Consider the following 49,745-nt stretch of genomic DNA (forward strand, 5'->3'; position numbering starts at 1 on the left):
TACTGTTGAATTTGCAGAACCTGTTTCCTTTGATGAAATCCAGATTGTAAACGGTTTTGTAAGCAAGGATTATTATCTTAAGAACAACCGTGTAAAGACTCTTCGCCTTACTCAGGTTGCAAAGGAACATTTCCAGCAGAAGGACTATACACTTAAGGACAATGTTCAGGACTGGCAGTCGATTAAGTTTGACCTTCTTCAGACAGCCCAGACACTCACTCTCGAAATCCGCGATATTTACAGGGGATCAAAATATGACGACACCTGTCTTGATGATATCCGCCTTTTATACAATGGAAAAGTAATTCCTTTTGAAAATGTCGGTGAGATTAAACTTGTTCAAAGAGAAAACTCAAAGGCGAAGATCAAGTTAAGTGAACTGGATTTCAAGATCCAGCTTTTACACCTTGGCAGAAGCATCATGCACAGATTTGGGGATGGAAAATTATCGGGTCTAAGAGATATTATCCTTAAGTCTGATTATGATGGCGAAGTTGATAAGATCATGAGATTCGGTAAAGATGGGGAACTTGAATACATTGCAGGCTGCACAATAATCGACATGAAAGAATTTCTTAATCAGAAGAATTCAAATAAAAATGAATATTATTGGATGCAATACATAGATAATCTGAATGGCAAAGATGATGACTATGACTATTCAAAATACTCATATGCCATCGGTTACTACTATCCATCTTACTGGGGGAATAACATGGCATCCTTCAGCATGTCAAATTCAAGGATCATAACCATACGCCAGATAGATTATGTAGAAGTAACGACTGCAAACCTTATTAAACTCGATGGTAATTCAGTGTACATAGATGGAGTAAAATATACGGCAATTGATCCTGCACTGTGCCTTGATGTCCGTTTAGATGACGGATATTAATTTCCCTCGTCATTTTATTGCAGATAAGGTACCTAGACGACTTCTTACCATGATTACTCCATATTAATGAGGTCGTCTTCTGGAAGGAACTCTATCATCCTTTTTCTGAGAACCTGGACAATCGCTTCATCCTTCCAGCTCAGGTTTACATTATATTGACACAATCCCTGGTCTGAATATCCAAAAAGATTTTCAAAAATCCATCTGTATGCAAGATTAGCAAAAAAAAAGAAGTCTCCCTTCTTATTCCACAGAAAGAAAATTAAAAATCCTTCTACAATTTTTCATGCCTAAATCATATAGGAATCAGTAAAGTACATTCAATAAAAAAATACAGCACCTGGGATAAGTTCTTCTGAAGCTTTTGCGATTACCAAAGTCCTAAACCAGAATAAGGATTTATAAAATCAATGGAGTTTTATATTTCAATGAAATTCTGTATACTGTCGAAAATACTAAAACATTTTACGAGGTAGATTTATGTATATTACATGTCTTGATCTTGAAGGCGTTCTCGTTCCAGAAATCTGGATTGAATTTTCAAAGGTTTCAGGAATTCCTGAACTTACACGCACAACACGCGATGAACCGGACTACGACAAACTTATGAAGTGGAGAATCGGAATCCTTAAGGAACATGGTCTTGGTCTTAAGGAAATCCAGGATGTAATTTCAAAGATTGATCCTCTTCCTGGCGCAAAGGAATTCCTTGATACACTCCGTTCAAAGTGTCAGACAATCATCATCAGCGATACATTCAGCCAGTTTGCAGGTCCATTGATGAAAAAGCTCGGCATGCCAACAATTTTCTGCAACGAACTTGTAGTAGCTCCAAACGGCGAAATCACAGACTTCAAGATGAGATGTCCACAGTCAAAGCTTACAACTGTAAAGGCACTCCAGTCCTGCGGTTTTGAAACAGTGGCAAGCGGTGACAGCCACAACGACCTTGCCATGATCAAGGCAAGCAAGGCAGGATTCCTCTTCCGCTCTACAGAACAGATCAAGAAGGACAACCCTGAACTTGAAGCCTTTGAAGAATACGATGATCTTCTTAAGGCAATCCTCAAGGTTGTTGAGGCTTAAAGCTTACATTCTGAAACAGATGAAACATAAAGGGCTGCCAGCACCACGGAACATGGTTGTAGGCAGCCCTAGTTTTTTCAGGTTTGAGAATTACTGAATGTTTTCGGTAATATTTGTTTGCTTTGTATAAGTATTACCGTTATATGAAACATTTGACATACCAAAATAAGCATTACTTGCCAAGCCATTTCTGGTATTGTTTATAATCTTGACACTGTCTCTTAAAGAAACAGTAGTATTGACACTTGTACATATTCCACCGCCATTGGAAGAAGAACCACAGGAATTTCCAGATATTTCAACATTCATAAGATTAATGGCACAAGTGTTTGTTACATAAACCCCACCACCATTACTTCCTGAAGTATTTCCAGTTATGGAAGTATTGTATCCTTCCTTACCGATATTGACCGTTAGCTGGGTTCCCTTACTGTAATCCTCAACATGGATGAAGCCACCGCTGCTTGTAGCAGAATTACCGCTTAACTGGCCTCCATAAACATTAACCGTAGTAGCCATGGTAGTTCCTATGTTTTTAATACATACACCACCACCTGTTGAAGAAACATTATCCTGTATAATGCAGTTTTCAACATTCACAACAGCCGTATTGGTCTTGCCTGCGGCAATGGTAATACCAGCAGAGCCAGATGTATAGGTTCCATTAGTAATTGTTGAATTCTTTATGGTGAAGTCACCAATTTCCGTAGCATAAACAGCACCGCAGTTATTTCCATTTTCCTCACTGCCACCAAAGGTACAGGAATCGATGGTGCCAGCACAACCAGACGCATAAAAAGTTGCCTTAGTTGCTGAACCGTTGTTTATGAAAGAGCATCCAGAAAGACTAAAATTTCCTGCACTAACTTTAAGCAAAGAATCTGAAGTAGGCACATTAGACTTGTTTCCGTCAAAGACAATGCTATTTATAGTAATGTCGGAAGATGCAGTAAGCAGAATTCCAGTCACACCTTCCTTTCTCTTCAATGTAGCATTGGAACCAACACCTTCGATTTCAACTGCCCTTGTTACAGACAAAGCTTCTTCGACTTCAATGATTCCACTTATCTGTATTTTATCATCAGTACCTGCCAAAGCGTTTTTTAACCCAGCAAAGGTTGTGATTGCACCATCAGGCAGTCCACCATCATTCGGAACATTCTCTTTCATTACGATAATAACGGAAACAGGGACAGTTTCACCAGGTAAAACATCGGCAGAACTACTGCCGCTTCCAATTTCATGATCATTTATATCAAAAGCTCTTGCTGTGACCGTACAATTTCCTACAGGAACATTCTCAAAGGTAACGATACCGTCAAGCTTACCAGACAATGAAGGATTGAAATCACCAGAAAGTACTTCAATTTTAATATCGGAAACTTCATCAACGGAATAAGTTACACCTCGAGTCTGAGGATTTTCGCCAGAAGGCAATCTAACAGAAATGGTTCCTGAATCTTTAGTTAGATTCAAAAAAGAACAGCCTGAAAGCACTAAAAAAAATGAAAAAAGAAAGAATAAACGCTTCATATTCTAATTATATAACCATATAAAGAATTTTCCACAAAAAAACTGCAGTCCCTTTCGAAACTGCAGTTCATGTATCAATTCAAATAGATAAAGACCTTCTGGTCATGACCGAAGGCAGCACACAGAAAGAATTAGAACAATCCGCTGATTACACCGTTGTCATCAACATCGATGTTTTCTGCGGCTGGAACCTTTGGAAGACCTGGCATATCAACCATATCTCCTGCATAGGCAACAACAAAGCCTGCTCCACTGTACAGCTGGACATCACGCACCGGGAAACCATATCCAGAAGGGGCACCCAGCTTTGACTTGTCATGGCTGATGGAATTCTGGGTCTTTGCCATGCAGACTGGAAGATTTCCATAACCAGCGGCTTCGTATTCCTTAAGCTTCTTCAAGGCTTTTGCATCGAATTCAACAGATGCAGCACCATATATTTCCTTTGCAAGAATTTCAATCTTTTCCTTGAACGACTTGTCCAATTCATAGATATTCTTGAATGTATTAGGTGCATCACAAAGGGCAGCTACCTTTTCCGCAAGCTCCTTTGCTCCTTCTCCACCTTTACCCCAGCCTTCACAAAGAATTGCTTCACTTCCACATTCCTTTGCAAGCTGCTGAACGAGTGAAACTTCCGCATCTGTATCAGTGATGAACTTATTGACAGCAACAACGCAAGGAAGACCAAATTTCTTCATGTTGTTGATGTGTGCCTTGACATTTTCAAAACCAGCCTTGATTGCCTCAAGGTTTTCCTTACCAAGGTCAGCCTTAAGAACACCACCATGCATCTTTATGGCACGGCATGTCGCAACTATCACTGTTGCATTAGGTTTGAGGCCATGCATACGGCACTTGATGTCAAAGAATTTTTCAGCTCCCAAATCTGCGGCAAAGCCAGCTTCCGTTACAACATAGTCACCTGTTGCAAGGGCACAAAGAGTAGCATTGATTGAGTTGCAACCATGTGCGATGTTTGCAAATGGACCACCATGGATGAAAGCAGGATTCTTTTCCAAAGTCTGTACAAGGTTTGGTCTGATGGCATCCTTGAGAAGAGCGGCTACCGCACCAGTGCACTTAAGCTGTCCAAATGTCACGTTCTCTTTTGCGTATGTCTGACCGATGATGATGCGGCTGATCCTTTCCTTGAGCTCTGAAATGTTCTTTGAAAGACAGACGATAGCCATGATTTCAGAAGCAACTGAAATCTGGAAATGGCTTTCGCGAGGAACACCGTCGATGCGGCTTCCAAGTCCAATGATTACATTGCGGAGTGCACGGTCGTTAAGATCTACACAACGCTTCCATGAAATTGTCCTTGGATCGATGTTAAGCACATTGCCCTGCTGAAGGTGATTGTCAATAAGGGCAGCCATAAGGTTGTTTGCTGCTGTGATTGCGTGGATGTCGCCTGTAAAATGAAGGTTGATGTCTTCCATTGGAACAACCTGTGCATATCCACCGCCACAAGCTCCACCCTTGATTCCAAAGCAAGGTCCAAGCGATGGTTCGCGGAGTGCGATTACAGTTTTCTTGCCGATTCTATTGAGACCATCACCAAGAGCGATTGTAACAGTAGACTTTCCTTCACCTGCAGCAGTAGGTGTCATTGCAGTCACAAGAATAAGCTTGCCTTTTTTTGCGGAGGACTGGAGTGAATTCAATTTGTCAAAAGTAACCTTAGCCTTGTAGGATCCATAGAAATCAAGATCCTTTTCATCAAGACCAATTTTTGCTGCAACTTCTGCAACAGGAATCATTACATTTTTCTGTGCAATTTCGATATCAGTCATCATAAACTCCGAACATAAAAAAAGAATAGGGAACCCCCAGAACAATTGCTGTCCAAGGGTTCCCCATTATAAATGAAATTATAATTTATTTCAATTTTAGATTATTCACAGGCTGAATCTGCTGCGATCTTACCAAAGATACAGATATCAGCAACGGCGTTTCCACCAAGACGGTTTCCACCATGGATTCCACCTGTAACTTCACCAGCGGCATAGAGACCAGGTACAGGCTTTCCTTCGACATCGAGAACCTCCGCCTTTGTATTGATCACGATGCCACCCATTGTGTGATGGATTGCAGGTCCAATTTCACAGGCATACCAAGGACCTTCTGTAAGAGGACGAGGCATTTCATTCTGCTTGCGTCCAAGTGGATCATTTCCAGAACTTACAGCATGAGCATATTCCTTCATTGTTACTTCAAAAGCATCAGCAGGAATATCGAGCTTTTCTGCAAGTTCCTTTTTTGTCTCAGCAATAGTAAGAAGACCATTCTTTACATAACCTTCAATAGCCTTGAGGGATTTGCGCACAGCTTCATCAAACACGATGAATGCAGTCTGTCCCTTCTGTTCAAGGATAGCCTTTGACATTACGTCGCGAGTTGCCATTTCTGTGCAGAATCTTTTTCCATCACGATTGACGATGATTGCACCGTTTCCACGCACAGCCTCAGTGATCATTGTTCCGTTTCTAGGAACTACTGTAGGATGTGTCTGGATTTCATCCATCTGAGTAAGGGCAGCATTGAATTTCTTGACCATTTCAAATGCATCACCTGTTGCACCCCTATGGTTTGTAGTACCAAAGCCTTTAAGATTTGCCTTGTATGAAACAACCATGTCTGGATTTGCACCAAACCCACCAGCAGCAACAATTACAGATTTTGCCTTGATTGTATAGTCACCGTTCTTTGCGCTTACCTTTACGCCAGCAGCACGACCCTTTTCTTCAATAATGTCTGTAACCTTTGAATTCAATCTGATTTCAGCACCTGCATTTTCTGCAGCCTTAACAAGAACTGGAACAAGGTGGGCACCTACAGCAGCTCCTCCCTGAGGTCTGTGAGTTCTCTTGTTTGAGCTGCCTGCCATCTTGCCGACATCAGTAAGGTCTGCACCGATGGAAATAAGCCAGTCAACTGTTGCAGCTGATTCCTCAACCATCTTGCGTACAAGTTCAGGATTGTTCTTGTTATAACCGCCCTTCATTGTATCGTTGAAATAAGAATCATTGCTGTCATCGATTCCAAGTTTTTTCTGCACAGAAGTTTCACTGGCATTGAGACCGCCAGTAGAGCTGATGGTGTTGCCACCACATGCAGCCATCTTCTCAAGGACAATGACCTTTTTCCCTTTTGAAGCAGCTTCTGTCGCAGCAGAAAGACCTGCACCACCTGCACCGATGATTACGATGTCACATGATGTATCCTTTGCCTTTTCTACCTTTTCTGTCTGTCCCTGTGCAAGTGCAAGAGCCTTCTTCAAAGCCTTGCTTGTTGCCTCAGATGTAATTGTAGCACCTGTTACGGCATCAAGCTTTCCCTTTCCACCGTTCTTGACAAACTGCTTTGCAATCTCTGTAGCAGCAGGAACAGCAAAATCAGTTTCCTGAATCTTGACAATGGCTGCATCCACAACCTTTCCACCAGAAACAACCACCTGAACTTCGATAGGTCCGTTGCGTCCTTCTTCTACGGCAGTGTATGTTCCGTCAGCAAGTGAAGCAGACTTATTGCATGCCACAAAACCAATTGCCAATGCAGACATGACTGCAAAAGCAAACAGACTTAATAAATTTCTTTTAAGGTATCTATTCATAGTTCCTCCGAAATATTTCCATGAGTAAATATACATTTTTTTGAAAAAAAATCCTACTTTACAAGTTCCTTAAGGGAGAAAAGTTCTTCATCGGTAAGAGTGCGATATTCTCCGCGACCAAGGCTTTCATCCAGATGCAGTGTCCCCATCATGAGCCTTTTTAGATAGACGACTTCATTTCCAAGGGCAATGAAAATTCGCTTGACCTCATGAAATCTTCCTTCAGTGACAGTAATGGTACACTTGGCATCTTCAATAAATTCAATGTCACATGGTTTTGCATCACATTCTGGATCATTGGCTGCGGCAGGAATACGAAGTCCAGATTTTGCCCTTTCAATGTAGGTAGCTTTTTCCGCATCAGAAACAGAATCCCTCAAGTGGACCAGATATGTTTTCTTGACTTCGTATTTTGGAAAAGTAAGTCTGTGGTTCAATTCTCCGTCAGTAGTGAATATCAGAAGACCTTCCGTGTCGGCATCAAGTCTGCCAACGGTACTAAGGGATCCTCCAAGACGTTTCTGGTTATCCTTTTCATCAAGGAATTCATAGACGGTCTGATGACGGTCACTTTTGGTTGAGCACACAGCTCCACCAGCCTTGTTCATCATGAAATATGAATGCTTTTCAATCTCCAGCGGCTCTCCATTGATCACAACCTTGTCGTTGTCCACATCAATGTGGAATTCAGGATCGCGGATCCTTTCTCCGTTAATCAAAACTTCACCGTAACGAACAAGGCGCTTTACATCACGTCTTGTCCCAAATCCGCTGTTGGCAAGTATTTTATCAAGTCGTTCTTTTGCTTTCATCATGGTAAGTGAGGTTCTTCAAGAACAATGCGGTCCCCGGTGCGTACCATACCAGATCCACTGAGGGCAATGTTTACAAGAACAAAAGTTCCATCCTTAGTGCGTTCTACATAAGCTCCTGCAATCTTCTTTGCATCCCTATAAACCGTACACGGGAAAACAAATCCCTTGTGGGCATCAGATGTAAATGTTGAAATTTTGCTTTTGCTTACATAGATATTATAGCCTAAACCGGAGCCTGTAGTCACCACTGCAGAAACTGATCTGCCGTCAATCATTTCAGAGCAAAGAACTTCTATGAGATTGTCATATTCTTCCTGAAGCTTGCTCTTCTGGGTAAGGGCGGTATTCTTTTCATACTCAAGGCGTTTCTTTTCATCAAGCAGCCTGTTGACTTCATTTACACTTGAAGCATAGATTTCATTACCAGCCTTGTTTGCAAGGGATTTCAATGCTTTTGCATATGTAACGACAGCCCTGTTTTCCTTATGGGGGAACTGCTCGTAGGACGAGGCCAGATATGAAAGGTCATCATAATAAGCTTTTTGGGATTCAAGAGATTTCTTAAAAATTTCAGAAGAACCTTCTTTTGGAAGATAACTTATTCTGTCCTCTGAACCCACGTTGTATTCAACAGCACCTGCAGCTTTTACGATTTTCTTTGTTCTGTTATCCTTCAGCAAGGCCGGATCATAGCTGTTGATTGTATCCTCAACCCTTTTATTTTCACGGGCAAGATCAGCGGCTATAGTTTCCTCAAGGGTTTTCTGCGCAGCGGCAAGACGATTTTCATAGTCAGTTTTCTGGTCATCCATCTCCCTTTTGTGCTGAATGTCCTTATCCTTAAGTTTTCCATCATATTCAGCCTCAAGCTGAACCTTATTATTATCGAACCTGTACCTGTCTTCCCTGAACTTACTGATATTGCCAAGACAGGTATCAATCTCTGTCTTATAAAGATTCTTTGCCTGCGCAAGATCGTTTCTGTATTTGTTCTTGCTTATGGCAAGGGCATCAGCACGCTTTTTCTTGGCAGCGGCAAGAGCCTGTTCGTATTTCTTTTCATTCTGCTCAATATCCTTGTTCTTCGTGCGGCCTTCCATCCAGCCTTTAGTTTCCTTGGATTCAAGCTTCTTCTTATCTGCGGAATAATTTCTTTCAGCCTTCTTTTTTTCCTGTTCAAAGACTTTTTCTATCTTTTCCTTTTCAGCGATATATGCATCTTCAACTTTCTGAATTTCTTCAGAACGCTTTTTCTCGTATTCACTCTTCTTTTCTTCTTCCGCCTTGATCTGGCTTTCAATTTTGTCGACATCATCAAGAAGCTCTGTAAGATTGGCGTTGTCAAAACCCTTTACATTGACAGGAATTCTTTTATTGCTGATATTGACGATGATTGAAAGCACAACTGTTATCGCAAGGACTACAAGCACGCAGAGAAACAGTCTGCTCCACATGTTGGTCCATGCAAAACGGAGACTGTTCTTTTTTGCCTTTGCATATTCCTCATCCATATCAAAGGACTTTCTCATATCCTCGTTGGAAATACGAGTAAGCTCTGACTCAAGAAGAACAGCAACCTGGTTATGAACCAGCTCCTGACTATGGCCATAGGAAACTACCGCGGTACTGTTCGAGTCGGATCTGGAGCCATTCACGATGACTTCTTCTGCTGCGGCAAGAATCGATTCCTTTGCCTTCTGCTCGGCAGATTTGCGAGGTCTACGAGGCTTTGTAGCTGCTTCTGCACCTACGATTATATTTTCAGATGTATTTTCTATTTTGTTGTCATTGTCCATATTCCACTCCAACCATCAGGTGCTGATTTTAGTCCCATCCTTTCAAGGAAGACATCTGCACAAGGAAGCTCACTCTTCTTGAATTCCGCACGAGCCGTTTTCCAGTCGCCCACATAGTATGCACTGAGTCCCTTTTCAAAAATCTCGAACTTTGGCTTGAACACATCATAATTCCAGTCAGAGGCAGGACAATCCTTGTCTATCGGAATGTATATCTTTACACCTTCTGTCTTTCCCTTTACCTGAACGGTATCAAGCTCAAAGAATTCATAGCGTATCTTTGCTTCAGGATCCTGCATTGCATCATCCCGAATATATTCACTTACAATAACAGGAACCTTATAGATTCTTGTAAGGCCTTCAAGACGTGAAGCTGAATTGACGTTGTCACCGATAACTGTGTTTGCCATACGTTCCGAAGAACCGATGTTTCCATAGAATACATTTCCGCCGTCGATACCTACACCGACATCAAGCATTACCGCCTGATAGACTTTTTCTTCCATTTCAGTAAGAGGCTTTTTCTGTTCCATCACCTGGCGTCTGAGCGACATCTTGCGCCTTAGTTCAGCAGTAACCGCTGTGATTTCCCAAGCCGACTTGATGGCCCCAAAGGACTTATTATCCAATGTACCTTCCTCAATACCGTAGCTTGCAAGGATGGCATCACCGATGATAGATCCGATGATACCGTTGTGTTCGCTGACCTTCTTGATGACTGAGTCATAATGCACGTTAAGAAGTCCGATGATGTCGTTTCCAAGAACTTCAGTACGGAAAGTAAAGCTCTTGATGTCGCTGAAAAGGATCGTAAGCTCCCTCTGGCGCCCTTCAAGCTTGATTTCCTGCTGCTGATGAGCCTTTCGTACGACATTTTCTGGAACAAATTTCTGGAAGATATGGAGAAGATTATTGATGGTAGAAGAAAGGCGGTTGAAGTTTGCGGCAAGATATGTAATGTCATCGTTAGGAGCGCCTTCGATATCAAGAGGGACAAGAACCTGATTCTGCTGCATGTCGTACATCTGATTTGAAAACCTTCCGATATTTTTAAGAAGGCCGTCAAAAATCTTTGTACCCATGTAGACAAAGAATGCAGTGATACAGATTGTAAGTGCCGCAATGATTATGATGACGCGATACATTTCTCTTTTAGCATCGTCTGTCTTGTTAGCACGGATGACGTACATCCTCCATTCATTATGGTACTTGTAGACGCCGTTGTATTTTCCTTCAGGAGAATCAAAATTGAAAGCGCCCTGAATCGAAGTCTGCTCCATGGCCTTTCGTTCTGCAGAGATCTTATCTTCAATTTCCCTGATCTCGGCACCGTTTTCCTCTAGGGATTTTCTCATCGTATCAAGGAAAGAATTTCGTTCATCCAAAGGCTTATTGATTTCCGAAAGAGTTTGCTTGTCGCTGAATTCAGTCCAGTTTAGGTTTTTGTTTGGAGACGAGAAAAACATTATGGCACCGTTCATGTCCATACCGAATGCCACACTGTTCCGTTCACCTTCCTCAAAACCTGCCATGGCACCTTCCGCAATGGCAGCAAGGCAGGCATCGGTCTGCTTTGAATACTTCTCTACCTCTTTCTGGGTATTGCAAACGTTGTATAGCTCAACAAGCTTATCAACAAGAACTATATTTGATTTCTTGATGGTCTCTCTCTGGGAAAGCATTACTGTGATAAGGTTCGTAGAGAAAGTTGAAAGAAGAATCATTATGATGAAAACAGTAAGAATCTTCCATTTAATTGGAAGAATCGGTGTATCGCCTACATACTGAACGAATTTAAAATGATATTTTTTTTCTGATTTGAATTTAACTGGTATTACATTCGATTTAATCTTGTTTAAATCCAACTTTTTCAAAATATCCTCCCATTAACCCCGTTTCATCTTAAACCCAATACTCCCATTTTTCAAGATTTTTTTATGAATCGAATTTTTTTACTACGAAAAGAAACCGGTTGCCATAAAAAGATTTATGCAAAAGGTTACATTGGAGCAGGCTTGCCGTAGTTCCTCGTGAGAGCAGACTTTTTTATATGTATTCTTTCTCAGTTTGATTTTTTCCTTTCAAGTATATATGATGAAAAAATGAAACAAAAATCACTGCTTGCGAAGGGACTTTCTCTGTCCGTACTTACTTTGTTGTCCAGAATATTAGGATTGGTGAGAGAAATGACCAAGGCCCGTTTTCTTGGAACTAGTGCTTTCTCAGATGCATTCGGCATCGCTTTTATGATTCCCAACCTGTTCCGCAGACTTTTTGCAGAAAATTCAATTTCAGTTGCATTCATCCCTACCTTCAAGAACTACCTTGAAGATTCTGAAACACCAGAAGGAAAGAAGGACGCGGAAAATTTTGTAAAGGCTACCTTCACCCTGATCTCGTTCCTTACGGTTTGCTTTGTTTCCATCGGCATGCTCTTTACTCCTTTGATCCTGAGGATCTTCTATTCTACGGATGATTCATTGGCAATGAACGAAGCCATAATCCTTACCCGTATCATGTTTCCTTACCTGGTGGTCATTTCAATCGCCGCCTTTTTTCAGGGAATTCTCAACGGACTTAAGATTTTTTCACCTTCAGGATTTACTCCAATTCTTTTCAATACGATGGTGATCGCCCTCACATACATTCTATCAAGATGGACAGCAAATCCAGCACGGGCCATGGCAATAGGTGTAATTTCAGGTGGAACGGTACAGGCTCTTTTTCAGCTTCCATTTGTCGTCAAAAACAACTGGCATGTCACCTTTACAACTTTACGAAAAGCATTCTCAAACCCAGGAACAAAAAAAGTCATAGCACTGGTGGGACCAACAATCATAGGAATGGCAGGATATCAGATCAATGACATCGTTTCTTCGGCATTGGCGACAAGAGCTGGCGAGGGTGTGGTTTCAAGCCTGCAGTATTCTCTGAGACTTCAGGAGCTTATCCTAGGCATCTGCGCAGTTACCATAGGCACAGTGATTCTTCCAGACCTTACAGGCTATGCTAAAAAACAGGATTGGGACAGCTTCAACGGTCTTCTTGCACAGTCGGTCAAGATCATGGCACTCATTGCAATACCGATTACTTTCTATTCATTGCTGATGAGCGAGAACATAATCAGCCTTGTTTTTTCAGGCGGAAAATTCAACGCTGATTCAGTCAAAATGACCATGGATGTCTTTGATTTCCACATCATCGGACTGTTTTTCATAGCGGTGAACAGAATAGTTTCTCCAGCCTTCTACGCGCAGCAGAACACAAAAAGTCCGACCATCGCAGGCTTGATAAATTTTGCAGTCAACATAACCCTTGCATCTCTTCTTGTTGGAAATTTCGGCGGAAGGGGAATCGCCCTGGCCTTGACAGTTGCAAGCGCCGTCAACACTGCAGTTCTTTTTGCATTCCTTAAAAAGACCAAAGGAATCCAGGTTGGAAAACTGATAAAGTCTACCCTTGCATATGGAATGAAGATCGTCCTGTTTTCTGCAATCGCATCGGTTCCTGTATATTTCATGAGAGAAACTGCAGTCAATTCATTTGCAGGACACGCAAGGCTCATCAGCCATGGTATTCCTGTGGCATCGACCGCTGCTGTATTCGGCATCGTAGGAATCGTTCTCCTGGTCGCTACAAAGGACGGCATAGTCAAGGCTGCAGCAGGAAAATTAAGAAGAAGATAGAATTCGCAAAGAGGTCAATCCATGGATTTTGAAAAACTATATAAAGCAAGAAGAGAGAAAGTCAGCGCATACATGAAGAAGCAGGGAATCAGGGCCGCAGTTTTTGAGGACAGCGAAGACCGCCGTGAACCTGCACTCAGATATCTTACAGGACACCCAACCGATGCCCTCCTCCTCATTACCGATGACGGAAACAGCATCCTCATACCTTGGGATGAAAACCTTGCAAAGGAAAGGGCACATGCAGATCAGGTAATTCCTTCCACAAAATACGAACGAGATTACGCAAAGGCGTTGGTGGAACTTCTCAAGTCTTCCTACAACGGCAAGGGAAACATAATTGCCTTCTGTGAGGAAACACAGTACTGCCAGTATGCAAAATACAGAGATCAGCTTAAGGATTGGGAAATCCAGCTTAAATCCGACAGCGTCCATGATTTTGTCCGAAACATGCGTGCCATTAAGGACGCATACGAAATCGAATGTACAAAAAAGGCCTGTGCCATCACCGATGAAATGACCATCATGATCATCGACAGCGTGAAGAACGGAAAATTCAAGACAGAGATGGACGTAGCCCTTTTTGTCGAACGCTATCTTAGAGAAAAGGGAGCGGAAAGAACAAGCTTTGACACTCTTGCAGCAGGACCTGCAAGAAGCTTTGCAATTCACGCCTTTCCTGGATATACAGGAGGACTTTGGGCAAGCAATGGACTTTCCATCCTTGACTACGGTGTCTGCTATGAAGGCTATGCCAGCGACTGTACAATCACCGTGGCAAATAATCCCTCATCACAGCAGCAAAAGCTCCTCGATCTGGTCCAGACTGCAGCTGATGAATGCCGCAAGCTCTACATGCCTGGGGAAAAAATTTCTGATGCCGTCGCAAAGGCTGATGAGATATTTGCTGAGGCAGGGCGAAACATGCCTCACGGTCTTGGACATGGAACAGGACTTGAGATACACGAAGCCCCATTCGTAAGCAAAAGAGCACCAAAGGACAAGGTGTTCCAGCCAGGCAACATCATCACACTTGAGCCTGGACTCTATGACCCTGTACTTGGTGGTGTCAGGCTTGAAAACGATGTTCTCATCACCGAGACTGGAAATGAGCTGCTTCTCAACAGCAAGATTTTTGTAATTTAGCATATAGTCTCATTTTAATTTCGCCCTATATTTTCAAAAAGCCATAAAACCACTACTATATAGGACGAAACAAAAATGAAAGACTGTTACAAAATTCTTGGCGTATCCCACAATGCCACGGCAGCAGAGATAAAACACGCCTTCAGACAAAAAGCAAAGCTTCTTCATCCAGACATCACAGGTCAGGATTCAGCTGAATTCCGCGAACTCAAGTCTGCATATGAAACTCTGTCGGATCTTAAGGCACGCCAGCTTTTTGACGATTCATATTCCTACAGACAGTCTCAATCAACAAACGAGCAGAATCCTTTCGGCAAAAAAAACACATATAAAAAATTCGACTACAGGAAATGGCTTTTAGAACGTACTGACGATGAAAGCCGTGCTAGGCTCATACTCTTTGACCTGCTGCACAGCAATGAAGATGCGGCGGTTGCTGAATTCAAAAGGATGAACATGGAGCGACCTAACTTTAGACTTTCCTACTGGCTGATCAGGGAAGACTTCATGGATTTTGGATTCATCCTAGCAGAGGAACTCGTCCTAAGACAGGAATACTACGATGCAATAATTCTTCTTGAGCAGATCATAAAGATGGAATATTCTTACAATTATTTCAGGCTTTTCTTTCCAGAAGTCATAAGTCTTGCCCTGCATGTATTCAGGAACAACATCGAAGATGCCTGTAGCCCAGAGCTTGCCATAGATGCCTGGGAAAGAGCTTTAGACCTTAATCTAGGAAAGGAAAACGATGCATACTTCCTGCTTAAGATGGCTGATGCCTACGAAAAAATCGGAGACAGGCACACGGCAAACATCTGCAAGGAGGAAGCCGCAAAATTAAAACGCGATTGACAAGTCAATTAAATTATGGAGCATACAGATGATTATATTGAAGAATGAAGATCAAATAAGCGGTATCAGAAAAAGCTGCCACCTTTTGGCAGATCTTTTCAACGAAATCATTCCAAGGGTAAAGCCTGGAATCAGTACAAAAGAAATAGACGACTGGTGCTGCGAATTCGTCCGCAAGTTCGGTGGAGTTCCAGCCTGGTATGAGGAAAACTTTCCTGGATGTGCCTGTATCAGCATCAACAACCAGGTAATCCATGGAGTTCCTTCGCGAAAAAAAATCGTTAAGGACGGAGACCTTGTTTCTCTTGATATCGGAATCAACCTCAACGGTTTCATTTCCGACAGTACACACACTGTCCTCGTAGGTAACGTAAAACCTGCACACCAAAAGCTTTGCCGCGTCACAAGGGAATCACTTATGGCTGGCATCGCAGCCTGTCAGAAGGGAAACAGAGTCAGTGACATAGCAAATGCCGTCTACAAAATATGTGCAGAAGAAAATCACTACGGCGTTGTATATGATTACTGTGGCCACGGTGTAGGAATCGGAGTCCATGAAGATCCAAGTGTTCCTAACTGTCCTTCTTCTGGTCCAAATCCACGCATCCAGGCAGGAATGGTTCTTGCCATCGAGCCGATGATCAATGAAGGAACTGCCGACGTTGAAATCGAAGACGGAAGCGAATGGACTGTCGTTACGGCAGACGGATCATGGAGCTGCCATGAAGAGCACACCGTTGCAGTTTTTGAAGACCACAACGAGATCCTGACGGATCTGGATTACAACGGCAATTCATGCCTTAAATAAGGATCGGGATTATTCCCTGAAGCACGTAAGTAAAAAGTTTGTATGAAAATCTACCAGTCAGTACGAGTCTGACAAAACCGCTAGATATCGTCGCTACATGCAAAGCCCTGCAAGGAAACTATCTTTCAGGGCTTTGAATGTTTTTGTCAGACTCTTCCTTCCTTTTTGATTTCATACAGTTTTAAAAATGTGCTTCAGAAAATAATATCAAAAAAAAGACTTGCAGTGGAAAAACTCATTGCAAGCCTTTTACTTTTTAGGGAATAAAAATCATCTCATTCCCTTGTCATAAGGAATGCCTTCAGCCTTTGGTGCGTGTGATTTCTTTGAAGTGAACACGAGAACAACAAGAGAAATGATGTAAGGCAGCATGTTGTAGAAAGTTCCTGGGAGATGAAGTTCCTGAAGAAATCCGTAACCTGAATAAACATTTGAAAGGGCCCTGAAAAATCCAAAAAGGAGAGCCGCAAGAGCAATCTTTGTAGGCTTCCACTGACCGAAAATCAAAACTGCAAGGGAAAGGAATCCAAAGCCAGCAACTCCGTTTTCAAATTTCCACTGGCTTACACCCGATGTGATGTAGGCAATTCCGCCAAGACCTCCAAGACCTCCAGAAATAAGGACGCCAGCATAGCGCATTTTGTAAACATTGATTCCGACTGAATCCGCAGCCTGTGGATGTTCTCCACACGCCATGAGTCTTAGACCGAACCTTGTCTTATACAAAAGAACATAAGACAATACAAGAAGCAAAGCGGCGATTAACACAAACCAGCTGAGCTCAAAGCCAAGAATGGAAATAGACATCAATTCCTTCTGCTGAATGAATTTGATTGTTGTAGTAACGTTGTCAGGATCAGCCGACATGTTGACCGTTCTTACGATGATGCATGCCAAGGCTGTCGCAAGAAGATTCATGGCAGTTCCGACAAGAGTCTGGTCCGCGTTGTAGTTTACTGCAGCCACAGCAAGCATGAGGGAATATACGGTTCCAAAAAGAATGCTTGCAATCGCAACATATAAAACAGCCAGCAGTGTCGGGAATTCAGGAGAGACGGAACTCAAGGCAAAGGCTCCTCCCAATGCCCCTGCTACCATGATTCCTTCAAGACCGATATTGATGACACCTGAATGTTCGGAAAAACATCCGCCAAGGGCAACAAGCATGAGCACGGAAGCAAATGTAAGTGTATACAATAAAAGAAGCATCAGTTACCTCCTTCTGCTTTTCTTGAAGTAATCTTTGCAAGAATGTATTTGATGAACATCGCAAATCCGCAAAGATATATTATGATTGAAGAAATGAAATCTGCAATCTGAGGTGAATAGACTGACTTGTCCACAAGTGCTCCACCATCCGTTATGTGCTGAATGAAAAGGGAAGAAAAAATTGAACCGATTGGATTGAGTCCTCCAAGGAAAGCTGCCGCAAGTCCGTTGAATCCCATGGCAGGAAGGTTTGCCATTGAAGTGCTCCACTGCTCTATTCCGCTCTGGAAAAAGAAGGATGCACCCATGCCTGAAAGACCGCCTGCTATTGCCATTGTAAGCACCACATTTTTAGTCTCATTCATTCCAGCATATCTTGCAGCGTTTTTGTTGAGACCTGTAGCCTTAAGTTCATATCCAAACTTCGTCTTGTCGAGAATTATGAAAACAAGAACTGCCATTATGATGCTGAAGAAAACCGCAATCGTAAGGTACTTGTTGTTGCCAAAAAGTTTTCCCATTCCCAATGAAGGAATCAATGCAGACTTTGCCTTTGAAGCAAATGCAAATGTATATGGCGATGTAGGTTCCTTGACAGAAAGAAGGATGGAATTGGTTGAATACAATGCGATCCAGTTGAGCATGATGCATGAGATTACTTCGTTGACATTGAATTTAGCCTTCAGAAAACCACAGATTGAACCAAGGATGGAACCTGCAGCAACAGCCATGAACATGCAGACATACCATGGGCATCCAAGCTTCAACGCAAAGAAAATGGAAGCACAGGCTCCTGCCGTATACTGTCCGCAGGCACCGATGTTGAACAATCCTGTTTTATAGGCAAAAAGAACTGAAAGAGAACACATTAAAAGAGGTGCAGTCTTTACAAATGTAGAAGCCATGGCTCTTTTTACCATCACTGGATTAGGAAACCAGAAGCAGCCCTTTATTATTGAAGACAATGCCTTTGGTGCTCCCTGCAGATTTATGGCTGCAAGAACAATGAATCCAATGAGCAGTCCAAACACTATGCATACCAGAGAAGAAACTACAGCCTGAATTCCTGGTTTCTTCAACATGTTTTTCATCTTGTCATTCATATAAATCACCTGTTTCCTGATTTGGCACCAGCCATGTAAAGCCCAAGTTCTTCCACCTGAATTTCCGAAGACTTGAAATCACCGACTATCTTGCCTTCGTGGATTACAAGAATCCTGTCACTGAGATTCATGACTTCACTCAGCTCAAGACTGACCAAAAGAACAGCCTTTCCATTGTCACGCTGCTCGACAAGCTTTTTATGTATGTATTCTATGGCACCAACATCAAGTCCACGGGTTGGTTGAACGGCAATGAGCAGCTCTGGATTTTTATCTACTTCCCTTGCAATGATCGCCTTCTGCTGATTTCCACCTGACATGGAACGGGCTATGGTTGAAGATCCCTGACCTGAGCGAACATCATATTCTTCAATGAGCCTGTCACAGTATTTTCTGATGTTGTTTTTCTTGAGAAAGCCAGCCTTGTCTGTAAAACCGTCTTCAAAGTAACGCTGCAGAACCATGTTGTAATCCAACAGGTAATCAAGAACAAGCCCATGTTTATGGCGGTCTTCTGGAATGTGACTCATACCTGAGAGAGAACGCTCTCTTACGGTCGCTCTTGTAATGTCTTTTCCGCACAAGGTGATGGTTCCACTTTTGGATGGAATGAGACCAGAAATCGATTGAACCAGTTCACTCTGCCCGTTTCCGTCGATTCCCGCTATGCAGACAATTTCACCAGCCTTTACATCAAAGGAAACATCCTGAACGGAATCCTTGTTCTTATTTCTTCCTGCGACACAAAGATTTTTTACCTCAAGAACTGTCGCTCCAGGTTTTGATTCCGACTTGTCGATCTTAAAGCTTACTGGACGTCCGACCATCATCTGAGAAAGTTCTTCCGCATTTGTCTCTGAAATATTCACGGTTCCGATGTACTTGCCTTTTCTAAGCACGGAACATCTGTCGGCGGTTTCCATGATTTCATTCAATTTGTGGGTAATGAAAAGAATGCTCTTTCCTTCCGCGGCAAGACTTTTCATGATTTTCATAAGCTCTGAAATTTCCTGCGGAGTAAGGACTGCAGTTGGTTCGTCAAAGATGAGTATGTCGTTGTCACGGTAAAGCATCTTTAGAATTTCGGTACGCTGCTGCATGCCGACGGTTATGTCGGAAACAAGGGAATCAGGCTCTATCTGAAGATTGTATTTCTCAGACAATTCCATGACCTTTTTTCTTGCCTTGTCCTTGGAAAGAAGTCCATGCTTTGTATCCTCTACTCCAAGAATTATATTGTCGAGAACTGAAAAACATTCGACAAGCTTAAAGTGCTGATGCACCATTCCGATTCCAAGGGCGTTGGCATCGTTTGGATTGCCTATCTTTACTTCTTTTCCATCTTTGAGAATCTTTCCTTCGTCACATTGATAAAGACCAAAAAGAATGCTCATGAGGGTTGATTTTCCAGCTCCATTTTCACCAAGGAGTGCGTGGATTTCTCCCTTCTTAAGTTGAACCGTGACATTGTCGTTGGCAACGATTCCAGGAAACCTTTTGGTAATTCCCAGCATTTCTACAACATATTCATCCATGAATAGAATTGTAGCATAAATTGGATTTTAAAACAAAAAATCCGACTGTCAGAGCTTTCATTCCGCCAGTCGGATTTCTTTCAATTCAATAAAATGCAAATATCAACTATTTGATGTTTCCGTAGTAGTTAACCTTAACGTCAGCTGCAGGTTCCTTTGCAATGTCGCTTGAAACCTTGATTTCACCTGTATACATCTTCTTGACAAGAGCAAGGTAATCTGCTTCCTTGAAAGAATCTGTCCATACTGTCGATGGAGCAAGTGCAACATAGTTTTCAACAGGCTTGTCAGAAACAAGACCGAGAGTTTCGATCTTTCCTGAGAATGCAGCCCAGTTGTCCTTGAGGATTGTTTCTGTAAGAACAGACTTAACTGTTGCGGCAAGACCCTTCATTGCAGAAGTAACTGTCATACCTGCACCGTAAGAATCGATTGTGTTCTTCTGGTCAACATCAACACCGATGATCTTCATGTTTCCGTTTTTCTTTGCAACTTCAGCAGCACTTGTCCAGATTCCACCACCGCAGGCAAATACAACTTCAACCTTCTTAGCAGCCCATGTGTCCATGTAAGCTGTGATGTCAGCATCTCCGTAGAACTGGTTTCCGTATACATATTCAACAACGATATCCTTTGCTGCATTGATTTCCTTTGCAGCGTCATTGATTCCCTGAACATAACCATATCCGTAGCGAACTACAGCAGGAACAGCCATGCCGCCAAGGAATCCAAGGTGACGGAATCCCATCTTTACAGCAGCATAACCTGCAAGGTAACCTGAAAGTTCTTCCTTGTAGATTGCGCAGTAAACGTTTTCTGAATGATAGTGTTCCTTTACATCATACTGCGAAGGATCCCATGTGTAGTCAGAAACAGCTGCTGAAAGAATGTCGCCTGCAGAAAGGTCAAGCGCAACGATCTTTACATCTGGATATGTAGCAGAAATCTCAACAACAGTACCACCAAAGAGGAAGCCTGGGCAAAGAAGAAGGTTTGCGCCTTCTGCAATAGCCTGTTCAGCAGCTGCAATGCGGTCAGAATCGCTGTCTCCAGCTGGCTTATAATACTTGTACTGAAGACCGTTAGCTTCACAGAAAGCCTTTCCTGCTTCATATGTTGTCTGGTTGAATGACTCGTCCGTAATGTCACCAGAGTCTGTAATCATGGCAACCTTGTAGGAAGAAGCCGATGCTTTCTTTTCATCAGTCTTCTTTGAGCAAGAAACAAAAGATGCACCAAGCATGAATACTGCAGATGCAATAACAAATGATTTAAGTAATGTTTTCATAAAAGAAACTCCTTGAGAGGAATTATAACTATAAAAAGAAGAAAAATTCAATTTGCCTATATCGACAATTTTCTGTAAAATAGCACCGTTCGAAAACAATAATTCCGGAGTAAATACCATGGCTAAAATTCAGATGAAAAATGCAATCGCAGAACTCGACGGCGATGAAATGACACGCGTTCTTTGGGCAGTAATCAAGGAAAAACTTCTTGATCCATTCATTGACCTTAAGACAGAATACTACGACCTTGGACTCAAGAGCCGCGATGACAGCGACGACAAAATCACATATGCCGCAGCAGAAGCCATCAAAAGACTTCACGTTGGCGTTAAGTGTGCAACAATCACTTCAAACGAAGCACGCGTAAAGGAATACAACCTCAAGCAGCTTACACGTTCTCCAAACGGAATCATCCGTGAGGAACTTGACGGAACAGTTTTCCGTGCACCAATTTTCGTAAACAACATCCAGTGCTGCGTTACAAGCTGGAAGAAGCCAATCGTTCTTGGCCGCCACGCTTACGGCGATGTCTACAAGAACTGCGAAATCAAGGTTCCAGGTGCAGGAAAGGCAGAACTTGTTTTCACAGGTGAAGACGGAACTGAAATCCGCAAGACTATCCAGATGATGAAGGGACCTGGAATTCTCCAGGGAATCCACAACATGGACAAGTCCATCGAAAGCTTCGCACGCTGCTGCTTCAACTACGCCCTCGATCAGAAGATCAGCGTATGGCTCGGTACAAAAGATACTATCTCAAAGACTTATGACGGAAACTTCAAGGCAATCTTCCAGAAGATTTTCGACGAAGAATTCAAGGCAAAGTTCGATGCTGCTGGAATCGAATATTTCTATACCCTCATCGATGACTGTGTCGCACGCATCATGAAGCACGAAGGCGGTATCCTTTGGGCATGCAAGAACTACGATGGTGATGTTATGAGCGACATGATCGCTTCTGCATGCGGTTCATTGGCAATGATGACTTCTGTTCTCGTAAGCCCGGATGGAAACTTTGAATACGAAGCAAGCCACGGAACAGTTCAGAAGCACTACTACCGCTACCTTAAGGGAGAAAAGACTTCCACAAACCCTGTAGCAACAATCTTCGCATGGACAGGGGCACTTGCAAAGCGCGGTGAACTGGACGGAACTCCAGAGCTCGTTGAATTTGCAAAGAAGCTTGAAAAGGCAACTCTCGACGTTATCGAAGAAGGAACCATGACAGGCGACCTCGCACGCCTTGCAAACCCACCAGCCAAGAATGTAGTTAACTCTTGGGAATACATAGACGCTATAGCAGCCAAACTGTAAGCAATAAAAACCAAAGGGCTGCCATAATGAAAACAACATTGTGACAGCCCTATTTTTTTTACTTTTTTGGATTATAATTTCCTCATGAACGCATTCAACTATTCATTCAAGAAAATTCCCATTCCGACACAGATTTTTTTAGGTTTTTCCTTTGGTCTTTTGAACCTTCTTGTAAACAGCATCGCAGTAGAAATCCTGAAAATTCCTTTTTACATGGATACCATATTTACTGTAGCAGGAGGTTTCCTTTCACTTCCATGCGGACTGATCTGCGCCGTAATCTACCATATGGCAGAAGTCATCATAAAATACGGAAACATAATACCAAGCTGGTTCGGACTATGTTCCATCACCGTAGCATTGATTTCCTGGCTCGGTGCAAGAAAAGAAAAGGAGTTCTCAATCTTCAAGCTTCTTCTTATGTCGGTACTGCTCATCGTAATAATCAGTACCGAAGGTGGAATCATCTATGATACCTTCTATGCATCAAAGACAGACTTTGTTGAAGATCAGGCAAACAATCTTTTTACATTCTCTCTTCTCATGAATAAGATACCGCTTCTATGGGCTTCCATCATTTCAAGGATTCCAGTCAGCATCGTAGACAAAACCGTTGCTGTATTCGGAGGATTTTTCATCGCAAAATATTTCAACACCTCTCTTAGATGAAAAGATTTTTTTTAATTGTTCTTTTGTCAGCATTTTCTTCATTGGCATTTGCCCAGTTTACGGAAGTAATAGACTCGTATTTTTTTATGCTGAATGAACTTGAGGATGGGAAAACCTTTGAAGAAGCCTCATACCAACTGGACCAAAGTCTTCTTAAGCTTCATGACTCGAACATCTACCTTATAATCAAGAACCAGCAGCCAGATTTGAATGAAAGTCTTAAAGAAATCAGAACTGGTCTTGATGGGCAGGATGTAACGGCAATTTCAAAAGGAGTAAAGCATTTTGCGTTTGAACTTATTTCCATCCAAAATTCAGCCCAGAAAAACACAAATTTTTTCATCATAGTTTTCTCTGCATTTTTCTTTGCCGTATTATTCATCATAGCCATCTATTTTTCCAGGGAGCTTCAGACAAAGGAATCGAAAAGACTTGTAACCGAAGTCTACAACGGTGTTGACGAGGAAAGGAAACGCATTGCCCGTGAGCTGCACGACACTGTAGCACAGGAACTTTTAGGCGCATCTCTGAAGATAGAATGCATCGATCCAAATAATGAAAAAGACATCAGTGAGCTTTCAGCACGAATCAGAGAATCAATCACAGAAATAAGAAATGTCTGCTATGACCTGAACCCTCCGTCTTTTATCGATGAAACAGATTTTGAGATTGCATTGGCAGAACTATGCCACAACTTTGAAAAGAACAGCGGTATCAAATGTCAATTCAGCATAGACGGAGAAAATCTTTTTAAAGGAACAGATGAAAACACAAAGCTGAACATATTCAGAATTGTAAGCGAAGCCCTTTCAAACATTCAAAAGCATTCACTTGCAGATACAGCGACCGTAAATTTCAGAAAAAACGGAACAAAAGGAATTGCCTTTTTCATCAGTGATGATGGCATAGGCTTTGATGCAAACAAGATGCTGAACAACATTTCAAAGCTCCAGACAGGAAAACACTTTGGACTCAACGGGATTTTACAGAGAGTAAAAATCATTGATGGTAAAATTGAAATCTTCTCTGAACCTAACGATGGATGTACAATAAAAATTGTTTTTTAATCAACAGCTCCTCCACAGAGCATGCGAGATATGTCGTTTTCTCCCATGGCATCAAGACCTCCTCGTGAATCAATCTGGAAGACCGACCTTTCTTCTCAATTCCTTTTTGTTTGCAACACCAGCTTTGTCATAGATTCTTGAGAAGGAATTTTCGATTGTTCGCGTGGTAACATTGAGCGCAAGTGCAATCTCGCTGTTGGTTTTATTATCCATCATATAATCAAGTATTTTCTGTTCCTTTGAGGTAAGAACTGAATATACTGTGGATCCACTGATGTAATCACTGAGAACCTCTGGAGGGATATAGGTTTTACCAGAGTCAACAGTATTTATGGCATCAAGAAGAACCTTTATTTCCTGATTCTTAAAAACAAACCCACTTGCACCGCATCTAAAGGCACGGAAAATAATGTTTACGCTTTTAAACATGGAATAGACAACGACCCGACACTTTCGTTCCCGTAATTTTTCTATGGTCTCAAAAGAAAACTCGGTCTCAAGCTGAAGATCACAGATGACTATCGGATACGGTTCAGGTTTATGTTCATCTATATAATCAACAAGTCCTTTACCGTCAGTGAATTTACCAAGTACATTGATACCGTTCTTTTCAAAAAAGGAATCAAGCCCATTTAATATAGCTTCATGGTCATCAAGTAATATCAAATCCATGATGACATTCTACCACATTTTACTGGCCCATGTAATTGTGTTCAACGCACATAATTTCTTCGGTACGACGCACACAATAAAACAATCATTGAATGACACTTCGGGAAAAATCAACTTATGCATCCACCAAAGGGAATATGGAATTTATCACATAGAATTTCATATTCTTTTTTTTCATTTTCCCCGTCAAGGCTTGTAACAAAGAAGGTCATATCCTCAGGCATGTTTCTACATTCAGTTTTTTCAGGGGCAGTCTTTATGACATCAAGAGCGTGATTGGAAACACCATCCCGGCTGTCCACAACGAAAACCTTTCTCCAGCTTTTTGAGGCAAAGGCTTCTTCAACTTCTCTTGCCATATGGGTAAAATGTGTACATCCAAGAATTATGGTGTCACAGCCACAGCTGTTGAAATATTCAACGGCTGGCATTACAGCTCCAATTTTTTCTTCTTTTGTCGCAGTAAAAAGTCTATGCTCGATAAAGTCAATTAATTCAGGATCACCACGCTTAAAGACCTCACAGTCACTTGCAAAATCTTCTATAAGCTTTTGAGAATAGGGATGGTTTACGGATGCATTGGTTGCAAGAAAACCTATTTTTTTATTCAAAGATACTTTTGCGGCAAGCTTGATGGCAGGAACAGTCCCAATGATCGGAAGGTCAGGATGGAGTTTTCTAAGTTCTTCAAGAGCTGTTACGGAAATCGTATTGCAGGCAATTATTACTGCCCGCGGATTCCAATGCTCCACAATGGTGCTTATGGCTTCAGAAGAACAGCGGACTATTTCATCAAAGGATTTTTCTCCATATGGAAAATGAACCGTATCACCCAGATATACACAACGGCTTTCAGGTGATTTTTCCTTTAGCAAAAGCATGTATGGAATTCCACCCGTTCCACTGTCCAGAAAAGCAAAATCAATACTGTTTTTCATGCTCCACTCCTTAGGAAAAAAGAGCATTGAAGGCATCGACTGCCTTTGCCTTCATATCATCCATGCCAGAACCGTTCAAGTCAAAATTTCTTTTTACACTGAACATCCCACAGAAATTCGCACGTTCCTTGTCGCGCACAGGATCATCAACACTTTCATGGCAATCATAATGGCTGCCTGGCATATAATGAAGACAGTTTCTGCAACAATGCAAGTCAGCATGGCAAACAGGACATTCGCTGCTTCTTCCTATGGTTTCAACTTCAATATTATTCTTGCATTTCCAACACATGCCTAAATAATATTCATTTGACTATTTCTTATCAATAACATAGAATTTCACCATGTTTACGACCAACAAGTGTCAGTGCCCAGAATGCAACAAGCCCGCCCTATCTCAGTTCAAGGACAATGAAATCATTGCTGATGAACCTGGTTTCTGCTATGAGCATACGGAAGACAAAAAGGCATACCTTGCACACCTTAAGAAATTCATAATGTCCCACGACAAGATCGTAGGACTCAACGCATACGGAATCACAGTCCAGGGTATGGATCTTTCAGAAAAAAAGTTTTATGGATGTAATTTTCAGCACGTTCTTTTTACCAACGTTCACGCAGAGAACATAAGGCTACGCATGTGCATGATGGACTTTGCAACCTTCACTGACTGCGACTTCCTTAAGAGCAACATTCAATTCTCTTCTTTTGCAGGTGCCAAGTTCGTACATCTTGTCCTTACTGGCAGTGATCTCATCCACAACAACTTCAATGGAATAACTTCGTATCAGTGCAGCTTTGACAACTCAGACCTCTACAACAGTCGTTTCATCAAAGCAATCCTCATGAACACCTCAATGCAGGACTGCAACCTTAAGAAAACTATTTTCTATAATTCAGCAAGAGAAAATGTTTCCTTCAAGCTTTCAAACACACGCGAGGCTCTCATCGACAGAAACAAGGGCGGTCTCATAGAAGATTTCAGCAGTACAGGAGACAGCAGCCTATGAAAGTCTATTTTCATCTTTGCATTCAGAGTTTTACAAACACATATGTAATCGTAAACGACGATCCCAATGTAATGGAAGCAATAATAGTAGATCCCGGTCAAATCACCAACGAAATCATAAAGCAGATAGAGGACGGAGGATATAAACTGGTTGCCATCCTCATTACCCATAACCACAAGCATCATATAGAAGGACTAAGGACCCTTACAAAAATCTACGATGCTACGGTATATGCTGCGGATTCTGAAACATACGGAATGAATTCTTCCATCATCAACGGTGACGGAATGACCCGCATAGCAGATCTAAATGTGGAATTTCTTTCCATTCCTGGACATTCACCTGACAGCATGGTCTACAAGATCGGTGACGTTCTTTTTACTGGAGATACATTGATTCCAGGAGAGACGGGCAGCACTTCCAGCCAGTATTCAAAGAAACTTCTTTGCAGCAAGATAAAGGACAAGCTGTTCACCCTGCCAGACAGCACAATCATTCTCCCTGGTCATGGAACTCCTGGCACAATAGAAAGCGAAAAACAGTTCAACATTGACCTGATTTAACAGAAAACAAACAAACCGTTCAATCTCTCATGACCAAGGACACCCTGCCACACGCAAGTCCCCATTTGTCAAAGGCGTAACCGTTAAGGACTTCTCCTGCATCAACAAAGGCCTGTGCTTTTGTATTACGAATGTATTCTGCACCTTCCTTCTGGATTCTATTGACGGACCCCCGTCCTGCAACCTGAAGGAAATAAGGAGCAATGTTGGAAAAACTCTGCTGCATGATGTATGCCATGAATTCATTTTGCATAAGATATTCATCAGTGCGGTCATATCCTAAACCTGGCTGTGTTTCCCAAAAGGTCTTGAGGAATTCCATTGAAGCAGGATCGAACATTCCATAGCATGCAGAAACAATATTTCTGAAATCTTCATCGATGAAGTAGATTCCATGCCAGCTTTCATGGGCTAGGAATGTATAGCGCAGATAGCGCGGAGATTCTCGACTAAAGGAAACGACAGCACCTTTTCCAGCGCTGTAGGTTCCGTCACTGTTCTTTAGGATAAGCTTGTTTGCTTCAAGGATTTCACGCAAAAGACATTCACGGTCATTGAGAGGAAATTCCTGAATGGCAGCAACAGTGAAGAACGCGGCAAGATCCTCAGGCTTATAGTCATGGGCATTGTAGCCATGCTTGTTCTCTACAAAATCATTTCCTACCAGAGTACCTTTATAGCCTGCCTTTTCAACAAAGTATGCAAGTCTTGTAAAGAACTGATTCTGAATTCTGTAATCAGCAAAATCAAAGAAAAGGACACCTGGGAATTGATACCATTCATATAGTTCATAATCTTCCACACGCCAGTTGTCCTGAGGCCAGTCCATGATAAAACCTAGATCTGTTTTTATCGGAACAAGAACCTTTGAAAATTTATTTTTTGCAAGATAAGGGCTGTTTGCAGTCACCATGACCGAAGAAACAAGCTCTGGGTGCTCAACAATCTGGAAGTCGGAATAACCTTTTTTCAAGGATGCAGTCTGAACGATCATTCTATCCTGATTTTTCTGCAGACGGACATCAAACTTTTCGCCGTTAATCTTGAGCTGGACAGTCGTCTGATTTTTCCATGTACCGTTATCATCCAAAGGGAATAGACCTACTTCAATCTTTGGCATGACATTCTTTGAGGAATTTGAAGCAGGAAAAATATTCTCAGCCGCAGATAAATCGGCCGAAGAAAAATTCCATCTGACACGACCACCTTCTGCACCACAGGCAAAGACTGGAACTTTTCCGCTGTTGTCCCATCCTACCTTTGCTTCTCCAATTCTAAATTCAGAAATTTCGGCGCTTTTTGTTGTATAGACAAAAAATCCGCAAGGGATATCCTGGGTTGATGAAACGGAAAAGGAAATTCTAAAGGAATCCTTCTGGCACTCAAGGTAGTCTCCCTTAAAAACTGGTCTTGAAAGAAGCCTATCTTCATTAACACCAATGAGGGAAAGATCCTCTTCGTAAAGGAACCCAAGGGCATATTCATATTTCGAAAGCTTTGATTTGGACTTTACATCGAATTTTATCTGAACAGAAAGAGCGGCTCCAGAATTCTTGTATACCGCATTCCTGAAATGAGCAATCTGATTCCTTGAAAAACCATAACAAAGAAATTTATTTTTCTTTCCATCGGCTTTTGATTTTACGGCACTTCTGTTGAGGGCACTGAAGCTTTCTCCGTTCAAAGCAAGGACCGAAGGCTGAATCTTATAGGAGCATGAAGCGAAGAGAAAAAGCAGTGAAAACGCAAAAACAATATTGCCAAGTCTTGATTTTACCATAGCTTGAATTCTACACTTTTTTTATGAAATGCTCTACACTGTCGTGTACTATGAATGCAATCATTCCACACAAGGACACTCTTTTTTTTCTTGCAGGAATCCAGAGGAACATCATCTCAATTCTCAACAGGAAAGCGAATGTATTCCCCCTTTATCCTTTGTTTGCCATGACAGATCAGGATATTCCAGGCGGAATGACAGGCTGCACCATAGGTCTTCCAGAAACAGAATGGAACAAGGCATATTTTCCTGTCGAGATTGAATATGACGACCATTGTCTGAAACTTTCCATTTTCTTTGCTAGAACTGTGGATGGGAAAGAAATGCCAGAATTTGATCTACCACAAGAAATAAAAAATGCGTTCCCAAAAAAGGAACGCATATTCAGGACTGCCAATGCTATTTTTGAAAACAACACTTGGCAGATATACGACGACAGGTGGATAAAGATTATTTGATGATCTTGCTTCCGCGGTCCATTGCTACAAGGCCAGACTTAAGGAGTTCAAGGATTCCGTAAGGTTCAAGAAGGCGGATGAGGGAATCAATCTTGTCTTCGCTACCTGTTGCTTCTACGATGAGGGCATTTTCAGAAACGTCAACGATGTGTGCACGGAAGATGTTGCAGGTTTCAATGACAACCGCACGCTGTTCTCCGCTTGCCTTTACCTTGATGAGTGCCATTTCTCTCTGGCATGTTTCAGACTTTTCGCAGTGTTCAATGGAAATAACTTCAACAAGCTTTGAAAGCTGTTTCTTGATCTGCTCAAGAATATATTCATCACCGCTTACAACGATAGTTGCGCGAGACTTGTCAGGATCTGCTGTTTCACAAACTACGAGAGAGTCAATGTTGTAACCGCGGCGGCTGAAAAGTCCTGATACACGGCTAAGAACACCAGCGTGGTTTTCTACAAGAACTGAAAGTACATATTTTTCCATTTTATTCCTCCAAGAAACATTATCGTCCTACTTCAGAGTATACACCCAAAAGGCGGACTTCTTCTGCTTTTTCCTTTAATTTTTCAATAATTTTTTTTACGTAATCATCAGGTTGTCCGCTGATGCTTTTTAGATCCACATCAGCATAGAACTGATATTCCCATGGACGACCTGGAATCGGACGGCTTTCAAGGCGCGTAAGGTTTGTGCCAAAGTCGTTGAGAACGCCCAGAATCTTATAAAGGGATCCAGGCTCATGCTTTGCCTTGAACATGAAGCTTGCCATGTGGGCATCATCAACAGTCTTTCTTTCCTTTGTTATTACAACGAAGCGAGTGTAATTGTTTGGATCATCCTCAATTCCGCGTGCAAGAATATCCAGGTTGTAGATGCTGGCATTGATTTCACTTGCAACGGCGGCATTTTCCTTTGATCCTGTTTCTGAAACAAAGAGAGCTGCCCCAGAAGTATTGTAGGCCTCAATCTGCTGCCAGTCCTTGTGATTGCCAAGGAATCTGCTTGTCTGAAGCAGGGCCTGAGGATGTGAATAGACCTTCTTTATATCCTCAGTCTTTGCCCCTTTTACTGCAAGAAGACAATAGCTGATCTTTATGGCAATTGCTCCAGAAATGAAAACATCAGGATAATTCCTGAAATTGTCATAGTTCTGATATACGCTGCCACCAAGGGAATTTTCTATCGGAACCATGCCGTAATCAACAGTCCCTTCCGTAACCTTCTGGAAAATTTCCTGAAAGGAATCAACCGGAAGGGTCTTAGCATTTTCCCTGAAATACCCTATTGCCGCAGCCTCTGCATTGCATCCCGGTTTTCCGCAGTATGCAACCAAAGGCTTATTATTGTCACTTGCCATCTTAGTTGCTCATGTTCCAGCTTACAAGGCGGAGAACATCACCGAATACACCGGCAGCCGTAACGCCTGCACCTGCACCGTAACCCTTAACTGTAAGAGGAATTGGTGTGTAGCGTGCTGTGTGGAATACGAATGCGTTTTCACCACCGCGAACTGTATACAATGGATCTTCAGGTCCTACTTCGAGCATACCTACAGAAGCCTTTCCGTCCTTGATTGAAGCAGCCATACGGAGAACCTTGTTTTCCTTCTTGAGGGCTGCCATCTTGTCCTCAAAGTACTTGTCCAGTTCTGGAAGTCTCTTGAGGAATTCTTCAACTGTTCCTTCGATGTTGAAATCCTTAGGGAAGATTGAGCGCATCTCGATGTCTTCAAGTTCAATTTCCATTCCAGCTTCACGGGCGATGATGAGTGCCTTGCGTGCAACGTCTGTACCCTTAAGGTCATCGCGTGGATCCGGTTCTGTATAGCGGAGTTCCTTTGCTTCAAGAACTGCTTCAGAGAATTTCTTTCCTTCATCAAGCTTTCCGAAGATGTATGAGAGGGAACCGGACATGATTCCGTTAAAGCCTGTAAGCTTATCGCCAGACTTAAAGAGGTTCTGGAGAGTATCGATGATTGGAAGACCTGCACCTACGTTTGTTTCATAGAGGAAGCGCACGTGCATTTCGTTTGCTGTTTCACGGAGCTTTTTGTAGAATTCCATGCTCATGCTGTTTGCACGCTTGTTTGGAGTTGCAATTGACATGCCTGCCTTGAAAACATCAAGGTAGCGTTCAGGAAGGTCATAGCTTGCTGTACAGTCAACGAAGATTGGATTGAGAGGCTTTGTTTCCTTTACGAATTCAAGGATTTCATCAAGGTTTGTCTTCTTGCCCTTCTCCTTTACAAGGTTGCGCCAGTCAGAAAGATCAAGACCTTCTGCATCAAAGATCATTCCGTCAATGTTGGCGATTGCCATTACGCGAACATCGATACCCTGTTCAAGAAGTGAAGCATACTGGTCGCGGATCTGGTCAACCATTGTTCCGCCGATAGTGCCGACACCAAAGGCATAGACCTGAATTGACTGAACTGTATTGAAGAAGCCCTGGTGAACAACGCGGACCGCCATGTCACCGTCGCTTCCGTTGATAACTGCTGAAATTGAGCGTTCTGCAGATCCCTGTGCAATTGCAAGAACGTTGATGTCACGGCTTGCGAGGGAATCAAAGAATGTACCTGCAACACCGCGCTTCTGCTTCATGGCATCCCCGATGATTGAAACGATGGCAACTTCATTGCGTACATCGATCGGGTTTACGAGCTTTGTGCTGATTTCAAGGGCAAATTCATTCTTGAGGACATCGACAGCTTCATTTGCAAAAGCCTTGCGTACACAGAAAGAAAGTGTATATTCAGATGAAGACTGAGTAATGAGAAGAACTGAAATTCCTGCGTTTGAAACTGCCTGGAAAATACGAGTTGCCATACCCTTGCGTCCCTTCATTCCAGAACCGCTTACGGAAATCATTGCGCAGTCCTTGAGACATGAAATGCCGCGAACAGGACCTGTTGCCTTTGTGTCAAAAGGTCCCTTACCGATTCTTGTTCCGCGAGCAGATGGGTTGTGGCTGTTCAAAGACCAGGCTTCGATTCCCTTTGCTGCAAGCGGTGAAAGTGTCTTTGGATGGAGAACCTTTGAACCGAAGAATGAAAGTTCCATTGCTTCTTCATAGCTCATGTCGTCTACAAGAATTGCATCCTTGATGATGCGTGGGTCTGCAGTATAAACGCCGTCAACGTCTGTCCAGAATTCTACCTTTGAAGAACCGAGGCAAGCACCTACGATTGCTGCGCTGAAGTCTGAACCGTTGCGTCCGAGAAGTCCCATTACAGGCTTTGCATCAGTTCCGCTGATCCATGAACAGATGAATCCAGGGAAAAGCAAAATCTGTGCCGACTGTGAACCGTCGCGGTATGCTGCAAAAGCTTCCGAACAGCGAGCATAGTCAGGGTCGCCTTCCTTCTGATTGCCTGTAGTATAGATGAACTTGCGGCTGTCCAAAAGAAGGATGCTCTGCTTTTTTGCAAGGATTACAGCTTCAACGATAGGAGCACACATAAGTTCTCCCATACCCATGATGCGGCAGTGAACGCTGTCTGGACATTCACCGAAAGTTGCAAGGCCTGACAAAAGCTTTTCAAGCTCTACAAGGTGGGCTTCAATCTTTGATGTAACGCTGTTTGTATCGAATTCAGGAACTGTTGACTTGATTTCTGCGCAGATGTCTGCATGGATTGAACGAAGTTCGCTTACAAAAGTCTGAGCGGTCCCGCCAGTGATGCACCCGTCAATTGCTGCCTGCAATTTGTTTGATACACCGGCTACTGCACTGACTACAACGCTGATACGGTCAGTCTTTGCACGCCCCAACATAATCTCCACACTGTCAAGAATGCGGCGGGCAGAACCCATACTTGTTCCACCAAATTTAAGTGTAAGCATATACTTTCCTCTAGATGATATAAATAATGGAAATATATACCATATAATGCGCTTAAATTCAATTAAATGGGTTGTTTATACAGCATCCACGTTCGATAAAAAAAATGGGATGCCCATTTAGACATCCCCATATCATTGATCTATATTTTTGTAATCAGGTTTTCAATCTGTCCGTTGAGGGACGAAACCATCGTAGCATCTGGCAATTCCCTCACAAGTCCCTTTGAGTATTCCAGAACCTTAATTAGAAGTGTCTTTCCACTATCCAGTTCAGAGGCAACATCCTCCTGTCCCAGCTGCTGGCGAAGAATTCTGGCTGTTCCAAGAAGCCCTCTTTTTCCAGAAAGCTTGGAGATTATGTAATCCAGCTGAAGACGGATCTTGCTTTCGAGGAATTCCGCACGTTTTTCTTCAGGCAGATACGTGCTCAAGGAACGAAGTTTTTCAAAGAGATCTGCTGCAACATTGGTTTTCTTCATCACCTTGTTTTCCGTGATGGCATCGGCTACTGTCTGGATGGCATCGGCGGCCTTTGCAAGAATCTCCATGTCCACATGATCCTCATCACCCACATCAATGACAGGCATGTTTAAATTTTCTGAATCATCCTCAAGGTCATCGGCTGGAGGTTCTTCAAATTCATCTGCGGAAACATCATCGACAACAGGTTCCTCAAGTTCTATCTCATCTCCAAAATCATCCTCTGGAACAAAGAGACTGTCATTCTCTTCATCTTCAAGAGGCTCTTCCTCAACTTCCCCATCATCAAGGACTTCATCTACATTTGGACTTTCCTCATCGATGGTATCGTCCTCATAGTCCTCGTCGATTATGTCATCCTCTGTCAAAGATGGCTCTGGTATGTATTCAGGCTCCTCAAGGATTTCATCGTCGATCTTTTCGTCCTCAAGGTTTCCATCACCCGGCAGATCATCCTCATCTTCAAAGACTGGTTCTTCTACAGGAGGTACAAAAGGTTTTTCTTTTGGTTTCTGTATTTCTACAGGTCGTTTAGGCTCTGGAGCTGGCTGTTCAAAATCTTCGTCATCATCCCAGGCATCATCAAGGGAAATGACATCGTTATAGGCAGGTTTCTTCTTTGGCTTTTCTTCCTCTTCCATGCTGAAATCAGGTTCAAAGTCATTCTCCTGGGGAGCACTTGATCTTCCACCGTTTCCGAATGGATTGTTTGAGAAGAAATCCTCTGCGCTTGTATTGTCTTCCTCAAGACCTGAACCTTCATCATCAAGATCCACATCACCGATAAGATCATCAAGGCTTCTAGAATAGTGTTCCTGATTATCTGCTTCTATTTCATCATCGAGACGGCCTTCCTTGAAAACTTCGTCCGTGCTGATTTCATCCTGCTGCAGCTTCTCAAAACCCTTGTTGAAGTCATGGACGGTCATTTCTTCCTCAGGAATATCTTCTTTGACGAATTCCGACTCTGGACTATCCATATCCTCAAAGGAAAGCTTTACTTCCTCTGCGACACGAACCCTGTCACCGATGGAAATATCATCGTCGGAATCCAGGAATTCATCTTCGGCAGGCACGCTGCTTTTTTCCTGTTTCATATCCCGTTCTTCAATGATCTGGTTGTTTACCCTTTCAAGACCTTTGCGCGAAGCCAAGTTTGCAGAGTCAAAGGTTTCCATTGTCTTATAGCTTGAGAGAGCCTGGATAAGCATTCCCTGGTCTTCATAGTTCTTTGCAAGACTCTTGTGCCCTGCAGTATCCTCGGGATTCTGCTCAATATATTTCTGATAGAATTCCTCAGCTTTTTTATAGTCACCTTTCTGGGAATGTCTCTTTCCAGCCTCGCGGTAAAAGCTTGTATACTCAGGCCGTGTCGCTCTGATTTTCTTGAAGCAGCCAGAAGCCTTCTTTTCATCACCTGCACAGATATAGTACTGGCCAAGAAGGTTCAAGGTATGGACATCATCGGGATCCTTGGAATAGAGTTCCTGAATCTTTTCACCAGCCTTTTCTATCTTATCTGCAGAAAGTAGAATGTGTACATGCTGCCGCTTCACGGATGGATCTTCAGGTGAAAGATATTCCATCTTTTCTGCCATCTCCAAGGCTTCTTCTATCCTTCCAGTCGACTCATATGTATTTGCAAGTCCAGACATGGCAAGCTTGAAGTCTGGAGTAATGGAAAGTGCTGCATTGTATTCATCCTCGGCACTGTCAAAGTTGTCCTGTCTGCTGTAGACATCTCCAAGCTTTGTATGCATCGCGGCATCCTTAGGATTAAGATACAATGCTTTCTTTACTATTTCGCAAGCGGTCTTTGTCTTGTTCTTTCTGAGGAGAAGATCTGAATAAGATTCAATTGCCTCTACCCAGCCTGGCTTTGACTTGAGGGCAGCCTCGTATTCAGCCTGTGCCTTTAGAAATTCCCCAAGCTTGTCATAGCTTTTTGCAATGTTGAGATGAAGGATAGGATGGTTAGGATCAACCTTAAGTCCCTTGAGATAGGAAGCAACAGCCTCCGCATGGCGTTTTTGTGCGGCGTAGATTGTTCCTATGTGGTTGAATGCAAGTACATCGCGTGGATTTTCTTCAACTACAGTATTGAAGCACTGGATTGCATCGTCATAGTTTCCCATGAGCTTATAGGTAAATCCAAGATTATAGAACACCTGAACATTTGCACCGTCGATCATTACGGCACGTTCAAGCACCGAGATAGACTCATCGTAAAGCTTAAGCCTTCTGTAGATGGCTCCAAGGCTGTTCAGGGCATCCAGGTTCTGTGGCTGAATGCGGACAATTTCCTTGTAGTAGTCCAGGGCGATTTTGTCCTCGCCGTTCTTTACGTAGAGGTCACCCAAAGCAATAAGGTAGGTAAGGTTTTCAGGTTCAGTCTTAAGAAGACCCTTATAGATCCTTGCAGCCTGGTCGTAATCCCTGGCAAGGATTGCGGCTTTTGCACGTTCAATGATTACGCTGTTCTGTTCTTCTTTTGTGCTCATAAGCTTGTCCCTTTTTCAACTGATCACTTTCTCTCTGTTATTTTTTCTTTGGACGGGCAAAGGTTTCCTTTGAAAGCTCACCCATGATCCTGTTGTCGTATTTTGAGTAGGACGCAACAGCAAAGTAATAGATTTTCCCGTTTCTTAGCCCCGTAAGTGTAACCGAAGTTACGCTTCCTGCATCAAGAGGAGAATTTCCTTCCACTGCCTCACGCCCCAGATATTCACCAGGTCTGTCCCCATAAAAAATATAATACCCACCGACTGTGTCGTCAACAGAATAAGGCCATGAGAGCGTAACTTCCTCATCTCCTGCAAATGCCCTCAATTCAAACGGAGGAAGAGGAGACGGTACCTCCTTGTACTTTATCTTCAATTCTGTGACTGAAGGAGATTTCTTGCCAGCACCATCTGGAAGAAGATCACAGGCAACCTGGAAGTACAGCCCCTTTATGCCTTCGATTTTTCTATGGTTCTTTACTGGAATCCATTCAGGGTATGAATCCGTCCAGTTATAGAAATTGTCACCTGATCGAACATAGAACTGAATGTCTGTCTGTGACGGCATGCTTACCAGGGCATCGATTTCCGTAAGCTCAGCTCCTGTTGAAAGAAGGATAGGCTGCGTCTCAAAGCGACCTCCTTCCACACGGTAAGTATCCATTCCCTTGGTTTCCTTTGTCTCTGGTCTTGCAGCACGCTGAACCCTGAAATCATCGATGAGACCAGTATACTGAGGACAAATTTCAATGTCTGCAGGAACACCAAGTATAGGAATATAGATTGAACCGCCAGTCTCGTGGCCGTTTGTAGTGACATATTTAAGAGCCTCAAGAAGACCATTGATCCTATATTCCAGGAGACCTGTATTTTCATCGAAACTGATTTCATGATGCATCCACTGGTTAGGCACGATGGTACGGTAGCTTGAAAGAGTTATCTCACCGTCATTGTCCACGTATCCGTTGAACACATTGGTGAACGACCATTCAAGATGATTGCCTGCAAAGCTACCGATGATCATCTGATACAAAGGATAGTTTGCGACGGTCCTTGAAGAACGCCATGAAAAGACAACCTCACCGTTCTCCGCTATGCTTGGATTAAGCCAGAATTCAATGCTGAAGGAACCGCATGGACCTTCTTTTCCAAAGATTGTATTTCTGCTGCCGCTTAGCCTTATTCCACCAGAGCCGCGTGTAAGGGCTGATTTCTTTCCCATAAGGGAATGTACTTCTGTCGTGATTGATTTATTTTCCGCAATGGTGTATCTGCCTGTCGCATCGTCGCTGGTTCCGTCTTCAAAGGAAAGTAGAAGATCGGTAAAGTCATCGGCACCATGGGAATTGGTTGCAAGAACCATGGAATCATAGCCGTATTTTCCCTTGCCAGAAACAACCCCGTCCATCCTGGAAAGAACAGGCCAACCTTCCTTTCCTCCCATGACAACTGCTTTGTCTGCGGCAAAACCAGTATTCAAAACGCAAAGAAAAACTGCTATACTAGCTGAAGTTGTTTTCAGATATGAACGAGCAGAATGAAAATTTACAAACATCGACCAAACCTCTTTCCCCAAGGGAAGTCCTTCATCAGACCGCACTCAAGGCTCCAAACCAAAGCGGAGTCTACATGTGGCGCAACGAAGGCGGAACCATCATCTATGTCGGAAAGGCCAAGAATCTGAAAAACCGTCTTACATCCTATTTCAGCGGAAACAAAGACATAAAGACCAGGCTTCTCATAAGCAGGGCCAGATCCATTGAATATATCACAACGGGAAATGAATACGAGGCTTTCCTTCTGGAAAACAACCTCATCAAGCAGCATAACCCGAGGTATAACATTTGCCTTAAAGACGGAAAATCCTACCCTGTGCTCAAGATCACAAAGGAAAAATTTCCACGCCTTTATAAAACAAGGAACGTGGTCAAGGATGGATCCCTCTATTTTGGTCCTTTCCCTGATGCGGCAGCCCTTGATACATTCATAGAAACACTCTACGACATATATCCGTTACGCCACTGCAGGAAATTCCGCGAGAAGGATTCAGCCTGTCTTTACTACCACATGGGCAAATGTCTAGGCCCATGCTGTAAAAAAACCGACAGTTCCACCTATGGTGAATTTATCGGCGAAATCACATCTCTACTTGAGGGTAAAGAAGACACGGCAAAAAAAATGGAAGACCAGATGAGACAGGCCGCCAGGGAACTGGATTTTGAGAAGGCTGCCAGACTAAGGGACGGTCTTAAAGCCCTTTCCATCATGCAGAACCAGAACATAGTAGAAGGCTTCGACCAGGATGACCGAGACTATATTGCAACATGGCGCGAAGGAGAGCTTGTAAGCTTCACCATCCTAAAAATACGCGGCGGCAAGCTTTTGGGACGGGACAATTACCGCACCCTGTCGCTAAACGAAGATACGGAACTCATTCCCGAATTCATGGGTGCATACTATACAGAAAAAGAGATAATACCGCCTTCCATATATGTCGTTTCTAAGGAAGGAACGGAATTCATGAAACGCTGGATCAAGGAAACCTACGACTGCGAAACGGAAATCATTCCTGTGGACGACACTGAGAAAATGAGGATGCACCGTGCGGCAGTCAACATGGCGCAGCAGAACGCAAGGGAAGACATCATACGCCGAGTCCGCGAGCGTGGAGACTTTCCTGCCATGGAAGAGCTCAAGAAAGAACTTGGACTTTCAAAACTGCCTGTGAGAATAGAAGGTTTCGATATTGCCCATATCGGCGGAAAATTTCCTGTTGCTTCCCTCATCAGCTTTTACAACGGAAACCCTGACAAGAAGAACTATAGGTATTTCAGGCTCAAAACTACCGACGGACTCATAGACGATTTTGCATCCATGAAAGAAGCAGTTTCCCGCCGCTATACAAGACTGCTCAATGAAAACGCAGAACTGCCAGACCTTCTTCTCATAGACGGTGGTATCGGACAGGTAAATGCGGTAGATTCGATCCTTCAGACATTGGGACTTGATATACCGATTGCAGGCCTTGCAAAAAGAGACGAAGAAATCTGGAGACCCCATACATCCCAGCCCATATGCCTGCCCAAACGAAGTGATGCCCTCAGGCTGCTTCAAAGGGTTCGTGATGAAACACACCGTTTTGCAACAAGCAGAAACCAGGAGCTTCGAACAAAAGAAAACACTGTTTCCCCATTCGCAAAGCTGCCTGGAGTAGGAGCAAAAAGAGACGGTATGCTGATGAAAAAATACGGTACCCTCGCCTGTCTTGCAAACGCGACAGAAACAGACATTGCCGAGACCTTGGGTATCAAGGCGGATGCCGCAAGCGATATTCTTATAGCAGCAAAGAATCTTTATATTGAACAGATGGAAAAGCAGAACAGACAGAAAGCTTCTCTTGGCATACCTGGCACAACAAAGGAAAAAGCCGCAAGGTTCCAGATGAACCACAATCTAGCCGCCGCCGCACTTCTTGAAATCGCAAGTCCAGAAGAGGACCCCAAAGACTCATAGGCTGATAGAATTCAAGAATTCCAGCAGGTTTTCGGCCAAGTCTCCGTTGGCAAGAAACTTTTCTGAAGCCTTCTCAAAGAAGCCCCTGGATTTTTCAGCGGCAGAAAGAAGGTTTATCGCAAGTCCACGCATTTCATCCTCTCCACTGGCTTCTTCCCTCGGAATCGATTCAAGGGTTGCCATTGCCTGACAGGCTTCATCTCCAGGCTCAGCGGAATAGTTCCTGTTATACAGAAAACAGAATCTTTTGTAGTCCTCAAAAAACTGACCTTCAAACATTGGTCTTAGTCTGTCAAGAAAAGCATTGAGCTTTACCAGTTGAAATTCTTCATCCTGAACATAGACATGCCAGACGAAAGGAATTCCAGCAAGACTTGCACGGCTAAAGGAATCCTCACCGCGAATGAAATTAAAATCCATGGAACAGATAAGTGCATCCCACTGCTCTTGCTCCAGCGCTGGCAATTCCGAATATTCAAATTCAACTACGCGCCCTTTGCAAGCCTGAAGGAAAGGAGCCGTACTGATTCCCTTGGCAAGGAAAACGTGAACCTTTCTGTCGCAAAGTCCTGCAAAAGAATCAATGGCATCGACCAGAAAGTCGAAATTCCTTGGATATGAAAAAACAAGGATCCTGAAATAATCATCGCCTGACAGGATTTTTTTCTGGATGTCACTTAATCCTTCAGATGCTTTTTTTACTGCAAATCCATGGTCGGAAACACAGTTCCTGAAGTTGCTGTCCAGAACAAGGCCTCCCGTTTTGGCTGTGAACCCAGGCATGAAAAAAGATTTTTTTACCTGCACCGATCTAGTTCCAGACCTGAGCTTATGGAAATCGTCTGCCCAGGGCTCCGCCGTCAAATATTCCACATTTATGATATATGCTGAACCTTTTAGCTTGCCTTCGTACAATATGTCCTCAAGCCAATCTGGAAGTCTGCATTGAAAGCATTGAAGAATGAACTGAGGTTCATCTTCCGTGAATTCCTTCGTGCACACCTCGGCATTGTTCCAGTCAAAGATTTTCCAACCGTTGAATTCCTGCTCGGCAAGACCTGGATTGATTCCAGAATTCATGAAGGCAAAGGAGGAAAGGTTATCAACGACAATACGAAGAGTGACGTCTTTTGAAATTTCAGAAAGCCTTCTGCACAGGCGGTAGACAAATCCGATGTCACCGTAATTATCGATGACAGAACAAAGAACAGTAATATTCAGCATGTCCATACCATAGCATTTTTTGATTTTTTTTTCTGTATTTTTTCCACTTTTAAAATTCCAGCGAAAATAATTTCTATAGGCGTTCATGACGAATCGCCTGGAGGTATCATGCAAATATTCTGTTTTTCACCTTTTGGATATGAAGGTTCACTGGTTTCCGTAGAAGTGGACTTGAGACGAGGAATCCCTGCCGTGGATATCGTAGGACTTGCCGACGGTGCAATCAAGGAATCTAGGGAAAGAATGAGGAGCGCCATAATGAATTCAGGACTTCAGTTCCCTCCTGAACGGGTACTCATAAATCTTTCCCCAGCCGACCTCAAGAAAGAGGGTGCAGGCTTTGACCTTGCAATCGCACTTGCTGTTCTTACGGCAAAGGAAAAGCTTGAACGCGACGAAACGGCTTTTGATCCAGATGCTATTGAGTCAGATTCTTTTTCAATTGCTTCAGATGAATCCATTCTTGTGATGGGAGAACTTGAACTCAACGGCAAGATAAGACCTGTGCGTGCAATACATGCGGCTGTCAGTACAGCTTATGATGGCGGCATAAGAAAGTGCATAGTACCCAAAGCAAATGCGGAAGAAGCAAGGGAAATAGACGGAATGATGGTCTTTGGGGCTGAGGATGTTGTTGAGGCGTTCAGTTCCCTTTTCAACCCCGCAGCGTTTTCCAGTAGGAATTCTGAAATTGAAGATGCAGAATTTCCTGAGGGCTCCCTCTGCATTGATGGAATATATTTTCCACCTGTTGAGGATGAAAATGATTTTAAATATGTTTCGGGGCAGGAACTTTTGGTGCGTGGTCTGCAGATCGCTGCGGCGGGAGGACACAATGTGATTGCCTTTGGTCCACCAGGTTGCGGAAAGACACTTTCCATGATGAGGTACAGTTCACTTCTTCCTTTCCTTACAAGGGAAGAATCCCAGTCTGTCACCAGAATATGGTCAATCGCTGGTCTTCTCTGCCCAGGGAAAAACACCGTCCTAAAGGTTCCGTTCAGAATGCCACATCAAACCGCAACTACAGAAGGGATTTGTGGTGGCGGCCCTCATTGTCTTCCTGGTGAAATCTCCCTAGCCCACAACGGCATCCTCTTTCTTGATGAAGCCGCGGAATTCAGGTCTTCGGCACTGCAGATGCTTAGAGTTCCATTGGAAAGCGGTTCCATCACATTGAGCAGAGCGGGAAGATCAACAGTATTTCCCGCAAGCTTCCAATTGCTGCTTTCGACAAATCCATGTCCTTGCGGAAATTTCGGTTCCAGCGAAAAAATCTGTCTTTGCTCATCCCGTTCAGTAGAACAGTACTGGCGTAAATTTTCAGGGCCTCTTCTGGACAGAATAGATCTAAGGATCCAGGTAGAAGGCAAGGCTCCCAAAGAAAGCCAACCAGGAATCAGTTCAGCAGAATTGAGAAAAAAAATTGCCAGCGCCATAAGAATCCAAAGAAAACGACAGGGAAAGAAAAATGTGTTTCTTACACCATCCGAAATCACCCGTTTCTGCAGGCTGACGGAAGAAGCAAGAAAACTTCTGGACAAATCCAGTGACCGCTATGAATTCTCCCCAAGAGCCGTAAGCGGTTGCCTGAAACTTGCAAGGACCATAGCAGACATGGAAAGCAAGGAAGAAATAGACGGAGTTTCAATGGAAGAAGCTGTCAAGTTCAGAAAGCCCCAGGGAGCAATGGAAGTAATGAAATAAAAAAAGCTCCCTTGCATTAAAGGGAGCCTAGTACCGGATTAGAGACTTGAACTCTAACACGCTTGCGCGCAAAAGATTTTGAGTCTTTCGTGTCTACCATTCCACCAATCCGGCATGTGTAAAGAGAATATATCAAAATTATTTCTCTTATGCAAGAGATTCTTTTCATACTATGGAGTCCCTAAAAATACATTTTAGAGATGCCCACTTGTATAGAGGTACTATATTTGGATAGCATAGAATATAATCAGCTGATGGAATCCGTGCGCAATGTTTCACTACGGTTTGCAGAGGAGACTGGACTGCTTTTCAAAGAGGATCAAATGGATTTTCCACACTACACAAAAACTGCGGAACATGTATTGAAAACAGTTTTCGGCTATGACAGCTTCAGACACATGCAGAAAAATGTGATTCAGAATGTACTGTCAGGAAGAGATACCCTTGCCGTCATGCCAACTGGAGGTGGCAAATCACTTTGCTATGAAATTCCTGCCCTCATAATGGATGGAATCACGGTTGTCGTTTCCCCTTTAATCGCCCTCATGCAGGATCAGGTACAGCAGCTGGAGTCCTTCGGCGTTCCAGCAGTCTACATCAATTCTTCTCTGGACTGGGACACATACAGAAATTACTGTGACAGAATCCGTCGTGGAGAAATCAAACTTCTTTATGTTTCTCCTGAAGGACTCAACACTGACAAGATAAGAAACCTTCTTCATAGTCCCAACATCACGGTGGACTGCATTACCGTAGATGAAGCCCATTGCATCAGTTCCTGGGGACACGACTTCAGACCAGATTATATGGAAATTTCAAAATTCAGAAAGGAATTTCCACAGGCAGTCTGCCTTGCACTGACAGCAACGGCAACAAAACAGGTCCAGGATGACATCGTGACAAACCTTTGCATGGACACGCCAGACATACTTGTCGCAAGCTTCAACAGACCCAACATCCTTCTGAACGTGGTAAGAAAAAACGAACCCTTGGAACAGATACTTGATTTCATAGGACAGCATAGAGACGAAAGTGGAATCATCTACTGCTTTTCAAGGCGTCAGGTGGATGAGGTTGCGGACAAGCTTCAGAGAAAAGGACTCAGGGTGCTTAATTACCATGCAGGTCTCAGCGATGCCATAAGGGCAAGGAACCAGAAGGCATTCATCCAGGATAAGGTAGACATAATGGTCGCTACGGTAGCCTTCGGAATGGGAATCAACAAGCCTGATGTACGTTGGGTAATTCACTATGACATGCCGAAATCCATCGAACAGTACTATCAGGAAATAGGAAGAGCGGGACGCGACGGTCTCCAGTCGGAAGCGCTTCTGCTCTACAGTCCAGCAGACATCAAGAAAATAAGATACTTCTTCAACGATGCGGTGGATCCAGCAAAGGCAGAAAAGCTCCTTCAGGGAATGATCCGCTATGCTGAAAGCCAGGGATGCAGAAGGAAGTCATTGCTCTCCTACTTCGGCGAAAACTATTCACCAGATCCAGAAAAGGAGGACAAGACATGCTGCTGCGACATATGCTGGGATGAAGGTTCAACTCCTAAACCGAAGGCAATACTCATAAAGGCAGGCGACAGTCAAAGTGTATCTTCATCAGGATTCAGAAGTTTTCCAAAGCCGTCAAAAGATAAGAAGACCACATCCATGTCTCCAAGATTCCAGAAAAAGACCGAGGACGATCCTGCAACAAAGGCAATAACCGAAGGTCTTCGTAAATGGCGAAAAAAAGCAGCCGATGAACTGCATGTTCCGCCATATGTGATTTTCGGAGACAAGACCATGATGGACATTGCGGCAAAGAAACCCATGACTGAAAATGCCCTTCTTGACTGCTACGGCATAGGAGAAAACAAGGCGGAAAGGTTCGGATACTTCATTCTACGCATCGTAAAGGAAAACTGTGAATGACAGGACGGCAATCGAAAACAAAAAATTAATCTTTCTGCAACTTTTTTTTATTTTTCCTGTCTAATATAATGACAGAAATAAGGGCATCTCTAGAAATTTCAATTTTTAGAGACTCCAATAAAGAGGATATATATGGAAAAAGAAATATCGCATGTTGCAGAAGTAATCATATCAATAGTTCCTATAGTAGGAATCACCTTTGCGGCCATCATCGTTTTTTTTGCTCTGCTTTGGAGACATCGTGAGAACAAGCTTAAGATAATGAACGGCACCTTCAAGGAAACAACCTTCAACCTTGAGATTTTTTCTCTATTCACAGGTCTTTGTCTTTTTGGAGTTGGAGCTGTAATAACAGGAATGTTTCTTCTTCTAAAACCTAACTCCTTCGGAATTCTCGGAGGTCTCGTTCCCCTTGCTCTGGGAATCACCCTTCTTGTTTTCTACAAGGTTTGTCCCAAGAAATAGTTCTGTACAATGGGAAAAAATCTAGGCAAGGAGATTGGAAATCTTTTCATCAGGAAAAGAGATGAAAAATTGATTTCCGAAACCCTTAACGGCAACAACCTTTCTTTTGCAAGGCTTGTTGAATTATATGAAAACAGAATCCGCATAATAGGAGCCAGATTCTTCAAGGAAAAATCTGACATAGATGATTTTTGTCAGAACGTGTTCCTTAAGATCTACACAAGCTTAAGGAAATTCAGAGGAGAAAGCCTTTTTTCGACGTGGCTCACAAGAATAGCTTTTACAACGGCCGTCAACGAAAAAACAAGGAACAGGCAGGCGGAATCCATCGAAGATACAGAGCTTATTGTCGCAAAAGATAAGACGCCTGAGGAACATCAGATTGCAAAGGAAGCTACAGAGGCTATAAGACAGGCTGTGGAGCTATTGCCTGCAGAATATTCTGAGTGCGTAAATCTATTCTTTTTCAACGGATTGAGCCATGCCGAGATAAGCGATATTACAGGAATACCGATAAACACAATAAAGTCCCATGTGTTCCGTGCGAAAAAAATTCTTGCTGAAAAACTGAAGGACTACAGGTAAAGGAAAGAAGGAGAATCAAATATGGAAAACAAATGCAATGAATATCTAGATGTATTCTACGGCTTGGACAAACATGAACATTTACCCCTTAAGCTTTCCATGCATCTGCTCTTCTGCAAAGAATGCCGCACTACAGTAAGAAACCTGACAAAGGCAGAAAAACTCCTTTCAGAAAAAGCGATGACGGCATCTGACGACAGCTCGGAAACAGCTGCCAATCTTCTCAATTCCATTGCAAAAATAAACCTCAACTACCACGAAAAGAAAACATCCTTGAGGAAATGGGCCCTTTCAGGAACAGGACTGTTCGCCTGTTTCATAATCATGATTCCTTTGCTGATAATCAAGGAACAGGATTTCCTTTCCCTCATAAGCACAATTTCCCTTTCTGCACTGCTATGCATATGGTGCGGTCTGTTTGTTGGAAACAACATGGATTACTTTGTAAAGATGAGCAGCCGTTTGGACTCGAAAATTCACGGATAGGTAAACATGGCTTAGGGCATGGAACCATGGCGGAGCGTAAGCAGAGCCAGTGCGAAGCACCGCGCGTGAGCAAGTGGTGGAACGCCCGACCACAGCCTGCTGTGGGAAGCCCCTGACCATAACCTCAATTATTAAACAAAATTTTATTTTTCTTTTCTTTCAAAAAGTTGGTATTTCAAAAAAAATCTTAATATCTTTAAAAAGTAAAATTTTTAGAGATATATTTGGAGGAACAAATGAGCAAGTACTCAGGAACAGAATCAGAAAAGAACATTTTGGCAGCATTCGCTGGTGAATCACAGGCAAGAAACAAGTACACTTACTTTGCACAGGTGGCCAGGGCAGAAGGCAACGACAAGATTGCCGATGTTTTTACAAAGACAGCAAACAACGAAGAAAACCACGCAAAAATGTGGCTTAAGGAACTTGAAGGCATAGGAGACTCAAAGGCAAACCTCACGGCTGCAGCCAACGGTGAAAATTTTGAATGGACGGACATGTATGTTAAATTCGCTGAAACTGCAGACAAGGAAGGATTCCCTGAACTCGCAGCCAAATTCCGTGCAATTGCAGCAGTTGAAAAGCGCCACGAGGAACGCTACCGTGCATTGCTCAATGATGAAGATGCAGCATCGGCACAGCTTAAGGACAGCTCTGTAAAAATCTGGGAATGCCTTAAATGCGGTCACATTGTAGTTGGGCCAAATGCACCTGACTACTGCCCAACCTGTAACGAATACAATGCATATACTCAGGTAACTGAAGAAAACTATGAATTGATCCGTACATGGGGTTAATTGAATTTTTAGAAAGCAGGTTTGCCGTTGTGTTTTAAACTCAAACCTGCACTAATATGCTAATCTATCCCGAGGACACTTCGGGATTTTTTTATTTATGAACAGAATCATTACATCGTTAAAAATCATTGTGGCAGCAATTCTTGCCATCCTTGTTTCTCTCGTTCTTAAACTTGACTTTGCGATTTCTGCAGGAATTGTAGCAATTCTTTCGGTACAGCCGACTAAAAAGGAAACCCTAAGCACTGCCCTTTCCAGGTTCCAGGCTTTTATTGTAGCCCTTGCAATTTCCTTTGCCTGCTATAAATTCCTTGGATTTACCGTTTACGCTTTTTTTGTTTACCTGATTGCTTTCATTTTTATCTGCCAGCGTTTCAAATGGAATTCTGCCATGGCAATGGATTCGGTTTTGATTTCCCATTTTATTTCATTGAATAGTTTTGGCATTGCAGAACTTAAAAATGAACTGCTTCTTTTTATAATCGGCGTTGGATTTGGAATCCTTGCAAACATTTTCCTTCACAAGAAGACTGATAAAATCGAAAGGTTGAAAAATATTGCCGATCAGCAGATTCGGGAAATTTTAAGCAGGATGTCCATGCGGATTATGGATCTGGATTTTTCAGGATACACCGGTGAATGTTTTATAAAACTTGACAAGGCAATAACAGATGCAAGAATTTTTGCAAGGGAGAATGCAAACAATCAGTTTCGCAAGGCTGATGTTTATGATGAAAAATACATCGAAATGAGGGAAGCCCAGAAAGAAATTCTCAAGGAATTTTACAGGTGCATTATTGAACTTAAAACAGTGCCTTCCACAGCGTCTAAGGTTTCAGATTTTTTCAAAAAGGTTTCCGTTGAATATGAAAGAAACAATGACGTTCATTCTTTGATTCAGGAACTTTCAGAACTTCACGAAGAAATGAAAAAGATAAGGTTGCCTGAAACCCGTGCAGAATTTGAAGATAGAGCCCTCCTTTTCATCATGCTTAAGAGAATGAAGGAATTCCTGATGCTAAAAAGAGATTTCCATTTGCAATACATGAATTCCAGATAAATTAATCCTGAAGCATTAAAGAACCTTTTCCATCAGAATGAAACGACCTTTTCTCCAGTCTGCAAAGCCACAATCACGATAGCCAAGATTGTGGTACATTTTCTGTGAATATGGGTTTTGGGTAAAGCAATCGAGTTTGATGGCCTTAACACCATGAGTTTTTACAAGGTCTTCAATTGCAAGGCAAACCTTACGGCCCAATCCCTGGTTCTGGAATTCAGGATTTACGCAGAGACGATGAATCACAATGTAGTCATCCCCTGTGTAAGCCCATGAACCGTTCTTGTATTCTTCATCGCAGTCTTTGTTAAGGGTAAAACAGGCAGCAGGTCTTCCATCAATTTCAACAATGTAAAGCTGATTATTTGAAGCATCATTTTCAAAGTCATCCAGAGTCGGATAGATTTCATCCCACTGGGGAATTCCCTGTTCATCCATTTTCTTTATGGCAGCTTTCACGAACTCAAAAATTCTTACGGCATCTTCTCTGTTTGCTTTTCTAATATTCACTATTTTACTCCATTTATAGATTTATTGTCATTGCAGAATCATTGCAGCAAAACCCCATTGCTTCATACAAGGGTCTTCCCATTTCTGTTGCATCTAGGCTAATTTCAGTCACATCGCGTGTCTTTGATTCTTCTATCAGAAGCTCCAGCATTTTTTTTGCAAGCCCCTTGCGGCGGAAATCTTTTTTCACATACACATTCATCAAATGGGCGCGCTTTCCTGTTGGATGAGAAAAAGTCGGCATCATGGAAAGATAGCACAGGTTTGCACAGGCAACAGGTTCTCCGTTTTCAATACAGAGAATATCGGTTTGAGTTTCACCGGTACATTCAAAATTCTTCCTGCAGTTTTCAACAAAAGATTTGGCGAATACATAATTAGCGGGAAGATCATTTACTTCCTTCAGCATTTCCAGGCGAATCTTCATCAATGTTTCAATGTCATTCTTAGTTGCCTTAATGATTTCCATTTGTTATCTCCTCTAATGCATCATCACGCTATCAAGAATCAATGCCACTGTTCTTTGATCAGTATTTTATTCCACGAAATTTGAAATTTCCTCTTCAAGGATTTTGAATACTTTTGCAACAACATAACCATCTGCACCAGCATGATTCATTCGCACTGAAACGGGCATCAGTTTCCGGCCGTTTTCTTCTCGAAATTTTCCCCAGTTTACAATTGGAGTCAAATAAAGATATCCATCAGGAAGTTCAATATTCAGCGAGTCGTAGGAAATCCACGGAATACATGAAGCGTCAAACCAGTTTGGATGATTCATTGCATCAAGACCATATTCA

General features: G+C 42.8%; 43 protein-coding genes and 1 tRNA gene. 20 read left to right on the forward strand and 24 right to left on the reverse strand.

Annotation, left to right across the window (positions count from 1 at the left end; all coding sequences use genetic code 11):
- Together ACKI39_RS06070 and thrH are read left to right on the forward strand one after the other, a co-directional pair.
- On the forward strand, positions 1-895 hold an 895-nt coding region (locus ACKI39_RS06070; RefSeq protein WP_407398655.1), incomplete at its 5' end, for an NADase-type glycan-binding domain-containing protein.
- A gap of 480 nt (positions 896-1,375) precedes the next feature.
- On the forward strand, positions 1,376-1,981 hold the full coding sequence (gene thrH / locus ACKI39_RS06075) for a bifunctional phosphoserine phosphatase/homoserine phosphotransferase ThrH (RefSeq protein ID WP_407398657.1): 606 nt from the start codon (positions 1,376-1,378) through the stop codon (positions 1,979-1,981).
- Positions 1,982-2,071: 90 nt separating this feature from the next.
- Here the strand turns inward: thrH and ACKI39_RS06080 are convergent, their stop codons facing one another.
- From ACKI39_RS06080 to ACKI39_RS06105, 6 genes are all read right to left on the reverse strand, one after another.
- On the reverse strand, positions 2,072-3,514 hold the full coding sequence (locus ACKI39_RS06080) for a hypothetical protein (RefSeq protein ID WP_407398659.1): 1,443 nt from the start codon (positions 3,512-3,514) through the stop codon (positions 2,072-2,074).
- Positions 3,515-3,645: 131 nt separating this feature from the next.
- Complete coding sequence (locus ACKI39_RS06085) at positions 3,646-5,313, reverse strand: formate--tetrahydrofolate ligase (protein ID WP_486396784.1); 1,668 nt, start codon at positions 5,311-5,313, stop codon at positions 3,646-3,648.
- 101 nt (positions 5,314-5,414) lie between these two features.
- Positions 5,415-7,133: a flavocytochrome c gene (locus tag ACKI39_RS06090; protein WP_407398663.1), complete on the reverse strand. Its 1,719-nt coding sequence runs from the start codon at positions 7,131-7,133 to the stop codon at positions 5,415-5,417.
- Positions 7,134-7,186: 53 nt separating this feature from the next.
- Complete coding sequence (locus ACKI39_RS06095; protein WP_407398665.1) at positions 7,187-7,948, reverse strand: pseudouridine synthase; 762 nt, start codon at positions 7,946-7,948, stop codon at positions 7,187-7,189.
- A complete protein-coding gene (locus tag ACKI39_RS06100) occupies positions 7,945-9,744 on the reverse strand; it encodes a hypothetical protein (RefSeq protein WP_407398667.1) in 1,800 nt (599 codons plus the stop codon). Before ACKI39_RS06100 ends, ACKI39_RS06095 begins: the two co-directional genes overlap by 4 nt.
- Positions 9,723-11,618: an adenylate/guanylate cyclase domain-containing protein gene (locus ACKI39_RS06105; RefSeq protein WP_407398669.1), complete on the reverse strand. Its 1,896-nt coding sequence runs from the start codon at positions 11,616-11,618 to the stop codon at positions 9,723-9,725. Before ACKI39_RS06105 ends, ACKI39_RS06100 begins: the two co-directional genes overlap by 22 nt.
- A 228-nt stretch (positions 11,619-11,846) precedes the next feature.
- Here ACKI39_RS06105 and murJ point away from each other — a divergent pair, with 228 nt between their 5' ends.
- The 4 genes from murJ (at position 11,847) to map (ending at position 16,239) form a co-directional block, all read left to right on the forward strand.
- Positions 11,847-13,430, forward strand: coding sequence for a murein biosynthesis integral membrane protein MurJ (murJ, locus tag ACKI39_RS06110; RefSeq protein ID WP_407398671.1), 1,584 nt, complete (start codon positions 11,847-11,849; stop codon positions 13,428-13,430).
- A 21-nt stretch (positions 13,431-13,451) separates the two neighbouring features.
- Positions 13,452-14,576, forward strand: coding sequence for a M24 family metallopeptidase (locus tag ACKI39_RS06115; protein ID WP_407398673.1), 1,125 nt, complete (start codon positions 13,452-13,454; stop codon positions 14,574-14,576).
- A gap of 75 nt (positions 14,577-14,651) precedes the next feature.
- Positions 14,652-15,431 carry a J domain-containing protein gene (locus ACKI39_RS06120; protein WP_407398675.1) on the forward strand — a complete coding sequence of 260 codons (780 nt, stop codon included), beginning with the start codon at positions 14,652-14,654 and terminating at the stop codon, positions 15,429-15,431.
- Positions 15,432-15,459: 28 nt separating this feature from the next.
- On the forward strand, positions 15,460-16,239 hold the full coding sequence (gene map / locus ACKI39_RS06125; protein ID WP_407398677.1) for a type I methionyl aminopeptidase: 780 nt from the start codon (positions 15,460-15,462) through the stop codon (positions 16,237-16,239).
- A gap of 270 nt (positions 16,240-16,509) precedes the next feature.
- On the opposite strand, the gene ACKI39_RS06130 is transcribed toward map, so the two are convergent.
- The 4 genes from ACKI39_RS06130 to ACKI39_RS06145 all read right to left on the reverse strand — a co-directional run bounded on the left by ACKI39_RS06130 (position 16,510) and on the right by ACKI39_RS06145 (position 21,374).
- Positions 16,510-17,448: an ABC transporter permease gene (locus ACKI39_RS06130; RefSeq protein WP_407398679.1), complete on the reverse strand. Its 939-nt coding sequence runs from the start codon at positions 17,446-17,448 to the stop codon at positions 16,510-16,512.
- Positions 17,448-18,551: an ABC transporter permease gene (locus ACKI39_RS06135; protein ID WP_407398681.1), complete on the reverse strand. Its 1,104-nt coding sequence runs from the start codon at positions 18,549-18,551 to the stop codon at positions 17,448-17,450. The genes ACKI39_RS06130 and ACKI39_RS06135 overlap by 1 nt, the downstream gene beginning before the upstream one ends.
- Before the next feature lie 5 nt (positions 18,552-18,556).
- Positions 18,557-20,086 carry an ABC transporter ATP-binding protein gene (locus tag ACKI39_RS06140; RefSeq protein WP_407398683.1) on the reverse strand — a complete coding sequence of 510 codons (1,530 nt, stop codon included), beginning with the start codon at positions 20,084-20,086 and terminating at the stop codon, positions 18,557-18,559.
- Between the two features lie 106 nt (positions 20,087-20,192).
- A complete protein-coding gene (locus ACKI39_RS06145; RefSeq protein WP_407398685.1) occupies positions 20,193-21,374 on the reverse strand; it encodes a BMP family lipoprotein in 1,182 nt (393 codons plus the stop codon).
- Positions 21,375-21,492: 118 nt separating this feature from the next.
- On the opposite strand from ACKI39_RS06145, the gene ACKI39_RS06150 reads away from it, so the two are divergent.
- The 3 genes from ACKI39_RS06150 (at position 21,493) to ACKI39_RS06160 (ending at position 24,425) form a co-directional block, all read left to right on the forward strand.
- On the forward strand, positions 21,493-22,689 hold the full coding sequence (locus tag ACKI39_RS06150; protein WP_407398687.1) for an NADP-dependent isocitrate dehydrogenase: 1,197 nt from the start codon (positions 21,493-21,495) through the stop codon (positions 22,687-22,689).
- Positions 22,690-22,773: 84 nt separating this feature from the next.
- Positions 22,774-23,358: a hypothetical protein gene (locus ACKI39_RS06155; protein ID WP_407398689.1), complete on the forward strand. Its 585-nt coding sequence runs from the start codon at positions 22,774-22,776 to the stop codon at positions 23,356-23,358.
- A 23-nt stretch (positions 23,359-23,381) separates the two neighbouring features.
- Complete coding sequence (locus ACKI39_RS06160) at positions 23,382-24,425, forward strand: sensor histidine kinase (RefSeq protein WP_407398691.1); 1,044 nt, start codon at positions 23,382-23,384, stop codon at positions 24,423-24,425.
- Positions 24,426-24,494: 69 nt separating this feature from the next.
- Here ACKI39_RS06160 and ACKI39_RS06165 read toward each other — a convergent pair whose 3' ends face one another.
- The 3 genes from ACKI39_RS06165 to ACKI39_RS06175 all read right to left on the reverse strand — a co-directional run bounded on the left by ACKI39_RS06165 (position 24,495) and on the right by ACKI39_RS06175 (position 26,327).
- The gene (locus ACKI39_RS06165) at positions 24,495-25,097 is read right to left on the reverse strand and encodes a response regulator (protein ID WP_407398693.1); all 603 of its coding nucleotides are present in this window, start codon (positions 25,095-25,097) and stop codon (positions 24,495-24,497) included.
- 110 nt (positions 25,098-25,207) lie between these two features.
- Complete coding sequence (murI, locus tag ACKI39_RS06170) at positions 25,208-26,035, reverse strand: glutamate racemase (protein WP_407398695.1); 828 nt, start codon at positions 26,033-26,035, stop codon at positions 25,208-25,210.
- 10 nt (positions 26,036-26,045) lie between these two features.
- The gene (locus ACKI39_RS06175) at positions 26,046-26,327 is read right to left on the reverse strand and encodes a hypothetical protein (protein WP_407398697.1); all 282 of its coding nucleotides are present in this window, start codon (positions 26,325-26,327) and stop codon (positions 26,046-26,048) included.
- A gap of 52 nt (positions 26,328-26,379) precedes the next feature.
- On the opposite strand from ACKI39_RS06175, the gene ACKI39_RS06180 reads away from it, so the two are divergent.
- Both ACKI39_RS06180 and ACKI39_RS06185 read left to right on the forward strand, forming a co-directional pair.
- Positions 26,380-27,045 (forward strand): pentapeptide repeat-containing protein, encoded by a 666-nt coding sequence (locus ACKI39_RS06180; protein ID WP_407398699.1) that lies wholly within the window; start codon positions 26,380-26,382, stop codon positions 27,043-27,045.
- Complete coding sequence (locus ACKI39_RS06185; protein ID WP_407398701.1) at positions 27,042-27,608, forward strand: MBL fold metallo-hydrolase; 567 nt, start codon at positions 27,042-27,044, stop codon at positions 27,606-27,608. The genes ACKI39_RS06180 and ACKI39_RS06185 overlap by 4 nt, the downstream gene beginning before the upstream one ends.
- 19 nt (positions 27,609-27,627) lie before the next feature.
- Here the strand turns inward: ACKI39_RS06185 and ACKI39_RS06190 are convergent, their stop codons facing one another.
- A complete protein-coding gene (locus ACKI39_RS06190) occupies positions 27,628-29,388 on the reverse strand; it encodes a hypothetical protein (RefSeq protein ID WP_407398703.1) in 1,761 nt (586 codons plus the stop codon).
- Between the two features lie 23 nt (positions 29,389-29,411).
- On the opposite strand from ACKI39_RS06190, the gene ACKI39_RS06195 reads away from it, so the two are divergent.
- On the forward strand, positions 29,412-29,846 hold the full coding sequence (locus ACKI39_RS06195) for a hypothetical protein (RefSeq protein WP_407398705.1): 435 nt from the start codon (positions 29,412-29,414) through the stop codon (positions 29,844-29,846).
- On the opposite strand, the gene ilvN is transcribed toward ACKI39_RS06195, so the two are convergent.
- From ilvN to ACKI39_RS06220, 5 genes are all read right to left on the reverse strand, one after another.
- Positions 29,839-30,330, reverse strand: coding sequence for an acetolactate synthase small subunit (gene ilvN, locus ACKI39_RS06200; protein ID WP_407398707.1), 492 nt, complete (start codon positions 30,328-30,330; stop codon positions 29,839-29,841). The two genes, ACKI39_RS06195 and ilvN, sit on opposite strands and share 8 nt — an antisense overlap.
- A 19-nt stretch (positions 30,331-30,349) precedes the next feature.
- The gene (locus ACKI39_RS06205) at positions 30,350-31,204 is read right to left on the reverse strand and encodes a prephenate dehydratase (RefSeq protein ID WP_407398709.1); all 855 of its coding nucleotides are present in this window, start codon (positions 31,202-31,204) and stop codon (positions 30,350-30,352) included.
- A 1-nt stretch (position 31,205) separates the two neighbouring features.
- Positions 31,206-33,692 carry a bifunctional aspartate kinase/homoserine dehydrogenase I gene (gene thrA, locus ACKI39_RS06210; RefSeq protein ID WP_407398711.1) on the reverse strand — a complete coding sequence of 829 codons (2,487 nt, stop codon included), beginning with the start codon at positions 33,690-33,692 and terminating at the stop codon, positions 31,206-31,208.
- Positions 33,693-33,832: 140 nt separating this feature from the next.
- The gene (locus ACKI39_RS06215; protein ID WP_407398713.1) at positions 33,833-36,673 is read right to left on the reverse strand and encodes a tetratricopeptide repeat protein; all 2,841 of its coding nucleotides are present in this window, start codon (positions 36,671-36,673) and stop codon (positions 33,833-33,835) included.
- Positions 36,674-36,710: 37 nt separating this feature from the next.
- Positions 36,711-38,228, reverse strand: a complete 1,518-nt coding sequence (locus ACKI39_RS06220) for a LamG-like jellyroll fold domain-containing protein (protein WP_407398714.1) — start codon at positions 38,226-38,228, stop codon at positions 36,711-36,713.
- Between ACKI39_RS06220 and uvrC the strand changes: the two genes are divergently transcribed.
- The gene (gene uvrC / locus ACKI39_RS06225; protein ID WP_407398716.1) at positions 38,198-40,186 is read left to right on the forward strand and encodes an excinuclease ABC subunit UvrC; all 1,989 of its coding nucleotides are present in this window, start codon (positions 38,198-38,200) and stop codon (positions 40,184-40,186) included. The two genes, ACKI39_RS06220 and uvrC, sit on opposite strands and share 31 nt — an antisense overlap.
- On the opposite strand, the gene earP is transcribed toward uvrC, so the two are convergent.
- A complete protein-coding gene (earP, locus tag ACKI39_RS06230; RefSeq protein ID WP_407398719.1) occupies positions 40,181-41,416 on the reverse strand; it encodes an elongation factor P maturation arginine rhamnosyltransferase EarP in 1,236 nt (411 codons plus the stop codon). The genes uvrC and earP overlap by 6 nt on opposite strands.
- 102 nt (positions 41,417-41,518) lie before the next feature.
- On the opposite strand from earP, the gene ACKI39_RS06235 reads away from it, so the two are divergent.
- Positions 41,519-43,117 carry a YifB family Mg chelatase-like AAA ATPase gene (locus ACKI39_RS06235; RefSeq protein ID WP_407398721.1) on the forward strand — a complete coding sequence of 533 codons (1,599 nt, stop codon included), beginning with the start codon at positions 41,519-41,521 and terminating at the stop codon, positions 43,115-43,117.
- A 31-nt stretch (positions 43,118-43,148) separates the two neighbouring features.
- On the opposite strand, the gene ACKI39_RS06240 is transcribed toward ACKI39_RS06235, so the two are convergent.
- Positions 43,149-43,231 (reverse strand) — tRNA-Leu (locus ACKI39_RS06240).
- Between the two features lie 209 nt (positions 43,232-43,440).
- Between ACKI39_RS06240 and ACKI39_RS06245 the strand changes: the two genes are divergently transcribed.
- From ACKI39_RS06245 to ACKI39_RS06270, 6 genes are all read left to right on the forward strand, one after another.
- Positions 43,441-45,042, forward strand: a complete 1,602-nt coding sequence (locus ACKI39_RS06245; RefSeq protein ID WP_407398738.1) for a RecQ family ATP-dependent DNA helicase — start codon at positions 43,441-43,443, stop codon at positions 45,040-45,042.
- Positions 45,043-45,174: 132 nt separating this feature from the next.
- Positions 45,175-45,507 (forward strand): hypothetical protein, encoded by a 333-nt coding sequence (locus tag ACKI39_RS06250; protein WP_407398723.1) that lies wholly within the window; start codon positions 45,175-45,177, stop codon positions 45,505-45,507.
- A 9-nt stretch (positions 45,508-45,516) separates the two neighbouring features.
- A complete protein-coding gene (locus ACKI39_RS06255; protein ID WP_407398725.1) occupies positions 45,517-46,092 on the forward strand; it encodes an RNA polymerase sigma factor in 576 nt (191 codons plus the stop codon).
- A gap of 21 nt (positions 46,093-46,113) precedes the next feature.
- Entirely contained in the window at positions 46,114-46,578 is a 465-nt protein-coding gene (locus ACKI39_RS06260) for a hypothetical protein (protein ID WP_407398727.1), read from the forward strand.
- 236 nt (positions 46,579-46,814) lie between these two features.
- Entirely contained in the window at positions 46,815-47,375 is a 561-nt protein-coding gene (locus tag ACKI39_RS06265) for a rubrerythrin family protein (RefSeq protein WP_407398729.1), read from the forward strand.
- 97 nt (positions 47,376-47,472) lie between these two features.
- On the forward strand, positions 47,473-48,435 hold the full coding sequence (locus ACKI39_RS06270; RefSeq protein ID WP_407398730.1) for an aromatic acid exporter family protein: 963 nt from the start codon (positions 47,473-47,475) through the stop codon (positions 48,433-48,435).
- A gap of 15 nt (positions 48,436-48,450) precedes the next feature.
- Here the strand turns inward: ACKI39_RS06270 and ACKI39_RS06275 are convergent, their stop codons facing one another.
- The 3 genes from ACKI39_RS06275 to ACKI39_RS06285 form a co-directional block, all read right to left on the reverse strand.
- Complete coding sequence (locus ACKI39_RS06275) at positions 48,451-48,945, reverse strand: GNAT family N-acetyltransferase (RefSeq protein WP_407398732.1); 495 nt, start codon at positions 48,943-48,945, stop codon at positions 48,451-48,453.
- A gap of 13 nt (positions 48,946-48,958) precedes the next feature.
- Positions 48,959-49,414: a GNAT family N-acetyltransferase gene (locus tag ACKI39_RS06280; protein WP_407398734.1), complete on the reverse strand. Its 456-nt coding sequence runs from the start codon at positions 49,412-49,414 to the stop codon at positions 48,959-48,961.
- Between the two features lie 66 nt (positions 49,415-49,480).
- A partial coding sequence (locus ACKI39_RS06285; protein WP_407398736.1) for a CatA-like O-acetyltransferase occupies positions 49,481-49,745 on the reverse strand: 265 nt, incomplete at its 5' end.

This window comes from Treponema sp., from assembly GCF_045641405.1.
In the GTDB taxonomy this organism is placed as follows: domain Bacteria; phylum Spirochaetota; class Spirochaetia; order Treponematales; family Treponemataceae; genus Treponema_D.

Bases quoted from the DNA above. Each gene is read 5' to 3' on its own strand.
- thrH (WP_407398657.1), top strand. From the start codon at position 1,376: ATGTATATTACATGTCTTGATCTTGAAGGCGTTCTCGTTCCAGAAATC.
- ACKI39_RS06080 (WP_407398659.1), bottom strand. From the start codon at position 3,514: ATGAAGCGTTTATTCTTTCTTTTTTCATTTTTTTTAGTGCTTTCAGGC.
- ACKI39_RS06085 (WP_486396784.1), bottom strand. From the start codon at position 5,313: ATGACTGATATCGAAATTGCACAGAAAAATGTAATGATTCCTGTTGCA.
- ACKI39_RS06090 (WP_407398663.1), bottom strand. From the start codon at position 7,133: ATGAATAGATACCTTAAAAGAAATTTATTAAGTCTGTTTGCTTTTGCA.
- ACKI39_RS06095 (WP_407398665.1), bottom strand. From the start codon at position 7,948: ATGATGAAAGCAAAAGAACGACTTGATAAAATACTTGCCAACAGCGGA.
- ACKI39_RS06100 (WP_407398667.1), bottom strand. From the start codon at position 9,744: ATGGACAATGACAACAAAATAGAAAATACATCTGAAAATATAATCGTA.
- murJ (WP_407398671.1), top strand. From the start codon at position 11,847: ATGAAACAAAAATCACTGCTTGCGAAGGGACTTTCTCTGTCCGTACTT.
- ACKI39_RS06115 (WP_407398673.1), top strand. From the start codon at position 13,452: ATGGATTTTGAAAAACTATATAAAGCAAGAAGAGAGAAAGTCAGCGCA.
- ACKI39_RS06120 (WP_407398675.1), top strand. From the start codon at position 14,652: ATGAAAGACTGTTACAAAATTCTTGGCGTATCCCACAATGCCACGGCA.
- map (WP_407398677.1), top strand. From the start codon at position 15,460: ATGATTATATTGAAGAATGAAGATCAAATAAGCGGTATCAGAAAAAGC.
- ACKI39_RS06130 (WP_407398679.1), bottom strand. From the start codon at position 17,448: ATGCTTCTTTTATTGTATACACTTACATTTGCTTCCGTGCTCATGCTT.
- ACKI39_RS06135 (WP_407398681.1), bottom strand. From the start codon at position 18,551: ATGAATGACAAGATGAAAAACATGTTGAAGAAACCAGGAATTCAGGCT.
- ACKI39_RS06140 (WP_407398683.1), bottom strand. From the start codon at position 20,086: ATGGATGAATATGTTGTAGAAATGCTGGGAATTACCAAAAGGTTTCCT.
- ACKI39_RS06145 (WP_407398685.1), bottom strand. From the start codon at position 21,374: ATGAAAACATTACTTAAATCATTTGTTATTGCATCTGCAGTATTCATG.
- ACKI39_RS06150 (WP_407398687.1), top strand. From the start codon at position 21,493: ATGGCTAAAATTCAGATGAAAAATGCAATCGCAGAACTCGACGGCGAT.
- ACKI39_RS06155 (WP_407398689.1), top strand. From the start codon at position 22,774: ATGAACGCATTCAACTATTCATTCAAGAAAATTCCCATTCCGACACAG.
- ACKI39_RS06165 (WP_407398693.1), bottom strand. From the start codon at position 25,097: ATGGATTTGATATTACTTGATGACCATGAAGCTATATTAAATGGGCTT.
- murI (WP_407398695.1), bottom strand. From the start codon at position 26,035: ATGAAAAACAGTATTGATTTTGCTTTTCTGGACAGTGGAACGGGTGGA.
- ACKI39_RS06175 (WP_407398697.1), bottom strand. From the start codon at position 26,327: ATGTGTTGGAAATGCAAGAATAATATTGAAGTTGAAACCATAGGAAGA.
- ACKI39_RS06180 (WP_407398699.1), top strand. From the start codon at position 26,380: ATGTTTACGACCAACAAGTGTCAGTGCCCAGAATGCAACAAGCCCGCC.
- ACKI39_RS06185 (WP_407398701.1), top strand. From the start codon at position 27,042: ATGAAAGTCTATTTTCATCTTTGCATTCAGAGTTTTACAAACACATAT.
- ACKI39_RS06190 (WP_407398703.1), bottom strand. From the start codon at position 29,388: ATGGTAAAATCAAGACTTGGCAATATTGTTTTTGCGTTTTCACTGCTT.
- ACKI39_RS06195 (WP_407398705.1), top strand. From the start codon at position 29,412: ATGAAATGCTCTACACTGTCGTGTACTATGAATGCAATCATTCCACAC.
- ilvN (WP_407398707.1), bottom strand. From the start codon at position 30,330: ATGGAAAAATATGTACTTTCAGTTCTTGTAGAAAACCACGCTGGTGTT.
- ACKI39_RS06205 (WP_407398709.1), bottom strand. From the start codon at position 31,204: ATGGCAAGTGACAATAATAAGCCTTTGGTTGCATACTGCGGAAAACCG.
- thrA (WP_407398711.1), bottom strand. From the start codon at position 33,692: ATGCTTACACTTAAATTTGGTGGAACAAGTATGGGTTCTGCCCGCCGC.
- ACKI39_RS06215 (WP_407398713.1), bottom strand. From the start codon at position 36,673: ATGAGCACAAAAGAAGAACAGAACAGCGTAATCATTGAACGTGCAAAA.
- uvrC (WP_407398716.1), top strand. From the start codon at position 38,198: ATGAACGAGCAGAATGAAAATTTACAAACATCGACCAAACCTCTTTCC.
- ACKI39_RS06220 (WP_407398714.1), bottom strand. From the start codon at position 38,228: ATGTTTGTAAATTTTCATTCTGCTCGTTCATATCTGAAAACAACTTCA.
- earP (WP_407398719.1), bottom strand. From the start codon at position 41,416: ATGGACATGCTGAATATTACTGTTCTTTGTTCTGTCATCGATAATTAC.
- ACKI39_RS06235 (WP_407398721.1), top strand. From the start codon at position 41,519: ATGCAAATATTCTGTTTTTCACCTTTTGGATATGAAGGTTCACTGGTT.
- ACKI39_RS06245 (WP_407398738.1), top strand. From the start codon at position 43,441: ATGGATTTTCCACACTACACAAAAACTGCGGAACATGTATTGAAAACA.
- ACKI39_RS06250 (WP_407398723.1), top strand. From the start codon at position 45,175: ATGGAAAAAGAAATATCGCATGTTGCAGAAGTAATCATATCAATAGTT.
- ACKI39_RS06255 (WP_407398725.1), top strand. From the start codon at position 45,517: ATGGGAAAAAATCTAGGCAAGGAGATTGGAAATCTTTTCATCAGGAAA.
- ACKI39_RS06260 (WP_407398727.1), top strand. From the start codon at position 46,114: ATGGAAAACAAATGCAATGAATATCTAGATGTATTCTACGGCTTGGAC.
- ACKI39_RS06265 (WP_407398729.1), top strand. From the start codon at position 46,815: ATGAGCAAGTACTCAGGAACAGAATCAGAAAAGAACATTTTGGCAGCA.
- ACKI39_RS06270 (WP_407398730.1), top strand. From the start codon at position 47,473: ATGAACAGAATCATTACATCGTTAAAAATCATTGTGGCAGCAATTCTT.
- ACKI39_RS06280 (WP_407398734.1), bottom strand. From the start codon at position 49,414: ATGGAAATCATTAAGGCAACTAAGAATGACATTGAAACATTGATGAAG.